This window comes from Brevundimonas diminuta 3F5N (assembly GCF_900163625.1).
GTDB lineage: Bacteria > Pseudomonadota > Alphaproteobacteria > Caulobacterales > Caulobacteraceae > Brevundimonas > Brevundimonas diminuta_A.
In genome coordinates this window covers 1-57,671 of the sequence record NZ_FUIE01000060.1, presented here as the reverse complement: position 1 = coordinate 57,671, position 57,671 = coordinate 1, and the positions used below count along the sequence as shown (strand labels likewise).

47 protein-coding genes (1 of these 47 running past the window's edge) are annotated in these 57,671 nt (G+C 62.7%); 25 read left to right on the top strand and 22 right to left on the bottom strand.

Annotation, left to right across the window (positions count from 1 at the left end; all coding sequences use genetic code 11):
• The 3 genes from FM111_RS11845 to aguB all read left to right on the top strand — a co-directional run.
• On the top strand, nt 1-1,751 hold the 3' portion of the coding sequence (locus FM111_RS11845) for a TonB-dependent receptor (protein WP_087141144.1). 1,540 nt of this gene lie to the left of the window's left edge; only the last 1,751 of its 3,291 coding nucleotides appear in the window; the start codon falls outside the window, past its left edge; its stop codon occupies nt 1,749-1,751.
• Nucleotides 1,752-1,987: 236 nt separating this feature from the next.
• Nucleotides 1,988-2,989: an agmatine deiminase family protein gene (locus FM111_RS11840; RefSeq protein WP_087141143.1), complete on the top strand. Its 1,002-nt coding sequence runs from the start codon at nt 1,988-1,990 to the stop codon at nt 2,987-2,989.
• Nucleotides 2,989-3,855 (top strand): N-carbamoylputrescine amidase, encoded by an 867-nt coding sequence (gene aguB, locus FM111_RS11835; protein ID WP_087141142.1) that lies wholly within the window; start codon nt 2,989-2,991, stop codon nt 3,853-3,855. Before FM111_RS11840 ends, aguB begins: the two co-directional genes overlap by 1 nt.
• Nucleotides 3,856-3,943: 88 nt before the next feature.
• On the opposite strand, the gene FM111_RS11830 is transcribed toward aguB, so the two are convergent.
• From FM111_RS11830 to FM111_RS11800, 7 genes are all read right to left on the bottom strand, one after another.
• Complete coding sequence (locus FM111_RS11830; RefSeq protein ID WP_256968240.1) at nt 3,944-6,892, bottom strand: TonB-dependent receptor domain-containing protein; 2,949 nt, start codon at nt 6,890-6,892, stop codon at nt 3,944-3,946.
• Between the two features lie 210 nt (nt 6,893-7,102).
• Nucleotides 7,103-8,077 (bottom strand): right-handed parallel beta-helix repeat-containing protein, encoded by a 975-nt coding sequence (locus FM111_RS11825; RefSeq protein WP_087141140.1) that lies wholly within the window; start codon nt 8,075-8,077, stop codon nt 7,103-7,105.
• Nucleotides 8,077-8,895: a phosphatase PAP2 family protein gene (locus FM111_RS11820; RefSeq protein ID WP_218779212.1), complete on the bottom strand. Its 819-nt coding sequence runs from the start codon at nt 8,893-8,895 to the stop codon at nt 8,077-8,079. Before FM111_RS11820 ends, FM111_RS11825 begins: the two co-directional genes overlap by 1 nt.
• Nucleotides 8,892-9,392: a hypothetical protein gene (locus FM111_RS11815; RefSeq protein WP_087141139.1), complete on the bottom strand. Its 501-nt coding sequence runs from the start codon at nt 9,390-9,392 to the stop codon at nt 8,892-8,894. Before FM111_RS11815 ends, FM111_RS11820 begins: the two co-directional genes overlap by 4 nt.
• 71 nt (nt 9,393-9,463) lie before the next feature.
• Nucleotides 9,464-9,784, bottom strand: a complete 321-nt coding sequence (locus tag FM111_RS11810; RefSeq protein ID WP_087141138.1) for a ribonuclease — start codon at nt 9,782-9,784, stop codon at nt 9,464-9,466.
• Between the two features lie 169 nt (nt 9,785-9,953).
• Nucleotides 9,954-11,006, bottom strand: coding sequence for a 1,9-bis(guanidino)-5-aza-nonane synthase (locus FM111_RS11805; protein WP_087141137.1), 1,053 nt, complete (start codon nt 11,004-11,006; stop codon nt 9,954-9,956).
• Nucleotides 11,007-11,132: 126 nt separating this feature from the next.
• Complete coding sequence (locus tag FM111_RS11800) at nt 11,133-12,395, bottom strand: type III PLP-dependent enzyme (RefSeq protein ID WP_087141136.1); 1,263 nt, start codon at nt 12,393-12,395, stop codon at nt 11,133-11,135.
• Nucleotides 12,396-12,668: 273 nt separating this feature from the next.
• Here FM111_RS11800 and phnC point away from each other — a divergent pair, with 273 nt between their 5' ends.
• From phnC to FM111_RS11780, 4 genes are all read left to right on the top strand, one after another.
• Nucleotides 12,669-13,466, top strand: coding sequence for a phosphonate ABC transporter ATP-binding protein (gene phnC / locus FM111_RS11795; RefSeq protein WP_087141135.1), 798 nt, complete (start codon nt 12,669-12,671; stop codon nt 13,464-13,466).
• A complete protein-coding gene (gene phnD / locus FM111_RS11790; protein ID WP_087141134.1) occupies nt 13,463-14,473 on the top strand; it encodes a phosphate/phosphite/phosphonate ABC transporter substrate-binding protein in 1,011 nt (336 codons plus the stop codon). Before phnC ends, phnD begins: the two co-directional genes overlap by 4 nt.
• Nucleotides 14,470-15,288, top strand: a complete 819-nt coding sequence (phnE, locus tag FM111_RS11785) for a phosphonate ABC transporter, permease protein PhnE (protein ID WP_087141133.1) — start codon at nt 14,470-14,472, stop codon at nt 15,286-15,288. Before phnD ends, phnE begins: the two co-directional genes overlap by 4 nt.
• Nucleotides 15,289-15,366: 78 nt before the next feature.
• Nucleotides 15,367-16,440: a substrate-binding domain-containing protein gene (locus FM111_RS11780; protein WP_087141132.1), complete on the top strand. Its 1,074-nt coding sequence runs from the start codon at nt 15,367-15,369 to the stop codon at nt 16,438-16,440.
• Nucleotides 16,441-16,522: 82 nt separating this feature from the next.
• Here the strand turns inward: FM111_RS11780 and FM111_RS11775 are convergent, their stop codons facing one another.
• Nucleotides 16,523-17,608 carry a glycosyltransferase family 4 protein gene (locus tag FM111_RS11775; RefSeq protein ID WP_046653875.1) on the bottom strand — a complete coding sequence of 362 codons (1,086 nt, stop codon included), beginning with the start codon at nt 17,606-17,608 and terminating at the stop codon, nt 16,523-16,525.
• 264 nt (nt 17,609-17,872) lie between these two features.
• On the opposite strand from FM111_RS11775, the gene putA reads away from it, so the two are divergent.
• Entirely contained in the window at nt 17,873-20,983 is a 3,111-nt protein-coding gene (gene putA / locus FM111_RS11770; RefSeq protein ID WP_256968238.1) for a bifunctional proline dehydrogenase/L-glutamate gamma-semialdehyde dehydrogenase PutA, read from the top strand.
• Nucleotides 20,984-21,047: 64 nt separating this feature from the next.
• Here the strand turns inward: putA and FM111_RS11765 are convergent, their stop codons facing one another.
• The 3 genes from FM111_RS11765 to FM111_RS11755 all read right to left on the bottom strand — a co-directional run bounded on the left by FM111_RS11765 (nt 21,048) and on the right by FM111_RS11755 (nt 23,728).
• The gene (locus tag FM111_RS11765) at nt 21,048-21,674 is read right to left on the bottom strand and encodes a D-sedoheptulose-7-phosphate isomerase (protein WP_087141130.1); all 627 of its coding nucleotides are present in this window, start codon (nt 21,672-21,674) and stop codon (nt 21,048-21,050) included.
• Nucleotide 21,675: 1 nt separating this feature from the next.
• Nucleotides 21,676-22,647, bottom strand: a complete 972-nt coding sequence (locus FM111_RS11760; RefSeq protein WP_218779211.1) for a GHMP family kinase ATP-binding protein — start codon at nt 22,645-22,647, stop codon at nt 21,676-21,678.
• Nucleotides 22,648-22,759: 112 nt separating this feature from the next.
• On the bottom strand, nt 22,760-23,728 hold the full coding sequence (locus FM111_RS11755; protein WP_087141128.1) for an SDR family NAD(P)-dependent oxidoreductase: 969 nt from the start codon (nt 23,726-23,728) through the stop codon (nt 22,760-22,762).
• A gap of 207 nt (nt 23,729-23,935) precedes the next feature.
• On the opposite strand from FM111_RS11755, the gene FM111_RS11750 reads away from it, so the two are divergent.
• From FM111_RS11750 to FM111_RS11710, 10 genes are all read left to right on the top strand, one after another.
• The gene (locus FM111_RS11750; RefSeq protein WP_087141127.1) at nt 23,936-25,171 is read left to right on the top strand and encodes an HAD-IIIA family hydrolase; all 1,236 of its coding nucleotides are present in this window, start codon (nt 23,936-23,938) and stop codon (nt 25,169-25,171) included.
• A 97-nt stretch (nt 25,172-25,268) separates the two neighbouring features.
• Nucleotides 25,269-28,349, top strand: a complete 3,081-nt coding sequence (locus FM111_RS11745) for a glycosyltransferase (RefSeq protein ID WP_143276109.1) — start codon at nt 25,269-25,271, stop codon at nt 28,347-28,349.
• Nucleotides 28,336-29,217, top strand: a complete 882-nt coding sequence (locus tag FM111_RS11740) for a class I SAM-dependent methyltransferase (protein WP_087141125.1) — start codon at nt 28,336-28,338, stop codon at nt 29,215-29,217. The genes FM111_RS11745 and FM111_RS11740 overlap by 14 nt, the downstream gene beginning before the upstream one ends.
• 135 nt (nt 29,218-29,352) lie before the next feature.
• Entirely contained in the window at nt 29,353-32,424 is a 3,072-nt protein-coding gene (locus tag FM111_RS11735; protein WP_087141124.1) for a rhamnan synthesis F family protein, read from the top strand.
• Nucleotides 32,424-33,224, top strand: a complete 801-nt coding sequence (rfbF, locus tag FM111_RS11730) for a glucose-1-phosphate cytidylyltransferase (RefSeq protein WP_087141123.1) — start codon at nt 32,424-32,426, stop codon at nt 33,222-33,224. The genes FM111_RS11735 and rfbF overlap by 1 nt, the downstream gene beginning before the upstream one ends.
• Before the next feature lie 40 nt (nt 33,225-33,264).
• The gene (locus FM111_RS11725; protein WP_087141122.1) at nt 33,265-34,347 is read left to right on the top strand and encodes an NAD-dependent epimerase/dehydratase family protein; all 1,083 of its coding nucleotides are present in this window, start codon (nt 33,265-33,267) and stop codon (nt 34,345-34,347) included.
• A 2-nt stretch (nt 34,348-34,349) separates the two neighbouring features.
• Nucleotides 34,350-35,696, top strand: coding sequence for a UDP-glucose dehydrogenase family protein (locus FM111_RS11720; protein ID WP_087141121.1), 1,347 nt, complete (start codon nt 34,350-34,352; stop codon nt 35,694-35,696).
• A 1-nt stretch (nt 35,697) separates the two neighbouring features.
• On the top strand, nt 35,698-36,249 hold the full coding sequence (gene rfbC, locus FM111_RS11715; protein ID WP_087141120.1) for a dTDP-4-dehydrorhamnose 3,5-epimerase: 552 nt from the start codon (nt 35,698-35,700) through the stop codon (nt 36,247-36,249).
• A gap of 198 nt (nt 36,250-36,447) precedes the next feature.
• Nucleotides 36,448-37,215 carry a class I SAM-dependent methyltransferase gene (locus FM111_RS16235; RefSeq protein WP_143276108.1) on the top strand — a complete coding sequence of 256 codons (768 nt, stop codon included), beginning with the start codon at nt 36,448-36,450 and terminating at the stop codon, nt 37,213-37,215.
• Nucleotides 37,216-37,229: 14 nt separating this feature from the next.
• A complete protein-coding gene (locus FM111_RS11710) occupies nt 37,230-38,162 on the top strand; it encodes an NAD-dependent epimerase/dehydratase family protein (RefSeq protein ID WP_087141119.1) in 933 nt (310 codons plus the stop codon).
• Nucleotides 38,163-38,256: 94 nt separating this feature from the next.
• On the opposite strand, the gene FM111_RS11705 is transcribed toward FM111_RS11710, so the two are convergent.
• Complete coding sequence (locus tag FM111_RS11705) at nt 38,257-38,841, bottom strand: NUDIX domain-containing protein (protein ID WP_087141118.1); 585 nt, start codon at nt 38,839-38,841, stop codon at nt 38,257-38,259.
• Nucleotides 38,842-38,980: 139 nt separating this feature from the next.
• Here FM111_RS11705 and FM111_RS11700 point away from each other — a divergent pair, with 139 nt between their 5' ends.
• The 4 genes from FM111_RS11700 to FM111_RS16230 all read left to right on the top strand — a co-directional run bounded on the left by FM111_RS11700 (nt 38,981) and on the right by FM111_RS16230 (nt 42,472).
• Nucleotides 38,981-39,751: an ABC transporter permease gene (locus FM111_RS11700; protein WP_179205089.1), complete on the top strand. Its 771-nt coding sequence runs from the start codon at nt 38,981-38,983 to the stop codon at nt 39,749-39,751.
• Between the two features lie 500 nt (nt 39,752-40,251).
• Nucleotides 40,252-40,932, top strand: a complete 681-nt coding sequence (locus FM111_RS16470; protein ID WP_218779210.1) for a hypothetical protein — start codon at nt 40,252-40,254, stop codon at nt 40,930-40,932.
• Nucleotides 40,933-40,973: 41 nt separating this feature from the next.
• Complete coding sequence (locus FM111_RS11690) at nt 40,974-41,603, top strand: ABC transporter ATP-binding protein (RefSeq protein WP_256968237.1); 630 nt, start codon at nt 40,974-40,976, stop codon at nt 41,601-41,603.
• Nucleotides 41,603-42,472 carry a hypothetical protein gene (locus tag FM111_RS16230; RefSeq protein WP_143276107.1) on the top strand — a complete coding sequence of 290 codons (870 nt, stop codon included), beginning with the start codon at nt 41,603-41,605 and terminating at the stop codon, nt 42,470-42,472. The genes FM111_RS11690 and FM111_RS16230 overlap by 1 nt, the downstream gene beginning before the upstream one ends.
• A gap of 26 nt (nt 42,473-42,498) precedes the next feature.
• On the opposite strand, the gene rfbA is transcribed toward FM111_RS16230, so the two are convergent.
• The 3 genes from rfbA to rfbC (FM111_RS11675) form a co-directional block, all read right to left on the bottom strand.
• Entirely contained in the window at nt 42,499-43,377 is an 879-nt protein-coding gene (rfbA, locus tag FM111_RS11685) for a glucose-1-phosphate thymidylyltransferase RfbA (protein WP_087141115.1), read from the bottom strand.
• A 64-nt stretch (nt 43,378-43,441) separates the two neighbouring features.
• Entirely contained in the window at nt 43,442-44,503 is a 1,062-nt protein-coding gene (gene rfbB, locus FM111_RS11680) for a dTDP-glucose 4,6-dehydratase (RefSeq protein ID WP_087141114.1), read from the bottom strand.
• Between the two features lie 14 nt (nt 44,504-44,517).
• Nucleotides 44,518-45,093 carry a dTDP-4-dehydrorhamnose 3,5-epimerase gene (rfbC, locus tag FM111_RS11675; protein ID WP_087141113.1) on the bottom strand — a complete coding sequence of 192 codons (576 nt, stop codon included), beginning with the start codon at nt 45,091-45,093 and terminating at the stop codon, nt 44,518-44,520.
• A gap of 158 nt (nt 45,094-45,251) precedes the next feature.
• Between rfbC (FM111_RS11675) and FM111_RS11670 the strand changes: the two genes are divergently transcribed.
• Nucleotides 45,252-47,111, top strand: a complete 1,860-nt coding sequence (locus tag FM111_RS11670) for a tetratricopeptide repeat protein (RefSeq protein ID WP_179205088.1) — start codon at nt 45,252-45,254, stop codon at nt 47,109-47,111.
• Here FM111_RS11670 and FM111_RS11665 read toward each other — a convergent pair.
• From FM111_RS11665 to FM111_RS11655, 3 genes are read right to left on the bottom strand one after another with little or no spacing between them, the layout of a single operon-like run.
• On the bottom strand, nt 47,084-48,400 hold the full coding sequence (locus FM111_RS11665; protein WP_087141111.1) for a glycosyltransferase family 4 protein: 1,317 nt from the start codon (nt 48,398-48,400) through the stop codon (nt 47,084-47,086). The genes FM111_RS11670 and FM111_RS11665 overlap by 28 nt on opposite strands.
• Before the next feature lie 49 nt (nt 48,401-48,449).
• Complete coding sequence (locus tag FM111_RS11660; protein WP_087141110.1) at nt 48,450-49,385, bottom strand: hydroxymethylglutaryl-CoA lyase; 936 nt, start codon at nt 49,383-49,385, stop codon at nt 48,450-48,452.
• Complete coding sequence (locus tag FM111_RS11655; protein ID WP_087141109.1) at nt 49,382-51,073, bottom strand: ArnT family glycosyltransferase; 1,692 nt, start codon at nt 51,071-51,073, stop codon at nt 49,382-49,384. The genes FM111_RS11660 and FM111_RS11655 overlap by 4 nt, the downstream gene beginning before the upstream one ends.
• 104 nt (nt 51,074-51,177) lie before the next feature.
• Here FM111_RS11655 and FM111_RS11650 point away from each other — a divergent pair, with 104 nt between their 5' ends.
• A complete protein-coding gene (locus FM111_RS11650; RefSeq protein ID WP_087141108.1) occupies nt 51,178-51,915 on the top strand; it encodes a glycosyltransferase family 2 protein in 738 nt (245 codons plus the stop codon).
• Between the two features lie 298 nt (nt 51,916-52,213).
• Here the strand turns inward: FM111_RS11650 and FM111_RS11645 are convergent, their stop codons facing one another.
• The 3 genes from FM111_RS11645 to trhA form a co-directional block, all read right to left on the bottom strand.
• A complete protein-coding gene (locus tag FM111_RS11645) occupies nt 52,214-52,579 on the bottom strand; it encodes a hypothetical protein (RefSeq protein WP_087141107.1) in 366 nt (121 codons plus the stop codon).
• Nucleotides 52,580-52,586: 7 nt separating this feature from the next.
• The gene (gene phaR, locus FM111_RS11640) at nt 52,587-53,177 is read right to left on the bottom strand and encodes a polyhydroxyalkanoate synthesis repressor PhaR (protein ID WP_087141106.1); all 591 of its coding nucleotides are present in this window, start codon (nt 53,175-53,177) and stop codon (nt 52,587-52,589) included.
• Between the two features lie 137 nt (nt 53,178-53,314).
• Entirely contained in the window at nt 53,315-54,010 is a 696-nt protein-coding gene (trhA, locus tag FM111_RS11635; protein ID WP_087141105.1) for a PAQR family membrane homeostasis protein TrhA, read from the bottom strand.
• Between the two features lie 183 nt (nt 54,011-54,193).
• Between trhA and FM111_RS11630 the strand changes: the two genes are divergently transcribed.
• Nucleotides 54,194-55,369 (top strand): acetyl-CoA C-acetyltransferase, encoded by a 1,176-nt coding sequence (locus FM111_RS11630; RefSeq protein WP_087141104.1) that lies wholly within the window; start codon nt 54,194-54,196, stop codon nt 55,367-55,369.
• A 76-nt stretch (nt 55,370-55,445) separates the two neighbouring features.
• On the opposite strand, the gene FM111_RS11625 is transcribed toward FM111_RS11630, so the two are convergent.
• Nucleotides 55,446-57,671, bottom strand: a 2,226-nt coding sequence (locus tag FM111_RS11625; protein WP_256968236.1) for a S8 family peptidase, incomplete at its 5' end; no start/stop codon positions are given.

Sequence of the window (57,671 nt, the reverse complement as noted above, 5' to 3'; positions counted from 1 at the left end):
GTCTGACGTTCGGCTATGAACGCGAAGACCTGGAAATCTACAACGTCTTCGTGCAGGCGGCGAACGCTGAGTATGAGTTCGCCTCGGTGGACGCCTTCCGTAACGGTGTCGCCTCGTACATCAACTATCAGAACGCGGCCTCGAACAATAAGATCGACGGCGGTGCGGCGTTTAAATACACGACCAACTCGCTGTTCGCTCAGGATGAGTTTGAGCTCAACGATCGCCTGACCTTGCGCGCCGGCTTCCGTTTCGACTGGTTCGAAATGGACGACCAGCCGCTGGAGAACCCGGCGTTCGAAAACCGCTACGGTTTCAAGAACACCCACAACCTGGATGGCATCAGCCTGTTGCAGCCGCGTTTCGGCTTCAACTATCGCGTGGATGACACCTTCAACATCTACGGCGGTTTCGGCCTGTTCATGGGCGGTTCGCCGAACGTGTGGGTGTCGAACAACTTCTCGAACCCCGGCAACCTGATCGGCCAGTTCCAGTGCCGCGCCGCCGGCTACACCAGCAACAACGTCCAGAACAGCGTTCCCGTATGTACGGCTGCGGAAATGGCGGCCCTGCAAAACGTTGACGGCTTCGACCCGGCTCAGATCGCCAAGGACCGTGTTACTGAATCGGCGCAACAAGGTACGGGCACGATCAACGTGGTCGATCCGACCTTCCAGCTTCCGTCCATCTGGAAGTTCTCTCTGGGCGGCGCCAAATACTTCGACCTGTCGCGCTGGAACATGGGTGAGGACTGGAACGTCCGCGCCGAGTATGTCCACTCGGAAGTCGAAAATAGCGTCGGCTGGGTGGATCTGAACATGGCCAAGCGCCAGACGGGCGTGGGTCCGGACGGTCGTCCGATCTACACCGGTCCGAACGCCAACCAGGTCGTTCTGATGCTGACCAACTTCAAGGGCGGCGATACCGATCAGTTCACGGTCGGCGTCAGCAAGGACTGGCGTGAAGGCTGGGCTCAGGGCCTGGGCTTTGACCTCTCCTATACCTACGTTGACGCGAATGACGTCCATCCGGGCACGTCCTCGGTGGCCGGGTCGAACTACGGCCAGGTGGCGGTCTTTGACCCCAATGCGCCTGGCGTCGCGACCTCGAACTATGAAATCGAGCATTCGACCAAGCTGAGCCTGAACTATCGTCGCGCCTTCTTCGGCGACTACCGGACCAGCTTCGCCCTGTTCGGCGAGCGTCGCTCGGGCCTGCCTTACAGCCACACCATCACCAACGCCCAAGGCGGGACGATCAACGGCGAAGCCAACGAATACGCCCGTCGCGGCCGCATGCTGCTGTATGTGCCGACTCCGGACTCCTCGGGCATGGTCACCGCCACCAGCGACCCGCGCGTCACCTATGCGACGAATTTCGACTTCGCAGGTTTCAACAACTACCTGCAAAGCTCGGGCCTGATGAAGTATGCGGGCGGCGCCGCACCGCGTAACAGCTCGAAGTCGCCGGACGTCACCAAGTTCGACCTGCGCATCGCCCAGGAACTGCCCGCCTTCTTCCCGAACGGCGCGCGTCTCGAGGCCTATATGGACATCGAGAACCTCGGCAACCTGCTGAACGACGAGTGGGGCGTGATCCAGCAAGTCGGCTTCCCGTACTTCTCGCGCGGCGTGACGGGCAGCGTTGTGGGCGACCAGTTCAACTACTCCCAGTATCGTGACTGGACCGGCAACAGCTTCAACAACCAGTCAGTCTGGCAGGTGAAGCTGGGCGTTCGCTACAAGTTCTAAGCGGACGACAGTCTGAGATGGGAAAGGGCGGTCCGGTGACGGGCCGCCCTTTTTCTTTGCCGGCCCTACCGGGCCGTCACGCGGCTTGACGGCGTCAGGCGCCTTGATCGGCAGCGAGGCGGCGTGGCGTGGGGGCGGTGTTCCGTCGCCATTGAACCCAAGGCCGACAGGGCCTATTTCGCCCCCTTCGTGCTTCATCCCTTTAATGTGGACGTTTTCGCCCCATGACTTCGCCCATGACCCTGCCTGTTCCTGCTGAATGGACGCCGCATCGTGCGATGTGGGTCGGTTGGCCCAGCCACGCCGATCTGTGGGAGGACAATCTCGAACCGGCCCAGGCCGAGGTCGAGGCGCTGGTGCGCGCCCTGGCCGGGCCGGGCCGGGAGCAGGTCAAGCTGATGGTCGGCAATGACGAGGCTCTGGCCGATGCGCAGGCGCGCTTCGCCGATGTGGCAGGCGTCACCGTTGTGGCCGGTCGGTTCGGCGACATCTGGTTGCGTGACACCGGGCCGATCTTCGGCGCCGGATCGGCTTCGGCTCAGGCCTTCGTCTTCAACGGCTGGGGCGGCAAATACGACCTGCCGCACGACGACGAGGTCGCCGATCAGATCGGCGAACAGACGGGAGTCGCCCTGACCCGCCACGACTTCATTCTGGAAGGCGGCGCCGTCGATCACGACGGCGAGGGCACGGTGCTGACCACGCGCCAGTGCGTGCTGAACCGCAACCGCAACACGGGCTGGACCGAGGAGGCGGCCGAGGCCGCCTTCGCGCAGGCTCTGGGCGCCAAGAAGGTGCTGTGGCTAGGCGACGGCCTGCTGAACGACCACACCGACGGCCACGTCGACAACCTGGCCCGCTTCGTGGCGCCGGGCGTGGTGGCCTGTCCGATCGGCTTCGGCCCCAAGGATCCCAACGCCGAGGTCTATGACGAGACGGCCCAGGCCCTGTCCGCCATGGCCGACGCCGCCGGCCGCCCGATCAAGGTGCTGCGGATTCCCTCGCCCGGCATGATCCTGGACGAGGACGAGCGTCCGGTCCCGGCCAGCCATATGAACTTCCTGATCGCGGACGGCGCCGTCGTTGTGCCGACCTACGGGAACGACATGGCCGCGCGCCTGGCCTGCGAGGCCCTGGCCACAGTCTTCCCCGATCGCGAGATCATCCCCCTGCCGTCGACCGCCATCCTGTCGGGCGGCGGATCGTTCCACTGCATCAGCCAGCAGGAGCCTGCCTAATGGCCCGAGAGATCACCGTCGCCGCCATCCAGACCTCGTACGGCGAGGACATGCAGGCGAACATCGACAAGACCATCGGCTTCATCCGCGAAGCCGCAGCCAAGGGCGCCCAGGTCATTCTGGCCCCGGAGCTGTTCCAGGGGCCGTACTTCTGCGTCTCGCAGGAAGAGAAGTGGTTCGGCGCCGCCTATCCCTGGCGCGAGCATCCGGCCGTGACCCAGCTTCAGCCGGTGGCGAAGGAACTGGGCGTTGTCCTGCCGGTCTCGATCTTCGAGCGCGAGGGGCCGCACTATTTCAACAGCCTGGTGATGATCGACGCCGACGGCGAGCTGATGGGCGTCTATCGCAAGAGCCACATCCCCGACGGCCCCGGCTATCAGGAGAAGTACTACTTCCGCCCCGGCGACACGGGCTTCAAGGTCTGGGAGACGCGCTTCGGCCGCATCGGCGTCGGCATCTGCTGGGACCAGTGGTACCCTGAAACGGCGCGGGCGATGATGCTGCAGGGCGCCGAGGTGCTGCTGTACCCGACCGCGATCGGCACCGAGCCGCATGACGATACGCTGGACACCGCCGCGCCTTGGCGCCGGGCCATGCAGGGGCACGCCGTGTCCAACGTCGTGCCGGTCGTTGGCGCCAACCGCATCGGCCACGAGCAGGTGACGGCGGCGGGTCAGACCTACTACGGCCACTCCTTCATCGCCGATCATCGCGGCGACCTGGTCGAGAGCCTGGATCGGGAGGAGGGCGTCCTGGTTCACACCTTCGATCTGGACTTCCTGGATCGCCATCGCGCGGCCTGGGGTTTCTTCCGCGACCGTCGCACGGACCTGTACGGCGCCCTGGCGACGGGCCGCCCGGTCTGATCCAGCTTTTAAAAACAAGCTGATCCACACACAAAAAAGAGGCGGAAGACCGGGGTCTTCCGCCTCTCTTCTTATGCGTTGAACGCTATCAGAACTTCAGCGTGGCGCCGAAGGTGAAGTAGCGGCCGATCGCATCGTAGGTCTGCGGGAAGGTGTTCCCGTTGTTGGCCGACGTGGTGCCGATCTGCGAGCCGACGATCGGCGGCGCCTTATCGAACAGGTTGTTGATCGTGGCCGTCAGACGCACCGTCTGGGTGATGTCCCAGCGGCCGCTCAGGTCGAAGTAGTCGTAGCTGTCGATCTGGGCGTAGTCCGGGAACCACTTGGTGCTGCTGGGCTCGACTTCGACGCCGGACAGGTGACGCCAGCTCAGCGAGGCCGAGTAGTCGCCCATGGTCCAGGTGGCGCGGCTGTTCCAGCGTTGCTTGACCTTGGGCTCGCCGCACGACACCGAATAGTAGTCGACGCAGTCACGCAGCACGGAGGCCGGAGTGGACTGGGTTTCGTGCTTGGTGAGGATGCTGCCGTTGACGCTCAGATCGACGCGACCGATGTCGCCCCAGCCGAAGTCGGCCAGTTCGACGCGGTAGTTGGCGGCGACGTCGAAGCCCGAGACGCGCTCGTTGCCGGCGTTGGTCGACGGGCGGATGACGCCCTTGGCGTCGACGCCGTTCAGCGAACCGTTGGCGGCGCTGCGCTGGATCGCCTTACAGCTGTCGTTGAACGCCAGCGTCGGGTTCAGGGCCTTGTCGTAGCAACCGTTCATGACATCAGCCAGGCTGGGGCTGTTGATCGTCTTGTCGATCTTGATGTCATAGTAGTCGAGGCTCAGGCGCAGGCTCGGCACAAAGGCCGGCTGCCAGACGGCGCCGATGGTCCAGGTGTCAGCCTCTTCCGGACCCAGGTTCGGGTTGCCGCCGGTCTGCTGGTTGACCTGGCCCGAGTTGGGCTTGGCCACGTAGCCGATCGCGCCTTCCGGCACGCCGGTCAGACGGCACAGGTTGCTCAGCGTGCCGGCGGTGTTGGCGTCGGCGCTGTTGATCAGGTCCAGCTGGCACGGATCGATCGCCATGTTGCCCAGGCCGGTGACCTGCGGGTTGAACAGCTCGCCGATGTTCGGGGCGCGGGTGGCGCGCTGATACATGGCGCGGACGCGGACGTCCTCGATCGGCGACCAGTCGCCGCCGAACTTGTAGCTGCCGTAGTTGGTCTTCGAACCGCCGGCCTTGAACTCGGTCTGGCGGTAGCCGGCTTCCAGGTTCAGGCTGTGGATGAACGGCATGTTCTCGATCAGCGGCACCGCCAGTTCGGCGAAGGCTTCACGCAGTTCGAACTGACCGTTGCGATCCGGAACCGGCGCGCCGGTGCCCAGGATCTCGCCGTTGGCTTGCGAGGCCGCATCGCCGCGGGTTTCGGCGCTGGACCGGCGCCATTCCGCGCCGAAGGCGACGGCGACCTGGCGATCGCTCCACGGGCTGCTGAGGTTCTCAGGCAGGATGCCCGAGATCGAGCCTGAGGCCACGTCCTGCTTGATCGTGGTTTTGCTCATCGACGACAGGTTGATGTAGTCGATCATTTCCTGAGTGATCGTGCCTTCGGGACCGAAGACGTTGATCGGCACGCAGCCCGCGACCGGGCTCGAGGAGCCAGGAACCAGGCACTCCGTCGCGGAGACGGTGTTCAGGGCGTTGCGCAGCTTGGACAGCGAGCCCCAGTTGCGGCGCGTCAGCAGCTGTTCGGTTTCACCGTGCGAGATGTAGGCGTCGTAGTTCCAGTCGGGGTTGAAGTCGCCCCGAACGCCAGCCAGCAGCTGGACCGTCTTGTTCTCGATGTCCACCGGGCGGGTGCCCATCTCGGTGAAGCGGCGGTTGATGGTCAGGTCCATCATGGTGTCGCCGGCTGCGCCGGAGACGCACTTGGCCGGATCGATCAGCAGGGCGCCGCAGAATTGCTGGCGCATGGCGTCCGGGATGAACGGGTTGCCGATCGGCACCTTGTAGGTGTTGCCGAAGGTGCCGCTCGAGGCGTTGTCCAGCGAGACGTCGCTCTGGACGTAGGTCAGGTGGCTGTAGACTTCGGCGGCCGAGTTGATCTTGAAGCTGCCCAGACCGTTGATCTGGTAGCGGCTCAGCGGCGTCTGGTACAGGTTGTACGGATTGTAGTTATAGCCGGCCGAGTTGTAGTTCGGATGGTCCGAACCGATCAGAGCGCCCGTGGTCGGGTCCAGCTCAGCGCCCGACGGCAGGGCGACGCCGCCCCTGACGGGGGTCAGGTCGAAACGACCGGGGACCGAGGTGCCCGAGCCCAGCGGCTTGCCTGACGTCGAAGAGAGCGCGACTTCACCCCAGGGACGACGCACTTGATACAGCGGGTCGGTCTTGGTGTAGCCGAAGCTGACGACGGCGTTGCCGCGGTCATCGGCGAAGTTGCCGCCGATGGTGACGTCGAACTTGCGACGAACGGCGTCGTCCTCGCCCGAGAAGCCGTAGGAGGAGTTGACCTCAACGCCTTCGAAATTGTTCTTCAGGATGAAGTTGACCACGCCGGCGACGGCGTCGGCGCCGTACACGGCCGAAGCGCCGCCGGTGACGGTGTCGACACGCTCGACCAGGGCCAGCGGGATGGTGTTGGTGTCGACCACGCCTTCCAGGTTGAACGGCACCACGCGGCGGCCGTTGATCAGGACCAGGGTGCGGTTGGTGCCCAGGCCGCGCAGGTTGATGGTGGCGCCGCCGCCTGAGCCGTTGTTGGTGGCCGAACCGACGGCCGGCACGGCGGCCGGCAGGTCCTTGACCAGTTCTTCAACGGCGACAGGCTGCGACATCGCGATGGATTCGGAGCTCAGCGACGTGATGGGGCTGGACGCTTCATAGCCCGGCTGGCGGATGCGCGAGCCGGTGACGACGATAGAGCTGACTTCGGATACTTCTTCTTCGGCCGACTGGGCGAACGCCGGGGCGGCGGCCATGAAGCTGAGGGCGGCGCCCCCGATGATGGTCGAGGCGAGCAAGGACTCGCGGACAATTCTCTTTTTCAAAAGAGACCCTCTCCTGAACAAAACAAGCCGTCGCCCGCCCCCTTACGACGAGGGCTGAACCGACGGCTCGTGGCACATGCAGGACCGTGTGGCCTGCGACGGCGACATTACGGCGAGGCTTGCCTCAAGCAAGTCAGAATTGCGTCAATAATGGCACTAGCTAGAAAAAATTGCCTACATTTGAAGTATATTCGGAATTCTTGGCAAAATTTACGCTAATTTTCCGGAATTGTAACTAACGACGTTCTGCGATGAGCCGTCGCGATCGTCAAGACTGCTGCCCCAGGGATACCCCTTGTCGGCGTCGCAGTAGGCGCGGCGGCCCTGGCGGGCGTTTTCGACGACCAGGCGGGGGCGCCAGCGTGCGGCGCCGGTGAAGGCGTTGTCGGTGATGACATTGTACGATGGCGTCTGGTGGCGGATGACGCCGCGCTCGCCGCAGTTGCGATAGAGGAAGACGCCGGGCCGACCGTTCAGTTCGAAGCGATTGCCGATGATGCGGTTTCGCGCCGAGCCGTCGACAGCGATCATCTCGCGACCCGTTCGCGTACGGAACAGATTGCCCTCGATCCGATTGCCGGCGCTTTCGGCGTCCAGATAGAGGGCCGTGGCGACGCTCCGGCCCTCAAGCGTGGATCGGGTCAGATTGAGCCGGGTGACGCCGGGGCCGACGTAGAGGGGGATTGATCCCGTCCCTCGGATGACCACTTCATCGAGCGCAATGTGGCTGGGCGCAGCGGCCTGGGCGGCGGCTGTATGATCGGCCGTGCGGGAGGAGACGCGCAGATCGTCATAGCTTCCGCCCGCCCCCATGCCCCAGACCCGCACCGAGCCATGGATCAGGCAGCGCGAGATGCGTACGTCCGTCGGGCGGCTCCAGCGGTCAGCGGCGATGCGGCGTGACCAGACGGCGATAGAAGGCGTGCGGGTGCTGACGGAAGCGCCGGGGCGGCCGACGGCGCCGCCCGCGCAATCCAGGCGCGCGCCGGAGGCCTCGGCGCCTTCGATCAATAGAGGGCGGACGATCGCCTGTCCGGGCGTCAGGACGGCGCGGCAGGTCAGGCGATAGGGCGTCGTCGCTTCGGCGGTCAGTTCGGCCAGTTCCGCAGCGTCGCAAGGACGGGCGGCGGGCAGGGACCAGGTCTGGGCGCCGGCCAGGATCAGTCCCGCCAGCAGCGCCGCCATCAGGGCAAGGGCGTGGCCAGCGCCAGCGCTTCGGCGGCGCAGCCGGGCGCCGTTGCGGCGCGTGCAAGCAGGACCGCCAACTCGGCGCGGGCGGCGGCCAGGTCGGCGGCGAACGCCGGCTGAATGGCGGCGGCGGCGAAGACGGCGCGGCCCAAGTCCTCGCCGGCGGCGACGTCGCTGGGATAATGCATGCCGCAGACGAGGCGGCTCTGGCCGATCTCATGGGCCATGCGGCGCGCTTCGGTCGCGTGGCCGGGATTCAGGGCGGCGAACGCTTCGCCATAGATGACGGCCACGGTCGAACTGCCCGAAGGATAGGAGGCGCTGCGTCGGCCCGCTTCGGTCAGGCGCTGACAGGCCTGGCGGGCCGGATCGTCGCCGACGGGGCGGGCGCGGAAGGCGCGCGCCTTGACGGATTCGGCGGCGGTATCCGCGTCGTGGAACAGGCGCTGCATCAGCCGCGTCAGCTCCGGCGTGTTTTCCGGCGTGAGTCGTACGCCTAGGGCGCAGTTGAAATGCTGCAACGCCAACGGCGGGCGCAGTTCGGCGTGGGCGGTGGCCAGCAGCCAGCGGTCGCTGTCTTCCAGCGCCGCCATGCGCGTCGAGCGCGCCTTGTCCGTCTGATCGGCGGCCGAGCCGGGCGCGGGCGGCGGAGGAAGGGCGGCGGCCAGCGCTTCCAATGCGGGGGCGTCCAGATAGCCGGATGGGGTTGTCGCGGCGCGAGCCGCTTCCGGCCGCAGGGCCGCCGGAGTGCCGGCGCAGGCGCCCAGCAGCAGAGTCGCAGCGGCGGCCGCGACGAGCGCCGGGCGGGTGATCACGCCCCGTTGCTCCAGCTCAACTGAACCGAGGTCAGGCCGTCTTCGCCGGGCGCGGCCACGACCTGAAGGCTGGCGCCCTTTTCCGTGCGGGCGGAGGCGCCATAGGCGCGGGCCTCGCCCTGGTTCATGGCCATGATGGGGGACAGGCCCGCCTTCTCGGCGCGCTGGCGGTAGAAGTCGATCACGGCGTCGGGCGTGGCGTCGGTCGTAAAGGTGACGATGCCGCCGGGACCGTCGGGGCCGGATGCGGTGACAGGCGCGGCGTCGGTCTGGGCGCCGGGATAGAGGGCGGCGAAGGTCGGGGCGCCCTCAATGGTCGTGGCGGGCGCGGCGGACGCGGCTGCGACGGGCGGCGCCGCGGCAGGCGCGGCCTCCATCACCGGTTCGGCGACGGCGGGCGAGGGCGATTCGGCTTCGGGCGCGGCCTGACTGCGGTCATCGCACGCCGCCAGGCCGACGCTCAGCGCCAAGACGACGGTTGCCACGCTACGCTTCATTCAGCCTACGTCCTTAATCCCTATGAGACTATTTGCACCGTGGCCTATCCGTGCGGCGGCAGCAAGGCGGTTCAACCCGTAGGGGCGTCCACGTCGTCGCCGGGCTGACCCGTCGACTTGCGCGCCTGTTCCGGGCCGCCGGACGGTCGGGTTCGGGTTTCAGCCATTTCGCGGCCCTGGCGGGCGATGTCGGCGTTGATGGCGTCCTGGTCAGGGTCGATCTCCGAGCCGGAGGCCGAGCCGCCCCGTAGCGAGCCGGCGCGGGTGTCGGAGCCGGAATCGCTGCCTTGCAGGGCCTTCTTCAGGGCATCCTCGACGTGGCCCAGATCGGGCTTCTCGCCCATGGCGGCGGCCTCTCGGGCGTCTTCGTTTTCGGCGGCGGGATCGGTCATGGATGGTCTCCTTGCTCGTGCAAGACAAGCGGACCGCCCGCCCGGAGGTTCCCAGATTTGCACGGGCCGCCGTTGCGCGACCTAAAGAAAAGGGCCGGCGGATCGCTCCGCCGGCCCTCGTCTTTCATCGCCGGATCGAGAAGGCGTCGCCTTCCGATCCGCGTCGGTCTTACTTGCCGAACAGCTTGTTCCAGCGGCGCGGCTGGCGCTTCTTCCAGGCGCCGCGGTGATAGGCGTCCGAGCCGATCAGCGGCACGACGGTCGTGGCTTCGGCGAAGACCATCTGTTCGTAGGTGGTCTGGACCTTGCCCCACGAAGCGGCTTCCTGCAGCGTCGAGGACGAGCAGGCGCCGTCGCGCACGTCGGCGACCGTGATCTGGACCGCATACTTGTGCATGTCGGCCTCGACGCCGAGGATCTCGGCGCAGACGACGGTGTCCTGGGCGAAGTTCTTCGGCACGCCGCCGCCGACCATGAACAGACCCGTGACGCCCGCCGCGATCTTGATGTCGGTCAGTTCGCGGAAGTCGGCGATGGCGTCCAGCATCATGTAGGGCTTGCCCTCGGCCATGCGCTCCTTCTGGTGCTTGACCAGGCCGAAACCGGCCGAGGAGTCGACGAAGGCCGGGCAGAAGATCGGCGCGCCTTCTTCATAGGCGGTCTGGATCAGCGAGCCGGGCTTCTTGGCGTTGCCTTCCGACAGCCACTTGCCCATTTCCCAGATGAACTCGCGCGAGGAATAGCCGCGCGGCTCCAGGCGGCTGGCGATCTCATAGATGGCGTGGTCGCAGGCTTGCAGTTCTTCTTCGTCGATGTAGGTGTCGTAGATGCGGTCGATGTAGTGCGAGCGCAGGACGTTGTCGTCCACCTGGCCGGCGGCCTGATAGTGCTTGAAGCCCAGGGCTTCGAAGAAGTCCATGTCGACGATCGAGGCGCCGGTGGCGACCACGGCGTCGACCATGCCGAACTTCACCATGTCGCGGTAGACGTCCATGCAGCCGCCGGCCGAGGTCGAACCGGCCAGGATCAGCCACGGCGAGCAAGCCTGGTCTTCCAGGGCCATGTTGAAGATGTCGGCCGCGCGGGCGGTGTCGCGCGAGGAGAACGACATCTTGCGCATGGAATCGATGATCGGGCGCGCGTCGAAGCTGGTGATGTCGATGTGCTCGACGGTCGTGGCCAGGAGCTCCGCCTTGGCGTTGGAACGAACCGGTGCGTTCATCTCTCGGGTTTCCCTTTGGTTTGAGCGCCCGTCGTCAATAAGGAACAGCGGCCCGGACGGAGCGACGGGCCGCTGCTTGTACCAAAGCCTTGAGACATTTTTCAGTTCAAGGCGTGATGCGATGGATCAGCGCTTGCGCTTGCGCTGGCCCGCCTTGCCCTTGGGACGCGACAGGCGGACGACCTTGCGGGCGTTCTCCTCGGCCGTGGTGCGCACGGTCGGGATGGAGCGCGGCGCCAGGCCGTACATCGAGCCCATGGGGGCGTCCTCGACGGCGGCGATCTCGTGTTCGCCATAGCCGTTGAAGCCGGTCGACATGGCGACGCCGTAGGCGCCCATCATGCCGATCTCGATGAAGTCGCCTTCCTGGACATCGGCCGGCAGCCAGAACGGGCCCGGCATGTGGTCGATGCTGTCGCAGGTCGGACCATAGAAGCGATAAGGCTTCAGCTCCGGCGACGACTCGCCGTCCCGGACCAGCTTGGTCGGGAAGGGCCAGCGCGAGTGGGTGGCGTCGAACAGCGAGCCGTACGACCCGTCGTTCAGATACAGGGCGTCGCCCTTGCGCAGGTCCACGCGGCACAGCACCGACGACGCCTCGGCCACCAGCGCCCGGCCGGGTTCGCACCACAGCTCGGTCGTTTCCGACACCGGCATCTCGTTGAAGCCGCGATGGATGGCGTCGGCGTATTCGCTCAGGTCCGGCGGGACCATGCCCGGATAGACCGACGGGAAGCCGCCGCCGACATCGACGATATCGACGAAGACGCCCGCCTTCTTGATGGCGCGGCCGACCTGGGTCATCGCCGCCTCATAGGCCGAGGGGCGCATGCATTGCGAACCGACGTGGAAGCTGACGCCCATCAGGCCGTCCTTGACCGCATGGCGCGTGGCCAGCAGCAGGGCGGGGGCCTGGTCCGGCGAGACGCCGAACTTGCCCGACAGGGAATAGGCGGCGCCGTCCGCCGACACGCCCATGCGGACGATCAGGTTCAGGTCGTCGGCGTTGTCGGTGACGTCGAGGATCTTCTGCAGTTCGTCATGGCTGTCGAGCACGAAGGTGCGCACGCCGTGATCGGCGTAGGCGGCCTTGATCGCGCCGCGGCTCTTGACCGGGTGCATGAAGGCCAGGCGCGCGTTCGGGCTGACCGATCGAACCAGTTCGATCTCGGCCAGGGAGGCGACGTCGAAGGCGTTGACGCCGTTCTCGACCAGAACCTCGATGATCCAGCGCGAAGGGTTCGCCTTCACAGCATAGAAGACGTCGGCTTTTAGATTATCCTGGAACCACTGCGCCGCTACGGCAACGGAGCGGGGACGCACGAGTGCGACCGGACGCTCCGGGGACCGCTGACGGACCAGGTCCAGGGGAAGCTGGTACGTGTGCAATTCACGTAACCCCCTGATGATTGTTAACCCAGACCCGGCGTTAGCGGCGCAAGTAGGACCTACGGGGTCCGCCGGAACGCGCGATATGGGGGCATTGGACTGTCATGTAAAGTGGAAATTTCATGGCGAGGTTGCACGGTCCGTGCGCCGCAGCGCTTCCCTGAATCGGCGCCGCACTGGACGAAATCGACGCAGACATGCCATTAAGACTTGCCCTTGCGCCCGTCTCGCGTCATGCGGCGCCCCCTTTGTCGCAACCTCATCCATGGGTTCATGAGTTCTTCAACAGCCGCCGTCGCGTCCGTTCGCGACGTCTCGAAGACCTACGGGGCCAGAAAGGCGCTCGACGGCGTGTCCGTCGAGGTCGGCGCCGGTGAAATGGTCGCCCTGATCGGTCCCTCCGGTTCAGGCAAGTCCACCTTGCTGCGTTCGATCACGGGTCTGCACCCGATCGATTCCGGCAAGGGAGTGATCCAGGTCTTCGGCGAAACGGTCCAGCAGAACGGCCGCATCACCGGCGCCGTGCGCCGCGCCCGCGGCCGCCTGGGCATGATCTTCCAGCAGTTCAACCTGGTCGGCCGTCTCAGCCTCTTCTCCAACGTCATGTTGGGAAGCCTGGGGCGCCTGCCCGCCTGGCGCGGCCTGATCGGCCTGTGGCCCAAGGCGGACAAGGACAAGGCCATGGCGGCGCTGCACCGCGTCGGCGTGTCCGAATACGCCGCCCAGCGCGCCAACACCCTGTCGGGCGGTCAGCAGCAGCGCGGCGCCATCGCCCGCGCCCTGGTCCAGGGCGCCAAGGCCATTCTGGCCGACGAACCCGTCGCCTCGCTGGACCCTGTGTCTGCCCGCAAGGTGATGGAGCTGCTGGTCGAGCTGAACAAGCGCGACGGCCTGGGCGTCATCGTCACCCTGCACCAGGTGGATTACGCCATCCGTTATTGCGACCGCGTCGTCGCCCTGCAGAAGGGCAAGGTGGTCTACGACGGTCCGTCCACGGGCCTGGACACGCAGCGCCTGATCGAAATCTACGGTCCCGAATACGAGGACGCGTTCTGGGAAGCCAAGGCATGACCCATTCCAAACTGACCCGTCGCATGCTGGGCCTGGCGGCCGGCGCGGCCCTGGCCGTCAGCGTCGCCGCCTGCGGCCAGGGCGACAAGCCCGCCGCCGCCAAGGGCGCGCCCGCCGAGATCAGCTTCGCCATCCTGCCGGCCGAGGGACAGGCGTCCTCCGGCCCGCTGTGGCAGCCGCTGCTGGACGATATGACCAAGGCCGTCGGCGTGCCGGTGAAGCCCTATTTCGCCTCCAACTACACCGTGCTGGTCGAGGCTATGCGCGGCAATCAGATCCAGGCCGCCTGGTTCCCGGCCAAGACCGCCATCGAGGCGATCGAACGCTCGAACGGCGAAGTGGTCGCCCGCATCGTCGACCCCGAGGGCCGCGATTCCTACCAGTCGACCCTGATCGTCAAAAAGGGCTCGGGCATCACGCTCGAGGACGTGCTGGCCTGCGGCAAGAAGTATGACTTCGGCATCGGCGACGCCCTGTCGACCTCGGGCACCCTGGCGCCCATGACCTTCCTGTTCAACGCGAACAACGTCGTCCCGAACGAGTGCTTCAAGACGGTGCGGACGGCCAACCATCAGGCCAACTCCTTCGCCGTGGCCAACGGGCTGGTGCAGGTGGCGACGTCCAACACCATCAACACCGTCTTCATCGGTCGCTCCAACCCGCAGATCGCGGCCCAGATCGAAGAGATCTGGCGCTCGCCGCCGATCCCCGAGGCGGGCATCGTCATCCGCGAAGACCTGGACCCGGCGATCAAGGAGAAGATCCGCGGCTTCTTCCTGTCCTATGGACGGGGTGAAGGCGCCGAGGCCGAGCGCCAGCGCAAGATCCTCAAGGATCTGAACTATTCGGGCTTCAACCCGGCGGATGAGTCCTATCTGAACCCGGTGCGGGAAATGGTCGCCGACCAGGCGCTGGCCGAGGCCAAGGCCAAGGGCGACACGGCCGGCGCGGCGCGCGCCGAGGCTGAACTGCAACGCCTGCGTCGCCTGCGCGAGGTTCAACCTTGACCGACGCTTCGCTTACCGGCGCCGCCGCCATCATCCCCAAGGCGCCCGTCAAATCGGCGGGGGCCTGGGCGCTCGACATCCTGATCTGGGGCGGCCTGGCCGTCCTGCTGCTGATCAGCATCGACGCCGTGGATCTGGGCAATCTGTCGCGCCTGATCACCAACTCGGCCAATATCCAGACCTTCGCCGCCGATCTGCTGCGTCCGAACTTCGCCGATTGGCGTCTGTTCGTCGGCAAGATGTGGGAGACGATCCAGATCGCCCTGTGGGGCACCTTCCTGGCGGTCTTCCTGGGCGTGCCTATGGGCCTGGCCGCGGCGCGCAACATCGCTCCGGTCTGGGTGGTGCAGCCCGTGCGCTGGATCATGAACATGCTGCGCTCCATCCCCGACCTGGTGATGGGCCTGCTGTTCGTCGTGGCGGTCGGCCTGGGGCCGCTGGCGGGCGTCCTGGCTATCGCCCTGAACACGGCGGGCGTCCTGGCCAAGCTGTTCTCGGAAGCCGTCGAGTCGATCGACAAGGGCCCGGTCGAGGGCGTGCGCGCCACCGGCGCGTCCAAGCTGCATGAGATCGTCTGGGGCGTGATCCCGCAGGTGGCGCCGCTGTGGACCTCCTTCGCCCTCTACCGCTTCGAATCGAACAGCCGCTCGGCCACGGTGCTGGGCCTGATCGGCGCCGGCGGCATCGGCCAGGTTCTGTTCGATCGCATGAACGGCTTCGCCTTCCGCGACGTCTCGGCCGTGGTCATCGTGGTCATCGTCGCCGTGACCCTGATCGACTTCCTGTCGCAGGCCATGCGTCGACGTTTGCTCTGACTGTCACAAAGGTCTGGCCGGACCGTCACATTTTCCTGCTTTAAGCGTCGTGCACTGACGACTGGAGAAGGTCCGGCCATGATCCGCACACTGAAGTTCACGGCCTGCGCGGCCGCCCTGCTGGCCCTGGCGGCCTGCGGAAACAACGAGGGCGGCGCCCCCGGCTCGCAGAAGGCCCGGACGGGCATCTGGGCCGCAGGCTCCTCGACCGTCTTCCCCTTCGCCACCCGCGTGGCTGAGACCTTTGCCCGCAACGGCGGCGGCGGTTCGGCCCCCCGCGTCGAATCCCTCGGCACCGGCGGCGGCATCCAGGCCTTCTGCTCGGGCGTCGGTCCCTCGACCCCGGACATCGCCAATGCTTCGCGTCCGATGAAGCAGAGCGAGTTCGACCGCTGCGTCGAGAACGGCGTCTCCGACATCGTCGAGATCAAGATCGGCTACGACGGCATCGTCGTCGCCACGGCCCGCACGGGCCAGAGCTTCAACCTTGAGCTGAACGACCTCTATGAGGCCCTGGCCAAGGAAACGCCGGGCGCCGACGGCCAACTGGGCGCCAACGCCGCCAAGACCTGGAACGAGGTCAACAAGAACCTGCCGGCCACCCGCATCCAAGTCTACGGCCCGCCGCCGACCTCGGGCACGCGCGACGCCTTCCTGGAGCTGGGCATGGCGCCGGGCGCCAAGCTGATCCCGGCCGTCGCCGCCATCGAGAAGCAGGACAAGACCCGCTTCGAGACCGTGGCCCACACCCTGCGCGAAGACGGCGTCTGGATCGACTCGGGCGAGAACGACAACGCCATCGTCCAGACCCTGACCCGCACGCCGGGCTCGCTGGGCGTGTTCGGCTTCTCCTTCCTGGAGCAGAACATGGACACGGTGAAGGCCGAGACCATCGACGGCGTGGCCCCCTCGGTCGCCACCATCGCTGACGGCTCCTATCCGCTGGCGCGCAGCCTCTACATCTACGTCAAGAAGGCCCACATCGGCGTGACGCCGGGTCTGGAACAGTTCGTCCAGGAGTTCATGTCCGAAGGCGCCGCTGGCCGTGGCGGCTACCTGCAGGACCGCGGCCTGGTGCCGCTGGTCGCCGATGAACTGGCCGCCGAACGCGCCAAGGCCTCGGCCATGACCTCGATGGCCCGCCCGAACTAAGCGGCCGACTGGCCCTGTAATGTGAAACGCCCCGGACATCGTCCGGGGCGTTTTTGTCTGCTCGCGAAGCTGTGGTCAGCTGTTAGGCCGCGACGCGTCGCCGCAGCCGCGCCACCCGACGCAGGCGGCGCCAGAAGCGGCCGCGGGCGGGCTCGGGATAGGGTTGCAGGTTTTCGACGAACTGCTCGGCCGAGGCGCGCCAGCTGAACTTTTCCGCATAGGCGCGGACGTCCTTGCGGTCGAGCTCAAGGCACTTCAGGCAGGCGGTCTTCAGGTCGTCGTCGATGAAGCCCGCGCCCGAGCCGGGGATGATGTCGATCGGGCCGTGCGCCGGATAGGCGGCGACCGGCGTGCCGGTGCCCATGGCTTCCAGAATCACCAGGCCGAAGGTGTCGGTCCAACTGGGGAAGACGAAGACGTCGGCGTCGGCGAAGCAGCGCGCCAGATCCTCGCCGAACTTGGCGCCGAGGAATTTTGCGTCGGGGTATTTCTCTTCGAGCTCGGCGCGGGCCGGGCCGTCGCCGACAATGATCTTGGTGCCGGGCAGGTCCAGGCCGAGGAAGGTTTCGATGTTCTTCTCGACCGCCACCCGGCCGACGTTGAGGAAGAAGGGGCGCGGCCAGTTCTCGCCGCCCATCTCCTTGTAGATCGGCTCCAGGTCGGGACGGAACAGCTCGGTGTCCACGCCGCGCGTCCACGGCGAGACGTTCTTGAAGCCGTGCTCGACCAGTTCATCGCGCAGGGTCGGGGTGGCGACCATCAGGCGGCCCGACGGCTTGTGGAACCACTTCATATAGGCGTAGCCGACCTGCACCGGGATCGGGAAACGGGCCGAGACGTATTCCGGGAATTTGGTGTGATAGCTGGTCGTGAACGGCAGCTTCCACTCCACGCAGATGCGCCGCGTGGCGATGCCCAGGGGGCCTTCTGTGGCGATGTGGACGGCCTCGGGCTCGAAGGCGCGCAGGCGTTCGCGAATCTCTTCCTCGGCGCCCAGGGCCAGGCGAATCTCGGGATAGGTGGGGCAGGGGATGGTCTTGAACTGGCTGGGTTCGATGACCTCCACCTCATGACCCATGGCGCGGCATTCGGCCACGGTGCGGGTCAGGGTGCGGACGACGCCGTTGACCTGAGGCTCCCAGGCGTCGGTGACCAGAACAATGCGCATGAAGTCGATAGGGCCTTGAGCCGTTTCGCGAAGGCGAAACTTCTAGACGCTCCGCATGACGAAGGCGAGACGGCATGATAGAGCAGGGTGTGAACAGGGTTCACCTCTTCGCGAACGGCCATGTTGAGCCGCATCTCATTTTTGAGTGAGCGAATTACCAGAAGATTCTGCGATCATCCGAATTCTGTTCGGTTTTCGGCGTGATGATGTGGTGCACATTCGGCTCTCAACGTCATATATGCGGAAATTCACAGGATGGATTTCATGACGCCGACCGATCTTCGCCATTGGGATGAGCTGGACCGGAACAAGTACCGGGACGAACGTGAGGTGGTGGCCGAACTGCTGGCCGCCGAACCGCTGACGCCTGACGGTCGTGCGGCGGTTCTGAACGACGCCATCGCCCTGGTCGAAAGCGCCCGCAAGAGCCAGAAGCGCCAGGGCGTGGTCGAGAGCTTCCTACAGGAATTCAGCCTGGGCACCCGTGAAGGTCTGGCCCTGATGTGCCTGGCTGAGGCTCTTCTGCGCACGCCGGACGCGGGCACCCGCGACCGCCTGATCGCCGAGAAGATCGGCTCGGCCGACTGGGCCAGCCACATGGGTCAGTCGGACAGCCTGTTCGTCAACGCCTCGACCTGGGGTCTGATGCTGACCGGCAAGCTGGTCGACGTCGACGAGGAGGCGCGCAGCGACCTGCCGAACTTCCTCAAGCGTCTGGTCGGGCGTATGGGCGAGCCGGTCATCCGTCAGGCCGTCGCCACCGCCGTCAAGATCATGGGCGAGCAGTTCGTCGTCGGCCGCACCATCGAGGGCGCACTGAAGCGGTCGGACCGCGAGGAGTGGCTGTGCAGCTTCGACATGCTGGGCGAGGGCGCCCGCACCGCCGAAGACGCTGAGCGCTATGAGAAGATCTACGCCGACGCCATCGAGGCCGTGGGCAAGACCGCCAAGGGCGAAGGCCCCGAGCGCGGGCACGGCGTCTCGGTCAAGCTGTCGGCCCTGTCGCCGCGCTATCAGGCGGTTCAGGAAGACCGGGTCTGGGAGGAGCTGTATCCTCGCATCCTGCGTCTGGCGCTGATCGCCGCCAAATACGACATCAACTACACCATCGACGCCGAAGAGGCCGACCGCCTGGCTCTGTCGCTGAAGCTGCTGGAGCGGCTGGCGCGCGAACCGGCGCTGGGCGACTGGCAGGGCCTCGGCCTGGCCGTTCAGGCCTATCAGAAGCGCACGACCGAGACGGTCGCCAAGCTCGCCGAACTGGCCAAATCCTCGGGCCGTCGCCTGATGGTGCGCCTGGTCAAGGGCGCCTATTGGGACACCGAGATCAAGCTGGCCCAGGTCAACGGCCGCACCGACTATCCGGTCTTCACGACCAAGCCGGCGACCGACCTCAACTATCTGGTCTGCGCGAAGGCGCTGATCGAGGCCTCGCCCTACATCTTCGCCCAGTTCGCCACCCACAACGCCCATACCCTGGCCGCCGTGCACCGTATGGCCGCCGATCGCGGCGTGACCATCGAGTTCCAGCGCCTGCACGGCATGGGCGAGGCCCTCTATGACGGCGCCAAGGCCGAGTGGGGCGACGTCGTCGTGCGCGCCTACGCCCCCGTCGGCGGCCATGAGGAACTGCTGCCCTACCTGGTGCGCCGCCTGCTGGAGAACGGCGCCAACTCCTCCTTCGTCCATGCCCTGCTGGACGAGCGCGTGCCTGCGGCCGACGTGGCCGCCGATCCCATCACCTCGGTCGAGGCTCAGCCTGACCGCCATCCGAAGATCCCTGTACCCATGAACATCTACGGTGACCGCCAGAACTCCCTCGGCCGCGACTATTCGCAGGCTGCCGACCGCGAGCGCCATGCGGCCGCTCTGGAGCGTGTCGACAGCGAGAAGCTGACCGCCGGCCCGATCATCGGCGGCAAGCTGCGCGCCGGCGTGAACGCGCAGGATGTCACCAACCCCTATGACCGTACGCGCGTGCTGGGCCATGTGTCGGAAGCCTCGGTCGAGGACGTCGACGCCGCCGTCAACGCCGCCGCCAACGCCCAGGTCGCCTGGGATCGTCTGGGCGGCGCGGGCCGCGCCCCGGTCCTGCGCGCCATGGCCGACGCCCTGGAAGCCGACCTGGACCGTCTGGTCGCCCTGCTGTCGCGTGAAGCGGGCAAGACGCTGAACGACGGCGTCGCCGAGGTGCGCGAAGCCGCCGACTTCTGCCGCTACTACGCCCTGCTGGCCGAGCGCGACTTCGGCGGCCGCCAGACCCTGAAGGGCCCGACCGGCGAGACCAACGAACTGGTCCTGCACGGCCGCGGCGTCTTCGCCGCCATCAGCCCCTGGAACTTCCCGCTGGCCATCTTCACCGGCCAGATCGCCGCTGCGCTCGCCGCCGGCAACGCCGTGGTGGCCAAGCCTGCCGAACAGACGCCGCTGATCGCGGCCGAAGCCGTGCGCCTCTACTACAAGGCCGGTCTGAACCCTGACCTGCTGGCCCTGGTCCCCGGCCGTGGCGAGACGGTCGGCGTAGCCCTGACCGGCCATCCGGGCGTCGACGGCGTGGCCTTCACCGGCGGCACCGACACCGCCTCGGCGATCAACCGTGGCCTGGCCGCGCGTCCGGGCGCCATCATCCCCTTCATCGCTGAAACGGGCGGCCTGAACGGCATGTTCGTCGACACCACGGCGCTGAAAGAACAGATCATCGACGACGTCATCCTGTCGGCCTTCGGCTCGGCGGGTCAGCGTTGCTCGGCCCTGCGCGTCCTCTATGCGCCCAAGGATTCGGCCGACGCCCTGATCGAGGGCCTGAAGGGCGCCCTGGCGGCCCAGGTGATGGGCGACCCGACCGACGCCAAGACTGACATCGGCCCGGTGATCGACGCCGAAAGCCGCGCCAGCCTGGAAGCCCACGTCGAGCGCCTGTCCAAGGAAGCCAAGATCATCGCCCGCGCCGAACTGCCGGCCGGCGCGGATAAGGGCGACCTGTTTGCCCCGACCATCGCCGAGATCCCGACCCCGGACTTCCTCGAGCGTGAAGTCTTCGGCCCGATCCTGCACGTCTACCGCTATGAGCCGAAGGATCTGGAAAAGGTCGCGGGCAAGCTGGCCGCGCGCGGCTTCGGTCTGACGTTGGGCGTCCACAGCCGCATCGACGCCTTCGCCAAGGAAGTCATGGAGCTGGTTCCAGCGGGCAACGTCTACGTCAACCGCTCGATCATCGGCGCGGTGGTCGGCGTCCAGCCCTTCGGCGGCGAAGGCCTCAGCGGCACCGGCCCCAAGGCCGGCGGCCCCAACAGCCTGATCCGCTACGCCGCCGAAAAGGCCATCAGCATCAACATCGCCGCCCAGGGCGGGGATCCGGCGTTGTTGAATCTTTAGCGCCTGATTTGTGACGGCCTTAGCGACGTCTCGGTCGTAGCGATCCTACGCAGTCCGAGACGTCCTAAAATCTCACGTGGCCTAGATCGCCTTGATCCAATAGCGCGCCCATCCGCAGGCTCTGGGCCAAGATATGCATCAGTGACTGGTGAATGTCTTCGATGACACCGTAGTTGCGTGCGGCCACGTGCAAGGAAATATCCGCCTCTGCAGCTGCGGGGCCTCCGTCGAAGCCTGTCAGAGACAGCACCTTCATACCCTTGTCGTGAGCGGTCCTGACCGCTGACACGATATTGGGTGAGGTTCCAGATGAGCTTATCGCCACTAGAACGTCACCTGGTCGACCGAGTGAACGCAGCGGTAGTGCGAACATTTCTTCGACGCCGATGTCGTTGACGATTGCGCTCATCAGTTCTGGCGCCGACGACAGACTGTGAACCCGTGGCTTGAGCGATGTTCCAGCCTGAACGCCCTTTAGGCAGTCGCATAGCAAATGATTGGAAATCGCCGCCGAACCGCCATTCCCGCAAGAAAAAATCGTTCGATCACTCGATATAGCTTCTTTCAGGAGTATTTCTGCAGCCAGTATATTTTCTCTTGAGACTGACTTCCACGCCCTAGTGATTTCTTCAAGATAGGCTTCGAGATACTGGTCGGCGCCTGAAATCGGTTGGCTTGGAAAGAGCGTCATTTTATTTCTGCTCGTTATTTTTTCTAAGTGAAAGCAAGATTTCCGATCCGGCCGGCTCAAAGTTGAACGCTACCCGTCGAAGACCGACGGCTTTCTCAATAGCGTCGTGGAGATCAGGTGGCGCGAAGAAAGCCAAGAAGCCGCCGGAGCCTGCACCCAGCAACTTGCCGCCCTCTGCGCCTGCGGCAATAGCGACGTCATGCCAACGGTCGATGTCTCCGTTGCTGATGCCGCTTGCTAACCCCTTCTTCAAGGACCAGTTCTCGCGCAAAATTTCGCCGAAACTGTCAAGTCGGCCTGTGCAAAGCTCATCTCGTAAAACATAAGCCAGCTCGACCATGCGGCCTAGTTGTGCACGCGATTTTGAATCGTCCGTAACCTGTTCAGATTGTCGTGCGAGAATGTCAGACGCGCTGCGCGTCACACCCGTGTAGAAGACGACCAGCTTTGAAAATAGCTCAGTCAGGATTTCCGGTCGAATGCTCAGGGGCTCTACCGAAACGCTGCCCTCAGGATTGAACGTGATGAGGTTCAGCCCTCCATAAGCCGCAGCATACTGGTCCTGTTTACCGATCGGCGCGCCGCACCGTTCGATCTCGATCTCGCTGGCCGTGGCAGCCAGCCACTCGGCAGAGGAATTTAGGCCCTTGTAAGCATTGACAGCATTCAGGAGCCCGACGGTAAAGCTGCTCGAGGACCCTAATCCCGTTCCTCTTGAAGGGATGTCCGCTGTGGTCGTTACTTCGACACCGCCTTTGATACCCATGGTCTCCAATGCTGCGCGGAAAAGCCTATGCTGGATTTGGTCAAGCGAGGCGACTTCTTCGGTTTGTGAGTAGGCTAGGCGGATGCCACCGTCGAACTTCGGATTGATGCTGACGTAGACATACTTGTCGATCGTCGTACTCAAGACTGCGCCGGGCGCCGTCTTGTAGAATGCGGGTAGGTCGCTGCCGCCGCCCACGAAGCTCATTCGCAGCGGAGTTCTTGATATGATCATAGTGAGAAGGTGGGCAAAGAAGCAGTGTGCCGCTGGGACCGAACGGAAAATCGCGACAGAATTCGCATGTGGCTTGTGTAATCCATCAGGCGTGCTGCTCCGGCCCGACGATTTCCTCGATGGCGCGGATGATCGTCTGGGCCGAAGAGCGCGAAGGCTTCCAACCTGTGTCCGTCAAGCGCTGAACCGAATACCGGAAGGAAGGAACATCGCCGACCCAGCCGCGGGGACCCTCGCCGTAGACGATGGCGGCGTTTGGAGAAACACGGTCACGCACCGTCTCGGCAATGAAGCGAACCGTCACGCCGTCGTCGCTGGGGCCAATGTTGAAAGTCAGGCGGCGGCCTTCCAGTGTTGAAATATGCAACATCGCCTCGATCAGATCATCGACGTGGAGGTAGGCCTTCCGCTGAGTGCCGTCTCCCAGGACGTCGAGTCGTGCAGGGGTGGCGCGCAACTTATTCACGAAGTCGAAGATGACCCCGTGTGTCGCCGGCGCGCCGACGACGTTGGGAAAACGATAGATTTCAGCCCTCGGAAGATAGGCTTCAACCGCTGCATTGATCTGGGCCTCTGAAGCCAATTTCATAGCGCCATAGTTCGAGATCGGCGCTAGCGGGCCGATGTCCTCAAAAATAGCGACATTCCCGAACGGCCCATAGATCGCGGAGCTCGAAGCAAATCTGAGAGTATGAGCCTCGGTTCGCCTCATCAAATCCAGCACGCCGAAGGTTGTCTGGAACGTCCGGTGCAGGTCGATATGAGGATCTGCAATGCCTGCGGGAATGTCTGAGTTGGCGGCCAGATGCCAGACGTCGTTCAGTTGACCGCCGACGGAGGTCAGGGCTTCGGCCATGGCGCCGGCGTCAGCGCAGTCGACCTGACGAAACTGGACGCGCGAATCCTGAACAAGCGCAGCGATGCGATCTTCGCCCCCGCGTGAAAGATCGTCTAGAATCAATATGCGGCGACCTGAGGCGGCCAGATGCTCGACAAGGTTCTTGCCAATGAAACCGGCTCCGCCGGTGACGATGTCGATCTTGTCGGAATCCATGGTCGCTCCCTGAGGCTGGCCTTATAGTCAAAAAATGACGATCACAACCGCTTACTGTTCGGAGGCCTGAGAGGCGCTTTCAAGCCTTTAGGCTTTCCTTTATTCAACCCGCTCTTGGGATTAATAAGGCCGCACTTGACGGGCGGCGAGGGCACCATGCCATCCCGACGGATTATTGTCAGTGAATGCAACCATCGAGATCCAGGCATGACCGTACAAATTCGTCAGGCTGTCATCCTTTGCGGAGGGTTGGGTACACGTCTGGGTGGGCTGACGCGTGACACGCCAAAGCCTCTCCTACCGGTGGACGGTACGCCGTTCCTGCAGATGTTAATGCAGGAGATTACGCGTTATGGCATTGATCGCTTCTTGCTTCTTGCGGCCTACAAATCCGAACAGTTCCAAGATTTTGCTGGGCAAGTGGCTCAAGCTCTCGGGCGTTTTGTGACGGTTGAAGTCTCCATCGAGCCTGACCAGGCTGGTACGGGAGGTGCCCTGTTTCATGCGCGTGAAAGACTGGACGACGCCTTTTACCTCTTTAACGGCGATACTCTGCTGGATGTGCCTCTCGACGCACTTGCTCGGAAGCTTGCAGATTCGCGTAACATTGGCTGCCTCGCTCTCAGATATGTGCCGGACGCCTCGCGATATGGCGTAGTGGATGTCGATGCGGATCGGATCGTTCGGTTCGGCCGAGCGTCATTGCCTGGAGAAGCTGCGTGGATCAACGGCGGCGTGGCGGCGTTTCGCCGATCTTTCGTCGACAGATTGCAGCCTCGGGGGGCATTCGAGGTCCAAGCCTTGCCCGACCTCGCCAACGAGGGGGCGCTTGCCGCGGTCAAGGCGCAAGGCTTCTTCATCGACATCGGAGTGCCGGCTGATTTTGAACGCGGCCAAATCGAAATTCCCAACTACCGACGCCGACCAGCTGTCTTTTTCGACAAGAACGGCGTGGTCAACCTCGACCATGGCCACGTCGGTCAAGTCGAGCGATTCGAATGGGTGCCTGGCGCGCGAGAGGCGATAGCTTTGGTCAATTCGAAAGGCTTTTACGCCTTCCTAGTTACAAACCAGGCGAGTATCGCCAAGGGACTATATTCAGAAGCGGACCATCACGCGTTAAGTCGGCATATGCGCGCCGGATTGTCGCAGTCTGGTGCGTGGTTTGATGACGAGCGGCACTGTCCTTGTCATCTCGATGGCGTAGACCCTGCCTACAGGAAGGCGTCAGATTGGCGTAAGCTCGAGCCAGGTATGCTGCTGGATTTGATGCGGTTTTGGCCGGTAGATAAGGTTCGAAGCGTAATGATCGGAGACCGGGATAGCGACATGAAGGCAGCCGCTGCAGCAGGAATCGCCGGTCGTCAGTTTACCGGTGAAGGTCCCCTAGACGAGTTCGTTTCCGGAGTTCTGGACGACCTGCTGGGAAGGGGCGGCGCTTGAATGGATGAAGTAAGTCGCCCGCAGTGATTGCGCTGTGAGGGTCATAAGTGCAAATGGCGTGCGACTTTTTAAAATTGCCTTCGAGCCGATCTGCTTCATGAATAACAAGACGCTGATGACTGCAGACAGTGCCGATCTGCCTCGGCCTCTGCGCGTGTTGAGAAAGCGTCTTCGTGCGTTGGGCCTCTGGACGACCGCCAAGGGGGGGGGCAAGGCGTCTCCGGGTTGGGGATCGCTGGCTGAGATGGGCGAGGCTGCTCCTCGCGCTCTGCAACGCTGGTTCGAACCGATGGACCGTTATTCGGCGTGGCGGGCAGTCAACGTCCTTACGCCGGCCGCGTTGTCGGATTTGCAGCAGGCGATAAAGGTCGCGAGGCCGAAAGTCCGATTTTCGATCATAACCCCTGTCTACAATACCGGTGCGGAGCATCTGCACGAAACCGTCCAATCTGTGCTTGGCCAGGTTTATGGCGATTGGGAGTTGTGGCTGTCGGATGACGCCAGCACTAACACTGACACGCGCCGCGCCCTGGCTGAGGTTGCGGGCCTCGATAAGCGTATCCGCACCCTTGCTTCGTCGCAGAACGGGGGAATCAGTGTGGCGACGAACGCTGCGGCGGCCAAGGCGAAGGGCGATGTTCTGGTCTTTCTCGACCATGATGACTTGCTGACGCCAGATTGTTTGGCAGAACTGGCCCTTTATTACACGGCGCATCCGGACGCGGATATCGTTTACAGCGATGACGATAAGCTAGATGATGAGGGGCGGTTCTATGCGCCTCAATTCAAACCCGACTGGTCGCCGGCGCTTCTGACCAGCTTCATGTATATGAGCCACGTGTTCACGGTCAGGCGTTCGCTGTTCGCAGAACTCGGCGGCTTCCGGTCCGATTTCGATGGCTCCCAGGATTATGACTTCGCCCTGCGCGCCAGCGAACGGGCCAGGCATGTCGGCCATATTCCCCGTGTCCTGTACCACTGGCGCGCCGTGGTAGGATCGACCGCAGTTTCCGGCGAGGCCAAGCCGCACAGTTTCGAAGCGGGAAGACGAGCCGTTCAGGGTCATCTCGATCGAGTAGGTGTTGCTGGGCAGGTGACGCACCCCGACTGGGCGCAGGCCGCCAAGGTGGGCATGTTCTCGATCCGGTTCCCAGATGAGGGGCCGTTGGTCACAATCATTGTGCCGACATACAACGCAGTGGATCTGCTGTCCGTCTGCCTGAAGTCGCTAGAACTCACGACGTATCGCAATTATCGGGTGATGGTCGTGGACAACGACAGTGATTGCCCGGACACTCTGGCCTACCTTGAGAGCGTGTCGCTGGAGCCTCATGTCTGGGTCGAGCGCATTTCAAAGAGCGACGGCAGGTTCAACTACGCGGCCTTGATGAATGAGGCGGTGGCTCGTGCGGACGGCGACCTGATCCTGTTCCTCAACAATGACACCAAGGTCATTGAGCCTTCCTGGCTCAGCCAGATGGTTGGGTTGGCGGGGTTTGAAGGCGTTGGTTCTGTAGGCGCACGCCTTCGGTTTGCAGACGACCACATTCAGCACGCAGGCATCATCCAGGGGTATCACGACGGGTTGGCGGGCCATGCCTTCCGAGGACTCCATGCCAGCCAGTGGGGCTATCTGGGTCTGATGCGCGCGCCTCACGAGCAGATGGCGGTGACAGCCGCCTGCATGCTGACGCCGCGCGCTCTGTTTCGGGAGATGGGCGGGTTTGACGCCACGACCTTTGCGGTTGCCTATAATGATGCGGACTATGGTTTCCGGCTGCATCAAGCGGGCTACCGCAATCTGTATTGCCCGGAAGCGGAACTCTATCATTTTGAAGGCCGCACCCGGGCCAAGGTCGACGACCCCCGCGAAGTCGCATCAATGCGCAAGCTCTATGGTCGTGCAGTCGATCCTTTTCACAACCCCAACCTCTCTCTGGACGACGAGTTGCTGCAGGTCGCAGCGCGGCGCCTGCCCATGCGAGCTGCACGGCCGGTGAAGGTGGGGGTGTTCAGTCACAATCTTCGGCATGAAGGCGCGCCCAAAACCCTTTGCGATCTGATCGTCGGCCTCCAGAAAGCCGGCGTCATAGAGCCGATCGTCTATGCGCCGGCGACAGGGCCGCTTGAGTTTGACTACGCTGAAGCTGGCATAGAGGTTCGCCTTGTCTCCGAGGCTTCGCCAGATTCAAATCTGGCTGACTATGTGGCGGTACAATCAACGCTCGCAACGGAATTTCGGTCTGCGGCGCTCGAAGTAATCGTCGCTAATACGCTTACGGCGCATCATGCGATAGGCGCGGCCGCTCGTGCGGGGCTTCCCTCAATCTGGTGCCAACACGAAAGCGAGCCTTGGTCCGGCTATTACAACGCGCTCGCGCCGGCTGTGCAATTTCATGCATATGCAGCCTTTGCCCAAGCTTATGCCGTGACTTATGTGGCGGACGCTACTCGGCGAGCCTGGGGGGCCGTGCAGACCCGATTCAACGCGGTCACCATCCGTCACGCCATCCCTGCCTCCATCCTAGCTGAAGAAACCTCGCGATGGACTCGAAAAGAGGCCCGGCGGCGGCTTGGCCTTCACGAGGACGAGGTCGTCGTGATCCTCCCGGGGACTGTATGCGCCCGCAAGGGGCAGCAGGATATCGTGGATGCGGTTCTTTTATTGCCGCCTGAACAGCGTGAGCGGATCAAGATTCTGATCGTTGGCGCGCTAGTTGAACCAGAATACGCCGTGCGCCTGGCGAGCACGATCGAAGCTTGCGAGCTGGCGGTTGCGTCGCGCATCGAACTGGTTGGCCCTGTCGACGACATGAGCCTCTACTATGCTGCGTCGGACATGATGGCTTGTACGTCCAGAACCGAGAGCGCGCCGCGCGTTCTGGTGGAGGCTATGGCGTTCGGTCTGCCCATCGTCACCACGCCGGTGTTCGGTATTCCCGAGGTGGTGGAGGAGGGGGTTAACGCCATCTTCTACAGTCCCGGCGACACGAAGGCGCTTGCCGGGCACATCTCCGTTCTGGCAGCAGACGTCGAGCGTCGAGCTGTCATGGCCGATGCGGGGCGCGCGGTTCTCAAATCGCGCCCCAACTACGACGATATGCTTCAAAAATATGCTGCATTGATCCGCGAAGCGGCGCTTGCGGGCTCTTGGAAAGCGATTGATGACCGATATTGAAACGACCGCGTCTCACTGGGACGCGAAATACGCCGCCGCCACTCAATCGGCCTGGATTCAGAATCCAATCGTCGAACAGACCCTTTACCAGCGGATGACGGGCCAGCGCGGTTTCTGGCTTGACTGGGTCTTCAATCATGTTCTTCCGCAGGCGGAAAACCTTCTGTCGGTCGGATGCGGTGACGGTTCACATGAGTTGCTGCTCGCTCGCCGCGGTTTCGCTAAGCGGGTTGTGGCGTTCGACGCTGCGCCGGGCGCCATTCAGCGCGCTCAGGAAACTGCGGACGCCGAGGGGTTGCCGATTGAATTCCGTAACAGCCTGTTCGAAGAGTTTGTGGCGAATCCGGGGCCCGAAAACGCGCATGACGTCGTGCTCTTCTCGGGCTCCCTCCATCATGTAACCGACCTCGAGGGCATGCTGTCCGCCGTGCAGCATGTCCTGAAACCAGGTGGGAAGGTGATCGTGAATGAGTATTGCGGTCCTTGCTATCAATTGTATCCGCCGAGCCAGGTGCGGACCGTCGATCGAGTCGTCGCGAGCTTGCCCGAGGAGTTTCGTTCCGCCGACCGACTCGCGATGCCGACCATGGGAATGATAATGGCCTCGGACCCGACCGAGGGTGTTCGGTCTGCCCTGATCCCGCTTCTCGTGCCGATGTATTTCGAGCGCGAGTACGAGCGTTTCGTCGGGGGAGGGCTGCTTCATCCGCTTTTCGGCTGTCTGAACGCCAGCCGGGTCAACGACGGGTCGGCCGAAAGTCGAATGCTAGTTGAAATGTTGATACTGCTGGAAGACGAGTTAACGCAGGCTGGAGTTCTGCAGCACGACTTTATGTTCGGAATTTACAGCAATAACTTGAGGGGTTGATCTTTTTCTAAGGAAGATCGTCTACCGTTTCGCTTCAAGTCTTAGCAACGTTGACTGTCTTGGGGCCATGCCCTATTCCATCCTGGTGCCGGTGCAGCGCGACCGGCTCGGGGACATAACTAAGTGCGGTGGTTGATGCCTGTTTCTAAAGAAAAAAATTTAAAAAAGAAGTTGGCGCCCCGTTTCAGCTCCAATACCGAATTCGATAAGAGGGGGCGTCCGTCATGCGCCGCTTATTTCGACGAGGTCTGGTATTCAAATGCTCACCTTGAGGGCGCCAGAACGGCTGACGCCTGGGGCCATTATATCGCCCATGCGCGAGAGCCTGGTTTCGATCCTAACCCGGCGTTCGACAGCGCCTGGTATGCGAAGCGCTTCATGTCGAAGGCCGACAAGCGAAGCCCTCTAACGCACTATGTACAACAGGGGCGCCGAGAGGGCGCCTCGCCGTCCCCGTGGTTCGATCCGTGGTGGTATCTAAAGGTATACGCTGATGTTGGCGAGGCGGGTGTTGAGCCGCTTCACCATTACCTCGTATATGGAGCTGCGGAACGCCGATCGCCTGGGCCTTATTTCGACGCGGCCTGGTATGTCGCGCGGCATCCCGAGGTGGCTTCTTTGTCGAAAGATCCGCTGAAGCACTACCTTGCTCATGTTGGGATTTCCGGCTTCGAACCCAATCCTCTTGAGGCTACCCCTGCTGATGCGGCCATGCCTTCGAAATTGTCTGCGTTGTTTGATGCGGGGTGGTATCTAAGCGCTTACCCTGACATCGCTGCGGCCGATATCGATCCTGTATGGCATTACTTAGAGGCTGGGCGATATGAAGGACGAAAACCTAACCCGTTCTTCGATCCAAATTACTATGTGCGCAACCATCCGGAGGTCGCCCTGGAGGATGCGCTCGGTCACTATGTGATCCATGGGCGTGGCGCGGATCATGATCCCTGCCCCTTTTTCGCCAGCGCCTGGTACGCTGAAACCTATCTGGGGGACGCCCCGAACGCCAATCCGCTCCAGCATTATCTAGAAGAGGGGGGGCGGCTCGGCTATTCGCCTCACCCCCTCTTCGATGAAGCGCGTTATCTCAAGGGGAATGCCGATGTCGCTAAGTTGGTGCGAAACGGCGCGATGCGGTCTGGCTACTATCACTTCGTTCGCTGGGGAGCTGGCGAGATCGAGAACGGAAACTTCCGGCACCTTTCCTTCACATGGGGGAAGTACGATCTCGACTATGATGCAGGTGCTTATGCGACTGACAACCCCGATGTGGCGAAGGCGATCTCCTCTGGGCAGGTTCACAGCAGGCTGGAGCATCTCTTTGTTTACGGCTGGCGTGAGGCGATGGACGGCCTACGGGCGATATACGGTCCTCGTCATGCCGTAAGGCTATTGAAGACTGTTGCTGGTCAGGCGTCCGGCAAGACGGGCCGTTACCTGTGCCTGTTCGCCCACTATGACCGCGACGATCTGGTGGATCCTTATGTCGTTATCTATTTGAAGTCGCTGCGGGCCATGGATGTAGACATTGTCTTCATCACTGCGGTGACGGATGATAAACAGTTGGCCAAGGTCAAGCCTCTCGTTTCACAGATCCTCGTGAAGAACGAGGCCGGGCGGGACTTCGGTTCCTGGTGGCTGGGGCTGAAAACGCTCGGCATGGATTGCGGCAAGGGCTATCAGCGGGTCATCTTCGCCAATGACAGCATCTATTTCCCGGTTCGGCCGATTGCGCCGCTCTTCGCGGACATGGAGGCCAAGGGCTATAATTTCTATGGTCTGAGCGATTCCCGCGACCTGGAAACCTATCACCTACAGAGTTTCTTCCTCGCGTTTGATGCCAGGGCGCAAGAGGTGGTGTTCCCGGAATTCATGACGCGGTTCGAGCGCAACTATGTGCTCACCAAGTGGGGGCAGATCCGGGAATATGAACTCGGGTTGACGGGGATCGCTCAGACCGGGGGGCTTTCGGTGGGGGCCTTCTTCTCGAGTGACGACGCCCGCGAGGAGATCATCAAGGACTCGCGTTTCCGGCGGTGGGGCATGGTCGATATCGGCCTCAACAACATTAACCCGACACATGATCTCTGGGATTTGGTCATCGGCCATTACGGCTGGCCGGGGCTAAAGCTGGAACTACTCCGAGACAACCCCAAGGGGGCGACCGGATTCGAAGCTTTGCCGCAGTTGATTGCGGACGGCGAGGTTCCGATCGAGGTCATCGAGGCGCACCAGAAGCGTTCGAAGGAACCGGCGATCCTAGTCCGGAACGTGAAGCCGACCGTGATCGACAGGGTCGCTTTGATAAAACACGTCAAGGGCAAGGGGCGCGATGTGGCGGATCGCCTGGTGCTCTTCGCGCACTACGATCCGCAGGCCGTCATCGACCCGCACGTCGTGTATCAAGTCAAGGCGTTGGAGCGGGCGGGCTGCGCGGTCGCCTTCATCACCTCCGTCAAGGATAGCAAGGAGTTGAGCCAGATCGTCCCCCATGTGCGGGATGTCCTGATCAAGACCGATGCAGGGCGTGATTTCGGCTCATGGGATTTGGCGATCAAGGCCCTGAAGTCGGAGTTGGCGTCGTTCGGTTCCGTCATCTGGATGAACGACAGCACCTACTTCCCGCTGTTCGACCCGAAGCCGATGTTCCAAACTATGGCGAACCGAGGCGCAGACTTCTGGGGCATTATCGATAGTGAAAATGTGACCTGGCACGCGATGAGTTGGTTCTGGTCGTTCGGGCGCAAGGCGATATCGGACGGGTGGTTTGATTGGTACTTGGACGAGTACAGCCCCGCCTATTCGAAGTGGGCGCAGATTCATAACTACGAAATGCGCATTCCCAGGCTCATCAAGGCCTCCGGGTTGAAGACTGATATCTATCTTCCCGTGACGAAGATGCGCGATCACATCCTGACCAATTATCCCGATCATCAGCGGATCGAAGTCGCGCGGCGTGGGGATTTCAATATCGCTCATGACTTCTGGCGTGAGGGTATCGTCGATTTTCAATGTCCTGCCCTGAAGGTCGAACTGATCCGCGACAATCCGTTGGGAATCGACATCGCTTCCCTGCTAGGGGTTGTCGGTAGTCAAACGGAATACGATCCCGACCTGATCAGGCGTCACATCGCGCGGCTAAAAACCGCTCATCTCCCGTCGCCTGCCTGGGCTGATCTTGGCCAACTTACTGCAAGAGACTCTTGATGGATCCCGCCAAAACACCCGTTTTCATTCTCGCCGGCGGTCTTGGTACGCGGCTGAAGGAGCACACCGAGTTCCGTCCCAAGCCGATGGTCGAGGTCGGCGGGCGGCCGATCCTGTGGCATATCATGCGGTGGTACGGGAAGTTCGGTTTCCGCAAGTTCGTGATCTGCGCCGGCTTCAAGTCGGAAGTGATCAAGGACTATTTCCTCAACTACGACGCCATGAATTCGGACTTCACCACCAATCTGGCGGACAGGAGCATCGAGATTCACGGCGCTCACCACGAGGAGGACTGGGAAGTCACAGTCGCCTATACGGGCGAACTGACGATGACCGGCGGCCGCATCGGTCGCGCCGTGAGCAAATATCTGGGTGACGCGGAGCATTTCGCCGTGACCTACGGCGACGGCGTCACCGACGCCGACCTGGAAGCCGAATTTGCCTTCCACCTGGATCACGGCAAGCTAGGGACGGTGCTCGCTATCAACCCGCCGTCCCGCTTTGGCGAGCTGCTGACCGACGGGGACACTGTGACGACCTTCGCTGAAAAGCCGGAGTTGTCGAATACATGGATTAACGGCGGTTACTTCTTCTTCCGCCGCGAGTTCGCCAAATACCTCAATGAAAACGTGGGTCTGGTGCTCGAGAAGGAGCCCCTGACACAGCTCGCGGCTGACCACCAGCTAAACATATTCCGTCATCGGTCGTTCTGGGCGTGCATGGATACGCAGCGCGACCGTGACGAACTGGACGAGCTCTGGCGCTCACGCAAAGCGCCGTGGGATACCCGCGACAAGTGATCGCTGACATACAACTAACGCTCTGATCTCAAGGAAAAACATGGCCAATCCTATCGTCCTCGAAGACCTCGAGCGCATGTATTCTATCGTCGGTCGTCGTGACCGCTTCGAAGGTTCGACGATCATTGTTACGGGATGCGCGGGATTCCTAGGCTTCTACTTCCTGCAGTTTCTCGTACGCAAGGCGGACGATCTCGGCATCAAGAAGGTTGTCGGTCTCGACACCTTCCTGCTCGACAAGCCCAAGTGGCTGACCGATCTGGTTGAGGAGTTCCCGTCGGTCCTGGATTTGCGCGCGTTCGATATTTCCAAGGACGACATCGCCAAGGTGGATGGCGCAGCAGATGCGCGTTTCGTGATCCACGGCGCCTCGATCGCCTCGCCGACCTTCTATCGCCAGTATCCGGTGGAGACGATCGACGCCAATATTTGGGGGCTTCGCCACCTCCTCGATTTCTATCGCGGTCGTGACACCCTCAAGGGTTTCCTGTTCTTCTCCTCGAGCGAAATCTACGGCGACCCTGACCCCCAGTTCATCCCCACGGACGAAGAGTATCGCGGTAGCGTTTCTTGCCATGGACCGCGCGCCTGCTACGACGAATCTAAACGTTTCGGTGAGACCATGTGCTGGGTTTACGCCAAGCAGTATGGCATGCCCGTAACGGTCGCGCGGCCGTTCAACAACTATGGTCCCGGGATGCGCCTAGGCGACAAGCGTCTGCCTGCCGACTTCGCGACGTGTGTGACCGAGGACCGGGACATCGTGATTCTGTCCGACGGCACGCCGACGCGGACGTTCTGCTACGTGTCAGATGCGGTTACCGGCTACTTGCTGTGCCTGCTGCACGGTCAGTACGACTATTTCAACATTGGCATCGAGAAGCCCGAAATCATGGTCAAGGATTTCGCCAAGCTTTACCAGCAGGCCGGTGCTGAGATTTACGGCTACAAGGGGCAGGTCTTCTACGAGAAGAGCGACGATCCCGAGTATATGACAGACAATCCTAACCGTCGCAGCCCGATCATTACCAAGGCGCGTACGATTTTGGGGTATGATCCGCAAATTCTCGTCGAGGAAGGCATTGGTCGCTACCTCCGATTCCTTAAGCACGAAGGTCAGTAAGCATGAAGCTCGCAGTCGTCGGCACCGGTTACGTCGGTCTCGTTTCGGGTGTTTGCCTGGCCGCCAAGGGCCACGACGTCACCTGTGTGGATATCAATCCCGCGATCGTGGATCGGCTCAACAGGGCTGAACCGACCATCTATGAAGTGGGGCTGCCAGAGTTGCTGAAGGAGGTTCGCGACAGCGGACGTTTCCGAGCGACTACCCAGATCACCGAGGCGCTGGATGGATCCGATCTAGTTCTCATCGCGGTGGGAACGCCGTCCGAAAACGGCGTGATCGATCTCAAGTATATTCGCCAGGTCGCCGGCGAGATCGGGGCTTATATCAAGACCGCCGGGCGCCACATCTCGGTCGTGGTCAAGTCGACCGTCGTGCCCGGAACAACGGACACTGTTGTGCGTGAGGAAATCGAAGCCGCGTCGGGCTTTAAGCACCCGGCTTTCGGCCTGGGCATGAACCCCGAGTTCCTGCGTGAGGGCGAGGCGATCGAGGACTTCGCCGAACCGGATCGTATCGTGCTGGGCAACGAGGATCCCGAGACGCTTGCCCGTCTGGAGGAACTCTACGCCCCGTGGAGCGTCGACAAGGTTCGGGTCAACACCCGCACTGCGGAGATGATCAAGTACGCTAATAACGCCCTGCTCGCGACGCAGATCTCGGCCGTGAACGAGATCGCCAACCTCGCGGCGGCGCTGGGGGGGATCGATGTGCTGGACGTTGTAGGCGGCGTGCACTTGGATAAGCGCTGGAATCCGATCTTGGAGGCCGGCGCGCGCGCTAAGCCGCAGATCCTGACCTATCTCGTGCCGGGTTGCGGCTTCGGCGGGTCCTGCTTCCCCAAGGACGTCCAGGCGCTTCGCAGCCAGGGCGAGCAGGAGGGGCTGCCCATGCGTATGATGAACGCGGTCCTGGACGTAAACGACGCCCAGCCGTCGCAGGTGCTGGATATTGTCGAACGCGACCTGCCGGACCTGTCCGGCAAGCGTGTGCTGGTGCTGGGTCTGGCCTTCAAGCCCGGCACGGACGATGTCCGTGAATCCGCCTCCCTGAAGATTGTCGATCAACTCGTGGCCAAGGGCGCCGACGTGGTCGCCCACGACCCCATCGCCGTCGACCACTTCAAGAAGGCGGTCGGGCCGGCAGGCGAACAGGTCCGCTATGTCGAGGATTGGGAAGCCGAGGTCGCGTCGGCCCAGGTCGTTATCGTCGCCACTAAATGGCCGGACTACGCCGTCCTGACGTCGCAAGATCTGTCGGGCAAGCTGCTGTTCGACGCCCGCAGGATGTTCCCGCCGGCTCAGGTCGGGGGCGCCCAGTATCTTTCCATCGGCCGACGGATCGCTTGAGATGAAGTACCAACCCACTGCCGTCGAAGGTTGTTTCGTGGTCTCGCTGGAGCCGCGCGGGGACGAGCGCGGTTTCTTCGCCCGGATGTTCGATTCCGAGGAGTTTGCCAGCATGGGGATGGACAGCGTCTATCCCCAGATCAACACTTCGCTGAGCGCCCTAGCCGGCACTTTGCGGGGGTTGCATTATCAGGTCGCGCCTCATGGGGAAGCCAAGTTGGTGAAATGCCTGAAGGGCTCGGCCTTCGACGTGGTTGTCGATCTGCGGCCAGGCTCGCCGACCTACGGTCAGTGGGCTGGTAAGACGTTGACGGACAAGAATCGATTGATGATGTACGTGCCGAAAGGGTGTGCTCACGGATTTATGACACTGGAGGACGATACCGAGATGCTTTACCCCGCATCCGGTCCCTACAATGGTCCCGCTGAGCGGATTCTGCGGTGGAACGATCCTCGTTTTTCTATTGAGTGGCCGCGTCAACCAAATGTCCTATCTGATAAGGACCGCGAAGCTCGCGACTATGATCCTAATTGGCACGGGCCAGGGTATTGAATTAAGTAAGAGGGTGCGGGCGGTATATTGTTCTACTGCCTGTTTTTGTGGCTTGTTGTGATGTTGGAGTCTTGGGGGAATACTGCCGTCTTGCTCTATTTGTGATCGGTTTGTTTTTATATTTCGTACTGGACGTGAGTTGGGTTGCTTTAGAGCTTTATCTATGAAGGTGTGAGCTGATTCTAGAAGGACCTACCTATGGTGCACGACCATTACGTAACTGGCGCTCCTGTACCTCAGAACATGATTGATCTTGTTCCCGGCTGGGTCTCTAAGTTACCGAGCGAGGTGCCTGTTGAGGCAGGGAATCTAAACCTGTTCGTCGATCCGCGAGTTGACTGGGCAATGGAGCGCCTAGGGGGCGTATTCGGCGAATCTATCCTTGAGCTCGGGCCGCTAGAAGCTGGACATACCTATCAATTAATAAGAAACGGGGCGCGCTCTTTGGTCTCTATAGAGGCTAATCAGTTAGCGTTCATGAAGTGCTTGATAGTAAAAGAACTATTGGGAATGACGAGGGCGTCATTTCTTCTTGGTGATTTTTCATCCTATCTAGCTGAAAACTCACTCCGTTACGACCTGATCTGGGCGTCCGGTGTTTTGTACCATATGCCTGACCCCATTTCTCTTCTCGAAAATATATCAAAAGCATCGGATCGAGTTTTTATCTGGACGCATTACGTTGATGTCGAGGAAATGCCTCTCGACGATCCGCGGCGTGCGCCTATTGTTGGTGAAGATGTTGTTTCGTGGCGTGGCCACAATATAAAATTGTATAGACGTACCTACTTTGATGTTGCCCAAAATGCTAATTTTACTGGAGGAATTGAGACTGAGCCCGCATGGATGGAGAGGGAAGGCATTCTCTTAGTTCTTAAAGAGTTGGGATATGCTAAAATGGATATCCTTCCGGGCGATCCCAATCATTCTGCGGGCCCCAATTTCTGTGTTTTGGCGAGTAGGTAGTTAAGGGGATTGGAATGAAAATTCTGCTGACTGGCGCGAGTTCATTCACGGGGTCATGGTTTGCGTCGGAGCTGGCTGCAGCGGGCCACGACGTGACTGCGACCTTCCGCGGGGCCATGGAAAGCTATGTGGACACGCGCGCAGAGCGCATTGCGGGCATTTTGGATAAGGTCGAGCCGGTCTGGGGCGTCGAGTTTGGTGACGACGCTTTCTTCGATGCGCTTGGGAAGCGGCCCTTTGATCTTGTCTGCCACCACGCCGCAGAGATGACTGACTATCGCAGCTGGGATTTCGACGCGATCGGAGCCACGGCCAAAAACACCCGTGGCGCGCGCCGGCTGTTGACCGATCTTGCCGAGAGAGGCGGAGGGAGGTTGATGCTTACAGGCAGTGTCTTCGAACCTTACGAAGGCGTGGGCGACCCCGATCAGCGCGCTTTCAATCCATATGGGCTTTCCAAGCATCTGTCGTTCGAGGTTTTCCGTCTTGAAGCGGAACGCCTCGGTCTTTCTCTCGGAAAGTTTGTGATTCCTAACCCGTTCGGTCCTCGGGAAGAATTTAGGTTCACCTCCTACCTTGCTCGGGAATGGTCCCTCGGAAAACGGCCGGTTGTTGGAACACCAGCCTATATTCGCGACAATATTCACGTCTCCTTGCTGGCTGCAGCCTATAGGGAGGCGTGCGATGGCTTGCCGCTGTCGGCCGGGCTGACTAGAGCGGCGCCAAGCGGATATGTGGAACAGCAGGGTGCCTTCACGCACCGGTTCGCCCGAGAGATTGCCGCCAGAACGCCGTGGGAATGCGATTTCGCCAACGCCGACCAGCAGGAGTTTCCGGAGCCTTTATTCCGAACCAACGCTGATCCCCATCCCATCAAGAGTGAGTGGTCAGAATCTGACGCCTGGGATGCTCTCGCGGCCTATTATCTAAGAATGTTCCCAGGGTAGGGGAGGCTAACGCGACCAAGCGTTTCCAGCCTGCATACGGAGACACCGTAGGGCATCGTTGGTTGTCTTTGGCGGCGGCGAGTGGGCAAATGACTTAACGAAACAAGAAAGGCTTGGTCGCCATCAGATACAGGACCAGAACAAGTAACTTTAGGTCCGAAAGTTGACCGCTGATCGCAGCGTTCCGTAAATCGACCAAGGCGATCTCGTAAGTTTCGATCATTTCATTTTCATCGGCGAGGCCTCCACCCGGTCCTTGGCGGTCCGTCAGACTATAGGGCGCGACATACAAGCAGGATCGTTCGGTGGACACGCCGGGCATCGTCCAGGAATCGACGACGAGCTCAAGAGAAGTCAGGGCAAGCCCAACTTCTTCGAAAGCTTCTCGCCGGGCGGCCTGTTCAGGCGTTTCGCCTGAGTCTATCAGGCCGGCAGGGCACTCGAGAATGCGTGTCTCCTCGCCCCGATGAAGGAGCGAACTGCGAGGCATGGAAATGACGGTAGCCACGCGGCGATCAGGGTCAAACGGTAGAACGACGGCGGCGTCGCCGTGGTGCTCGACGTGCCGCGCACCTAAGCACTGGCCTGACTGAGACAGTCTGACCCTGTGAACCTGGAGCCAATCCGAATAAACGGCCTCGCTTCGCGATATCCGGGCGGTTTCTATAATCGGCTTCATGATTGCGGCCGCATGATACAGGTGGTTTGGCACGGCAGCTACTATAGCATTGCGTCTGAGCCGGGTTCAGCGCAAATGTTCACATGCCGACTCATGCTTTGACTTCGGCTTAATTTCCAACGATCAAACTCGGGTTTGTATGCGAGAGATCAAAAATCAGGCGCGGATTATCGGTGCCCTTTTGATGCGAGAACTGATCACGCGTTACGGGCGTGAGGGCTTGGGGTTTCTGTGGCTGGTCCTGGAGCCGCTGATCTTCTGTTTTGGTGTCATGGGGATGTGGGCGCTAATTAAGCCGGAGTACGAACATGGGGTTCGCATCGCCCCGTTCATAATGACAGGCTATATGGGGCTGCTCCTTTTCCGCCATATGGTGAGTGCTTCGATGGGGGCGGTGCAGGCCAACATTGGCCTGCTGCATCATCGGCGGGTTAAACCCATTCACATTTATTTGACGCGCGCCATACTGGAGACAACGGGCGGAGCCTTAGCGTTTATGGTCGTCTATGTGACGCTTTTAATCCTGGGCGTGGTGGAGCTGCCGTCAGACTATCTGACGCTTTACAGCGGCTTTCTGTTGATGGCCTGGGTGGGGATGGGGTTCGGAATCACTCTCGCATCCTTGGCAATCCGATTCGAAGTGCTGGATCGAATCGTCTCGGTCGTAATGTATCTCATGATACCCTTATCCGGGGCTTTCATAATGGTAGACTGGCTGCCCTACGCTTACAGAGATATCTATCTGCTGGTCCCGCTTCCTCACACGATTGAGATGATGCGCGCGGCAGTTTTCGGTGAGTTTGTTACCACTCACTATAATCCGTACTACCCTCTCTACTTTGGGGCTGTGTTGAATGTTGTTGGGCTTTTAATCTTAAGTGACGCCCAAAAATTCATTGAAGTCGACTAAAATCAGGTTCCTTAAAAGCGATGTCTGAAGCCAATATCCGATTTTTGAGGCCTATTTTGCGCCCGCAGCAAGGAGTTTCGCCCTCTGGACGGCGTTCCTTGCCTTGGGTTTTTATTGCTCTCGTACTGATACCAACTGCGGTCGCGGCGGTTTATTTCCTTATGATCGCTTCGCCTAGGTACGTGTCCGAGGCGCAGTTCATCGTTCGGTCGTCCGAGGAGAGAACCGTAAGTTCTTTGGGGGCGGCTTTGGAGGGGGTGGGTATTGGCGGTCAGTCAGCTAATGCTCATGCTGTACTGGAGTATATAAAATCTCCTGACGGTCTAGCCGAGTTGTCGAGAACGGTTGATGTAAGGGGTGCTTACGCTAGACCAGGAATAGACGCATTCTCGCGTCTACCTCGCCCATTCTCGGATTCTTCGAACGAGACATTTAGGAAGCAGTTCAATTCGTACATAACTGTTGGGTATGATTCCCAAACTGGTATTAGCACTTTGCGAGTGCAAGCTTTTGCTGCGGCTGATGCACAGCGAATCGCTGATGGATTGCTGAATGGCGGTGAGGCACTCGTCAATCGTTTGAGCGAGCGGTCTTCAGCGGATGCTGTCGCTCAGGCTGAGCGCAATGTGATTGAGGCGCAGGCTCGCCTTGATCGATCCCTTGGAGCATTGACAGCGTTCCGAAACCGCGAAGGGATCATTGATCCCACAAGCAGCGCTCGAGCGAGCGGAGAGCTTGTGGGGCAGCTGAGTTTGAACCTCGCTACGATGCAGGCCGAACGCAATCAGATTGCTATGGACACGCCGAACAGTCCGCAGCTGCCGATTATCGACGGCCGCATTCGTGCTTTGGAGCGGCAAATCGCTATCGAGCGTGCAAAGATCGTTGGTGACGCTTCATCATTGGCACCCCGGATTTCAAGCTACGAGAACCTTCAAACTGAGCGTGAGTTTTCTGAGCGACTACTTGCTTCTTCAACAGCTGCCTTGAACGCAGCACAGCTCACAGCGCGGAGTAAACGGCTCTATATCGACCGTATCGTGAATCCGGACCGTCCTGACCGAGCCGTGGAGCCGCAACGCCTATTGTCCTTACTGACTGTTTTCGCGTCTTTGATGTTGATCTACGGGCTTGGATGGCTGGTGTTTGCTGGAGTTCGTGAGAGCCGCGTTCACAGATGACGTCAGAGACTGTTATCGGCCTGCGGGTTAAGGACTTGGGTATGACTTACCCAGTCCACGGCGCTCGCCCTGTCTTCAAGGGACTTGAGTTCACGTTGGGCGAAAAGGGCCGGATGGGCATCCTGGGTCGAAACGGCCAAGGAAAATCCACCTTGATCAAGATACTGGGCGGTATAATGCGGCCAACGTCTGGTAGTGTTCAGTGGAACATGAAGGGCTCTTGGCCGATCGGCTTTGGTGGGGGGTTCCAGGGAAGCCTGACAGGTATTGATAACATCCGATTCATTACGCGGGTGTACGGTAAAAAATTCGATGCAGTATTTGACCGTGTAGAGGGATTTGCAGAACTAGGAGCCGCGCTGAACAGGCCTGTGAAACATTATTCGTCGGGCATGCGGGCGCGTCTAGCCTTTGGTTTGTCGCTGGCCATCGAGTTCGATTGCTACCTGATCGACGAGCTGGTCGCCGTAGGCGATGCTCGGTTTCAGCGGCGCTGCAACGAAGAATTGTTTGAACGCAGGGCGGACCGCGCCTTTCTGATGGCTTCGCACGACATCCACATGATTGCTGAACTCTGTGAACGCGCCCTTGTCATCGAGAGCGGACGGGCGAGAATTTTCGACGACGTGCACGAGGCCGTCGACGTCTACACATGGCTGAGATCTAGCTAATGGGGGCGGCTGAGCGTATCTGGCTTGTCCAGGCACCATCCTTAAGCGCGCAGGCTTGGCGAGACGTTCTGGCTAAGGCCTGCCTCGAGCGTGGGTGGGATTTCGCCGTTCATGAGCGAGGAGATGAGCTCCCAACCGGCGTTCCAGACCGCTCTCTATTGATAGTGGCTTGGTTTGATGAGGCGGAAGAATCTGAGGGCACTCGCCGGGCGGTGCAGTTGTCTCCACCATTGGAAGCGGTCGCCGTTTTTAAGGCTCAGTGGAATCTGGACGATCACGATGCCTACTATTGTGCGTCCCAAAGGCTTGCTGCGGCGTGGGAGGTGTTTGAGCGGGGCGCATCATTAGTGAGTTGGTTCGACGATGCGGCAATCGAACTTGGGAGCTTGGGGCGGATTGCAGGACCGGAAATTCAACCTTCGGTTGACGCCGCGCTTGCAGATCATCCGCTTTCGATGTTCGAGCGAGGTTCACGAGCCGGGGAGCGGACAACGTCGTGGAGCCCTGGAATCTTTCTCTATCCGGACGCGCGTCCCAGCGAGGGGCCAATAGGCTCGTTCCCCTTGCTGGGGCGTCGTCGTCTGCTGATGAACGGACCCAACATCTCCCTGCCGGCTGGCTCGTGGAGCTTTGTGGCTGAGATTTCGATAGAACCTCCAGGCAAAACCGAACTTCTGGTCGAATGGGGCCACGGGCACGACGTCGCTTCTATCCTTACCCCAATCAGCGTCGCTGGGAGGTATGAGCTCTCTCTCACAAAAGAGTGGGAAACATCATGCCCGGCTGATTTTAGGATTAGTCTTATGATTCCTGCGCTTGATGGAGATTTTTGCTTCCATGGCGGCATTCTGACGCGCAACTTTGGTTGAGTAGTCAGTGAATGTTGTGGCGCTAATTAAATTTTGAGGCCCCGTTTAAAGCGTTGGTGAAGGTACAGACCATACTCTGACTTGCCTAAGGTGTTGGCGAGCCGTTCTAGCTGACCTGCGTCTATAAAGCCCTTTTCGAAGGCGATTTCTTCAGGGCAGGCGATCTTAAAACCCTGGCGTTTCTCAAGTACGCGAACAAATTCCGCAGCTTCTAGCAAGCTGTCGGGTGTGCCTGTGTCGAGCCAGGCAAAGCCTCGCCCCATAACCTCGACAGATAGTTTATTCCGTTCGAGATAGATGCGGTTGACGTCTGTTATTTCGAGTTCGCCGCGATGTGACGGCTTTAAAACTCGCGCGATTTCCACCACTTCAGCATCATAAAAATAAAGACCTGTAACAGCCCAATTCGACTTGGGCCTAGTTGGCTTTTCCTCAATGGATAAGGCGCGCATTCGGCTATCGAAATCGACCACGCCATAACGCTCTGGGTCAGTGACGTGATAGGCGAACACCGTCGCCCCATCAGAGCGGTCTATGGCGGTAGTAAAAAGCTCTGTTATGCCGTGCCCGTAGTAGATGTTGTCGCCCAGAATAAGTGCTGACGGACTTGCCCCGACGAAATCTGCGCCGATGATATACGCCTGCGCCAACCCGTCGGGCGTGGGCTGGACGGCGTACTGTATCTCCATTCCCCATTGTGAACCGTCCCCAAGTAAGGCTTTAAAATTGGGGGTATCTCTTGGAGTCGAGATCACAAGGACCTCCCTAATTCCTGCAAGCATCAGGGTTGATAGGGGGTAGTAAATCATTGGTTTGTCGTAGACAGGCATGAGCTGCTTCGATGTGACCAGTGTCATTGGGTGCAGACGGGTTCCGGATCCACCGGCGAGTATGATGCCTTTCATTGAATTAGATTCCGTTATGTTCTCTGTATGTAGTATCTTGTAATTTTAATTTTGTTCTGATGGTTTAGTGATGGTTGTTTCTGAGCCCGGCGCGTTTCGTGCATTGACCTGCATTTAGGATGTCCTTCCACCAGGTCTGGTTCTCCAGATACCATGTTACCGTCTTCTCGATCCCCTGTTCGAAGGTGATTGACGGTTCCCAGTCTAGGTTGTCGCGGATCTTCGATGCGTCGATGGCGTACCGATGATCGTGACCCGGGCGGTCGGTGACATAGGTGATCTGGTCGGCATACTTGCCGCCGGGCTTGGGCCGCACCCGGTCCAGGATCGCACAGATGGCTGTCACCACTTCGATATTCTTGCGCTCGGCGTTGCCGCCAATGTTATAGGTTTCGCCGGGCCTGCCCTTCTCGAACACAGCCTGAAGCGCGCGGGCGTGGTCATCGACAAACAGCCAGTCGCGCACATTGGAGCCGTCGCCATAGACCGGCAAGGGCTCGCCGTTCAGGGCGCGAATGATGATCAGCGGGATCAGCTTTTCAGGGAAATGATAAGGACCGTAGTTGTTGGAGCAGTTGGTCACCAGCACCGGCAGGCCATAAGTATGGCCCCAGGCGCGGACCAGATGGTCCGACCCAGCCTTGGAGGCCGAATAGGGCGACCGAGGATCATAGGCAGTCGTCTCGGTGAAGAAGCCGTCCGCGCCGAGCGAGCCAAAGACTTCGTCGGTCGAGATGTGATGGAAACGGAAGGCGGCTTTTTCGGCCGGGGGCAGGGTCTGCCAATAGCGCAGCGCCTGATTCAGCATGACGAAGGTGCCGACCATGTTTGTCTGGACGAAGGTGTCGGGTCCGTCGATAGAGTGATCGACATGGCTTTCGGCCGCGAGGTGGGCGACGACAGCGGGCTTGAATTCGCGCAGCGCGCGGGACACCGCATCGGCGTCGCAGATATCGGCCTGAACGAAGCTGTAGCGGCTGCTGGACGCAACCGGCTCTAACGAACTCAGCACGCCTGCATAGGTCAGTTTGTCGAACACGAAGACCTCATGGTCAGTGTGTTCGATCAGGCGCCGCACCAGGGCCGAGCCGATGAAACCGGCGCCGCCGGTGACCAGGATACGCATCGGTTCTCTCACGATCAGCGTGCGGACAGCGGCTTGAGCGGCTGCCCGTTGTATTCAAAGGGGCTTTCGAACTCGGTCAAGAAGGGCAGGGCCTTGTCCTTGTCGGACAGGACCGCGCCCGAGGCGGGCAGAGGCCAGTCTATGCCGATGGTCGGATCGTTCCAGACGATGCCGCCGTCGCAGTCCGGCGCATAGACGTCCGACACCTTGTAGGCGACCTCCACATTCGGCTCGAGGGTGATGAAGGCATGGCCGAAACCGACCGGCACGAACAGTTGCTCTCCGCCCTCGGTGGTCAGCTTCGCGCCCACCCATTCGCCATAGGTCGGCGAGCCGCGACGCAAATCCACTGCATAGTCCATGATCGAGCCTCGAACGCATCGTACTAGCTTGGCTTGAGCATGAGGGGGGCGCTGGAAATGCAGGCCGCGAATCGTGCCGGTTTGCGCTGAGAACGATTGGTTATCCTGAACGAAGCGGACGTCGAAGCCCACAGCCCTGGCGCGCGCCTCGGAATAGGTTTCCATGAACCAACCGCGCGTGTCACCGAAGCGCGGCGCGTGAAGCAGGACAGGAGAGGAATTTATCATGCCGGGAATCACGATCGCAATGTAGTTTTGAGTGTGTGCCTAATATCTAGCAGTCGTTCTTCCATGGTACGAGAAATGAAATCAACACATCGGCGCTGTTCTTCGTGAGGCTTTTTAACACCCTGAAAATGCGCCTGCTTGGAATTCGGCGGGAGCGGATGCGTCGCCGCTTTGGGGCGACAGCGGGGGACGATGCTCGCCGTTTCAACCGGCTGGATGACGCCATAACGGCGTACGAAACCTATCTGGCGAGGGCGCCGCATGATCTAGGTGTCCAGCTTCGCTTGGCGGGCGTGCTGCGTGAGGCGGGGCGATCAGAAGAGGCAGCTATTCGCTTGGCGAAGTTGGCCGAAGTCCGACCGGACAAGGTCAAAGTCAAGCTTGCCCTGGCAGATACCCTGGATGAAATCGGATCGCTTGATCGGGCCAAGAGCATCTATTCTAGCGTTCTGGAGGACGATCCGTCGAATGGATTCGCACAGGACGCCCTGACCAAGATCGTTCACGCGGCGGCGGCTCCCGACTTGGCGCAACCAGCTGCGCCGGCTGCGGGCGGCGGCGCCAGATTCGTGAATGTTCTGATTGCTGCGGCCGGCGCCTCGGCCGCGTCGGTCATGGCGACCGCTCGTTCGGTTAGATGTGCGCCGAACATAACGCTGTCCGTTTCAGCTCCGGATTTCGAGGGGGAGCTGTCCACGGAGGAGGGCTTTGTCATCAGTACAAGTGGGCCCGATAGAGCCGAGGATGAAACGGTCACCCTTCATGTGGAGGCTGGCGTGGTTCTAAAGGCGGGGGCGTTGGACTGGCTCCTCTGGGCGATCGCCCAAGGAGCGACTGCGGCCTATGCTGATCATGAAGATTCGAGCGGAAAGGCTGTGCTTCAATCGGCTCCCGACCGTTTTGATCTCGCCACAAACCCCATTCCTCCATCCCTCGTGATTTTCCAGAAAAGTACACAGGGAGCGACCGTGCCCATCTCTGAGAGACTTGGCGAAGCCATGGCAGTGGGCTTGGTCATGCATGTACCGCTGGTGTTGTCACGCGCGGGTAAGGCGCGCTCCCAGGCCCTTGAGAGCGCGCCCAGCAATAGCAATGAAAATCATGTACTTGTCGTGATCCCAACACGAGATGCGGTGGATGATCTCGTCGTAATGGTTAGAAGTCTCTTGAACCTAGCCGCGCAGCCTAGTTCTCTGGAAATCGTCGTCGTCGATAATGGCAGTCAGCAGAGCATTGTGCCGGAAGTATTTGGGGATGCATGCGGTGCCATAGTCAGCGTTGTCCGCATCGATGAATCCTTCAACTGGTCGAGACTGAACAACCTGGCTTGTAAGGGACGGAACCAGCCGATCATTGTTTTCGCCAACAACGACATGGAAATGTTGGCGGCCGGTTGGGACGATCACCTTCGAAGCCTCCTGAACATGGACCGGGTAGGCATTGTCGGTGCGCGTCTACTCTATCCCAATGGCCTGTTGCAGCATGGCGGCATCGTCATGGGCGCGCTCAATGGTGAACCGTTGCATGATGGGTGGCGCGTCAAGGGGGAGGACGCTGGCCCTCTTGATCGATGGATCCGACGGCGGCCGGCAACGGCGGTGACCGGGGGTTTTATGGCGGTGCGTCGTGCCCTTTTTGAAGCTGCTGGCGGCTTTGATGAGGTAGATCTGCCGATTTCCTGCAGCGACGTAGATCTCTGTTTGAAGGTGGGAGCACTGGGCTGGACGGTGTTGTACGCGCCGGAAATTGAGCTGCGACACCACGAGTCGTTAACACGTGGTCATGCTCAGGATGGCGCGGAACGGCGTCGCGCCGAAGCGGAAATGGCGGTCCTGCTGGCGCGGTGGGGCCAGCGGGCCGCCTATGATCCGACCAGGAACCCTCAATGGGAGACGAGAGGCGTTCGCCTCTATGCCGGGCGGCGGCCTTTGACGACAGATCAGGTGGTGGATTGGGCGCTAAAGACCGCCAGCCGCCCCGAGACGTCGTTTCAGGAGGATACGCCCACCTTGGCGTAGAGATCGCGAAGTCTTTCCCGATAGGCGCTCTGACTGAATTTAGCCGCTTGGACCCGCCCGCGCTGCGTGGCGTTGGCACGCCAGTCAGGGTCCTTGTCCAACATCCTTATGCCTCGGCTGATGGCCTGAACGTCATAGGGATCGACTTGGAGCGAGGCATCGCCCGCGACTTCGGGCAGCGAACCCTGATCGGAAGTTAGCACAGGCGCCCCCAGGCTCATGGCCTCAAGAACCGGCAGGCCGAATCCTTCATAGAGGGATGGAAACAGGACGCCTTTGGTCCCTCGGATTAGGCTGACCAGCATCGGGTAGGACATGTACTCATATTGGTGAATACGGCTGGCGGAGCCGTGTACCTTGTGGGCCTGGTTCAGGAGTGTCGTCTCGGGTTCGGACATCCAGCCCGGTCCGCCGACCACTACGAGCGGTGTTGAAACACCTGACGCCAGATAGGCCTCGACCAACCGGCCTAGGTTTTTCTTCGGCTCGACGGCGCCGAAATGCAGGAAGTAGGCGCCCCACTCCAGTCCGAATGCCGCTTCCAGCTCGGTCTCCACCTCCGCCTGGGGGCGGTTGACGAGAGCCGCCGGCAGGCTGACCGCCTGATATGTGTTGGTGACGCGGTCTTCCGACACCCCCAGCATGCGGATGACGTCCTGCCGGGTGGCCTCTGACACCACGGCGATATGATCCGCTCGTCGGGCCACTTCACGGCACATGTCGAGAAACAGCGGCTTGTTGTTCAACGTCGTGTGCGGCAGGCGCAGGGGGATCAGGTCGTGGATGGTGTAGATGTTCGGCGCGTTGCGCGCATGGACCGGCATCAGGGTCGTCCAGTGCGCCACGGCCGGCGCTGCCGAATGCCTGTTGTCAAACGTCACCGGCGTGCCGCGTCCGTGCTGTTTGAACGCTCTGTGCGCGCGCTGGAAAAGGTCGCGGGCTACCCAGCACTGGTCCACCGGCGGTCGTGCGGCGTCACCGCCTGGCCAGATGACATCATCCGAAGTCTGAATAGGGCGAAGCGTGCGGCCCAGGGGGCTTAGGCGGGTGCTCAGATCGCGAGCGATGCGCTGTTTCAGTCGTAGGGGAACGGCGGGGCGTTCGGGGTCCAGCAGCGCCACCGTCTCAAAGCCCTTGAGCTTGTCTGTCGAAAGGACAGGGCCGAACATGGCGCTGGTCTCAAAGCCGAGCGAGCGCGCAGTATACAGGAGGTTCCGGCTATAGGTGGCGATACCCGTGCCTTGGGGGCGAACCAAGTTGAAGCCGTCGATGCAGATGGCGCTCGTCATGATCAAGTTCTCGGGTGGGGACGTGGCGAGGGCCTAGCGGCTCTGGAAGTCAGAATGACGTGGCCGACCATCCCCCCGCGCGGCTGAGCGCGCTGGGGTTGGGCTTGCCGATCTGGGCGCCGATCCAGCGGGCCGTGTCGATCAGGGCGTCCAGGTCGTAGCCGGTCGCGTAGCCCCCGCGCTCCAGCATGTAGACCAGATCCTCGGTGGCGATGTTGCCGGTCGCCCCCGGCGCAAACGGGCAGCCGCCGATGCCGCCGACTGAGGCGTCCAGCACGTCCACGCCCGCCTCGACGCCCGCATAGGCGTTGGCCAGGCCGGTGTTGCGGGTGTCGTGGAAATGCAGGCGCAGGGTCGCGTCCGGCGCGGCCTGACGGGCGGCCTCGACCTTCTTCGTCACGCTCCAGGGATCGCCGACGCCGATGGTGTCGGCCAGGGCGATCTCCTCGACGCCCAGGGCGGCGATACGGGCGACCAGGTCGCTGACCTGCTGCACCGAGACCTCGCCGTCGAAGGGGCAGCCCCAGACGCAGGACAGGGTGGCCGACAGCTTCGGCGTGGCGCCCGGCGCGCCGTCTATGCTGCTTGGCGCATTGGCGCGGCCCGCCACGATCTCGGACAGCATCTGCACTTGCTGGTCGACGCTGAGGCCCTGGTTCTTCAGGCCGAATCCGTCGGTGACGGACATGGCGACGTTGACCTCGTCCACCGCCGTGCCGAGCGCGCGGTCATAGCCCTTGCCGTTCAAGACGAGGCCGATGCGGCTGCGGCCCTCGACGCGGGGCAGGGCGGCCATGACCTCTTCGGCGCCCGCCATCTGGGGCACGTATTTGGGGTGGACGAAGCTGACGGCCTCGATGCGCTTCGCCCCGGCCGCCTCTAGCCGCTGGACGAAATCGGCGCGAACGGCGGGCTCCAGCACCGTCTTCTCGTTCTGCAGGCCGTCGCGCGGACCGACCTCGACGATCTGAATGAAGCGGCTCATCGGCCCGTGCTCCTTTGATTGGCGCTCCGCTGGCCCGATCCTGCGGGGGCGTAGACGGTCAGGCGCACGTCGTCGCCCGAGGAATAGTTGTGGCCGCTGACCACGCCGACGGCCCGCCCGGCGGCGCCCAGATCGGCCAGGGCGCGGCGGAAGGCTTCGTCGTCGCCCGCCTCGACGATGGCGGGGCGGCCCTCGGCCAGGGCGCGCGCGGCGCCGGCGCCGTCGGTCAGCTGGGTGTCCTTGCCGGTCAGGAAGACGAAGCTGGGCTCGTGGAAGGTGGTGATGGCCACCGGTCCCGGATAGCGGCCCTGGGCCGGGCTCAGCTCGGCCGATTCCAGCGTCTGGACCAGGCGCGGCGCGATCGACAGCGGGCGCAGCTGACGGATGGTCCCGGCCAGACCCGCGTGGGCCAGAACGCCGAAGACGATGGCGATCAGCACCCCGGTGATCGCCGCACGGTTGACCAGCAGGAAGCCGCCTATCGCGGCGGCCATGACGGCGAAGACGATGGTGACGGTGGCCCAGGTCTGGGCGGTCGAGCGGCCGAACTCGGTCAGGCCGTAGACGGTGATCAGGCAGATGACCACGGCCGCGAACAGGCCCAGCAGCGCGCCGGTCACGCGCGAGACCTTGCCGATCGGCTGGGTCAGGGCGGCGGCGGCCAGCAGGGCGATCGCCCCGAACGTCGGCAGGGTGTAGTGCCACAGCTTGGTCGGCGCCAGTTCGAACATCAGCCAGGCCGGGACCAGCCAGCAGACGGCGAAGCGGATGGCGGGCTCGGCCCGGCGGCTCCAGCCCGTCGACAGGGCGGCGGGCAGCATCAGGGTGACGGGGAACAGCAGCAGCGGCGACAGCAGCACATACATGCCGGGGAAGCCGCCGTGGCTTTCGTGCGCGCCCGCGATCTTGGGCGCCAGATCGCCGCCGATGGCCTCGCGCCAGAAACCGCCGTCGGTGGCGATGGTGATGGCGATGGCCCACGGCCCCACCAGCAGCGCCACCAGCGGCAGGCCCCAGCCCCAGCCCAACTGACCCAGCCACTTGATGTTCCGGTCCCAGAGCGACAGAGCGATGATGGTTAGGGCCACGACCAGCAGGCCGATCGGACCCTTGATCAGGATGGATAGGCCGATGCCGGCCCAGAACAGAAGCTTGTGCAGCCGGTTCGCCTTCTCGCCCGCCCGCGTGGACATGTAGATGCGCGCCAGCGCGGCCATCGACAGCGTGGTCAGGCCCGCCAGCATGGCGTCGGTCTTGGCGATGCCCGCCTCAGTCGAGAGCAGGAAGGTTGCGCCCAGCATAGCGCCCGCCAGGAAGCCCGCCCTGTTGCCGAACAGGGCCGCGCCCGCCCAGGCTACGGCCCAGGCCGCCAGCATGGCGCCCAGCAGCGACGGCAGGCGATAGGGCTGGATATTGCGGTCCTCGACGTCCGAGGTCGCGGCCACGGCCGCCGCCTGCATCCAGTAGATGCCGATGGGCTTCTTCCAGCGCGGATCGTCCTGGAAGCGGATGTCGACATAGTCGCCGCCCTCCAGCATCTGGGCGGTCGCCTGGGCGAAACGGCTCTCGTCCCGGTCCAGCGGCGGCAACAGCATCAGGCTGGGCAGGCCGGCGATCAGGGCCAGCAGGGCTGCAAGAACAGGGCCGCGCCAGCCGGCGATGTAATGATCGAGGTTCGGGCGGTTCATGCCGCTGTCGTATCACGCCCGATGCGTCGCCCGGAAGCTTCACCTTCTTCACCGGCTGTGGACGCGCCGTTTCGCCGAGGCGCGGCCTGCGCTAAGGAGGGCCGATGATCGACCGCTCCGCTTCCTCGCCCGACATTTCCGTCGTCGTGCCCGTGCATGATGAATCCGGCGCCGCCGTGCCCCTGGCCCGTGAAATCGCCGAGGCCTTCGCCGGGCGGTCCTATGAGATGATCTTCGTCAACGACGCCAGCCGGGACACGACCCTGGCCGAGCTGCAGGCGGCGATGGCCGAGCTGCCCGCCCTGCGGGTGCTGTCGCACGGAACCAACGCCGGGCAGAGCCGTGCGGTGCGCACCGGCGTCCTGGCCGCGCGGGCGCCGATCGTGGTGACGCTGGACGGCGATGGCCAGAACCCGCCCGCTGATGCGCCGCGTCTGGCCGATGCCCTGCTGGCGGCCCCGCCCAGCGTCGCCCTGGTCGGCGGCGTGCGCGCCAAGCGCCAGGACACCAACGCCAAGCGTCAGGCTTCCTTGTGGGCCAACCGCATCCGCAAGAAGCTGCTGGGCGACGACGCCGACGATACGGGCTGCGGGCTGAAGGCGTTCCGCCGCGACGTCTTCCTGCGGCTGCCCTACTTCGATCACATCCACCGCTACCTGCCGGCGCTGATGATCCGCGAGGGGTATGAGAACCGCTACCTCGACGTCGATCACCGCCACCGCGAAACGGGCCGGTCGAAATACACCAACTGGGGCCGGCTGCGGGCGTCCTTCTCGGACCTGCTGGGCGTGATGTGGCTGAAGTCCCGCTCGCGCCGTCCGGGGGACGTCAGCGAGTTCTGAGAACGGCCATACAGCGTAGCCGCTCCATTCCACGCCGTCATCCTCGGGCTTGACCCGAGGATCCAGTTGTCCGCCTGCTTAACGGTCGGGAGTGAGGGCGCTGCTGCGCTGGATCCTCGGGTCAAGCCCGAGGATGACGGCAGGAGAGCAGGGCGCCGTCGCGCCTAGCTGAACGCCAGAAAGATCACCGCCACCACAGTCACGTCGAGCAGGCGGGCGGTAAGGCTGAAAACGGCGGGCATGGCGCGATCCGAAAGCGGTTGAGCCTTCGCCTACGCAAATCGGGCGCCAGTCGGCGTCAGATCTCGGTCTTGCGTGATCGTCCCGGCGAGGGGCGACGGTCATGCCGCCCCGAATATTCCCGGCCCAGATAGGTGGTGCGCGCCGCATCCAGCACTGGCGCTCCGCCCTTCAATCCGCGCTTCTGCCCCGACTGACCCAGCACCTGGGCGGCGAAGGCGGCGGGCGGCGGGGGCGGTGTGACGGCAGGCTTTGCCGAGGAGGCGGCAGGATCGGCCGCCTCTTCCGACGTTTCGGTCTCGGTCGGGACCAGGGCGCGCGCGCGCCGCCGCTCGCGATGGCGGCGGTCGCCTTCGCGGCGGTCGTCCACGACAGGGTCGTTCAGCGGCCCCGACGCGCCGATGGGACGGATCTCGTCCGTCACGTCGGCCTCAGCCCTTGGACTGGGCGAGGCGGTCGATCTGGGCCCGCATCTCGTCCATCTGACGGCGCATCTCGTCCAGAGCCGCGCCCCCGGCCGCAGATTCGGCCGCCTTGGGTTCAGCCGCAGGAGCGGGGGCTTCGGTCGTCTCGCCTTCCGGGCGGGCGTGCGCGAAGCCGGGGAACATCCGCATGGCGCGCTCGAACATGGCCATGTTCTGACGCACGGCCTCTTCCATCAGATTGCCGCCGGGCGCAGCGGCGAAGGCGCGCGTGAACTGGCCACGCAGCTGTTCCTGCTGGCGCGTGAAGGTGTCCAGCGACATCTCCAGGTAGGACGGCAGGACCCCCTGCATGGAGTTGCCGTAGAAACCGATCAGCTGGCGCAGGAACTGCACCGGCAGCAGGGCCTCGCCCCGGCTTTCTTCCTCGAAGATGATCTGGGTCAGGATCTGGCGCGTCAGATCGTCATTGGTCTTGGCGTCATAGACGACGAATTCCACGCCCTCGCGCACCATGCGGGCCAGATCGTCCAGCGTCACATAGGCGCTGGTGGCGGTGTTATAGAGCCGCCGGTTCGCATACTTCTTGATGACGACCATGCCGTCACGGGTTTTTCCGCCCTCGGATTTCTTGTCGGCCACGCTTGTTCTCGCGATGTTGCAACGCCCAAGCATCCCGCATTGCGCGCGCGAAGGCGAGTCCCGTCTTTGGCGCAGGGCCTGTTGGGTGTGGGCGCTCAGCCCTGGACCAGCACCACGCCGATCAGGATGGCGGCCCAGTGCACGCCCGCACCGGTGACGACGAAGCCGTGCCAGATGGCGCGCCGGAACTTCACCTTCTGGCGGATGAAGACGAAGACCCCGGCCGTATAGATCAGCCCGCCCGCGACCAGCAGGCCCAGCGCCAGCGGATGCACCGTCTCGATCATCGGCTTCAGCGCGAACACCGCCACCCAGCCGAACAGGACGTAGATCACGCTCCAGAAGGCGTCGGACAGGCGCGGGGCCAGCATCTTCACGCCCGCCCCGACGATGGCCATCGTCCACACCGCCAGGGTGAAGCCGACGGACCATGCGCCCTCGAATCTCACGGCGGTGAAGGGGGTGTAGCTGCCCGCGATCATCAAGAAGATGGCCGCCTCGTCCAACCGCCGCAGCACCGGCCGCGCCGCGCACGGGTGGGTCAGGTTGTAGACGGTTGAGGCCGTCAGCATGGCCACCAGACACAGGGCGTAGATCGCCGTCGAGACCGCCGCGCCAACGCCTGCATAAACGCTGGCCAGAACGGCCAGGATCACCCCGCCCGCCGCCGCCAGCGCCAGACCCACGACGTGCACCCACAGATCGGCCAGGCGCTCGGCCCGCGTCTGATAGTGTTCGATCATGTCCAGATCGTCGGGGGTGCAGATCCGACGCGCGAGGGCTTTCAGCATGATGGGGCTTTCAGCAAGGTCACGTCTCCTTCCCCTTCTGAAAGCACGGCGCAGGGCATCGTTCCCGGAGGATGGTGCGGCGCGGCGATGACGTTTTGCTGATTGCTGCATCGCAACAGGTGACGTGCGTCTGCGAATGCGGCACAACCTCGCGCAAAGAATTTCTCCAGGGAGTGAATAAAAATGACCGACGTCGTCATCGTCTCCGCCGCCCGCACGCCGGTCGGCTCCTTCCTCGGCGCCCTGTCGACCCTTCCGGCCTCCAAGCTGGGCGAGGTCGCCATCAAGGCGGCGCTGGAGCGCGCAGGCGTGGCCGCCGCTGATGTGGATGAAGTGATCCTGGGCCAGGTGCTGCAGGCGGGCGCAGGGCAAGGCCCGGCGCGTCAGGCCGCTATCGGCGCCGGCCTGGCCAATGAAACTCCGGCCTGGAGCCTGAACCAGCTGTGCGGCTCGGGCCTGCGCGCCGTGGCCCTGGCCTATCAGCAGATCATGCAGGGCGACGCCAAGATCGTCGTCGCCGGCGGCCAGGAGAGCATGAGCCAGTCGCCGCATACGGCTCAACTGCGCAACGGCCAGAAGATGGGCGAGCTGGCCTTCAAGGACAGCATGCTGCAGGACGGCCTGATCGACGCCTTCCACGGCTACCACATGGGCCAGACGGCCGAGAACATCGCCGCCAAATGGTCGATCGACCGCGCGTCTCAGGACGCCTTCGCCGTCGCGTCGCAGAACAAGGCCGAGGCCGCCCAGAAGGCTGGAAAGTTCGCCGACGAAATCGTTCCCGTCACCATCTCGACCCGCAAGGGCGACGTGGTCGTGGACCAGGACGAATACATCCGCCACGGCGCCACCATCGAGGCGATGGAGAAGCTGAAGCCCGCCTTCGTCAAGGACGGCACGGTGACGGCGGCCAACGCCTCGGGCATCAACGACGGCGCCGCCGCGCTGGTGCTGATGAGCGCCGATGAGGCCAAGGCGCGCGGTCTGGAGCCGCTGGCCCGCATCGCCTCCTGGGCCACGGCGGGCGTCGACCCGGCCATCATGGGCACCGGCCCGATCCCAGCTTCGAAGAAGGCGCTGGAGAAGGCGGGCTGGACCGTCGCGGACCTGGACCTGATCGAGTCGAACGAAGCCTTCGCCGCCCAGTCGCTGTGCGTGGTCAAGGAGCTGGGCCTCGACCCGGCCAAGGTCAACGTCAACGGCGGCGCCATCGCCATCGGCCATCCGGTCGGCGCCTCGGGCGCCCGCGTCCTGACCACCCTGCTGCACGAGATGAAGCGCTCGGGCGCCAAGAAGGGTCTGGCCACCCTGTGCATCGGCGGCGGCATGGGCGTGGCGATGTGCGTCGAGCGCGCCTAAGCGCGAAGCCACAGGCGGAAACAGGAAGGCCGGCGAGCGAGCGCCGGCCTTTTTGCTTGCGCCCTATAACCCCCGCTCAGAACCCCCGCCGCCAGCTGCCCAGCAGGGCGTAGCCGGTCGGGGCGCCCGCGCGGTGCTGCTCCTCGCGGCTGGCGACGGCCTCCAGTTGCAGCCAGGAGCCGCCGGGCAGGGCGTGCAGGCTGCGCACGCTGAAGTCGATCTGCCGCCCCGACGGCGCGGCCGAGAAACGCCGCTCCGAGAAGGTCACAGGATCGAAATAGTCCAGCGGCACGTCGGCCAGATAGGCGCTGAACGTCCCGTCCTCGATCCGCAGCGGCTGGGAAACCTCCCACGTCAGGCTGCGGCAGCCCAGGGCCTTGGCGAAGGACCACGCCGGGCAGGCCGACTGCAGCGAGGCGCGCCACGTCGAACTGAGCGCCGGGGCCGACAAATGCAGGAACCGCCCCTCCAGCTCGGTGCGGCCGACGCCCGCCTCGCCCGACAGGGTGAAGCCGCGTCCCAGCTCCACGTCCGCCCCAACCGCCGCAAAACGGGTGCGTGAAGGCAGGGCGAAGTCCGACTGCGTCGGCAGATAGGCGCCCAGCGGCCCCATCCGCTCGTCCAGGGCGCCCAGGCTGAACGACAATCCCCCTCGGTCTTGGCCGCCGTTCTCGGCGCGCCAGTCCAGCCCGACGCGGGCATAGGTCGAGGCGTCGCGCTCGACCGGACGCAGCGGCGCGCGCCGGTCGCCCGATCCGCTCTCGGCGCTGAAGGTCAGGGCGCCGAAGTTCAGGGCGCCGCGCAGGGCGTGATCCGCCTGGCTCAGCGCGACGAAGCCGTCGCCGGACCCGCTGCGGAACGGCGAGCGCGCCCCGCCCTGGCCCTGCCAGGCCGAGAAGGACAGCCGCCCGGCCTGAACGTCGAACAGGGCCTCGCTGCGCGGCTCGTCGCCTAGCCACGGCGCGTCATAGGGGCCGTAGCGCGCCACGAGCGGCTCAGGCAGTTCAACGGGCACGGCGGCGGCCAGGGCCAGCCGCGTTCCGCCGGGCGCGTCCATCGACACCTGCGACTGGCGCATGGGCGTCGGCGTCTCCGGCTGCCAGCTGCGGCGCGGCGCCGGGCCGTAGGCCAGGCCCAGGTCGACCCGGAACAGCCGCTCATATTCGTCATAGGCGATGGTGTTCAGCGCCCCGGTCCGGCCCATCGCGTCCCCGAACGGTCCGCCCACATGGGCGCCGGGCGCGACGGCGATGCTCATCGGCCCGCCCGCCGCCATGGGCGCAGCGGTGACGCCTACGGGATGGAAGGCGCGGACGATGCTCAACAGGCCGCGGCCGTAGACGATGTCCGTGCCTTCATCGCCGACCTCATTGGCCGTTCTCAGAAGGATCTCGACGATCTCCTTGCCGGAAAGGTTGGGGAAGGCCTCTTTCAGCAGGGCCATGGCGGCGGCCACCGCAGGCGCAGAGAAAGAGGTCCCGCTGACGCGCCAGCAAGAGGTGTCCTCGCAGTCCACCACGACGCTGGCGCCGGGGGCGGACAGATACCAGTTCTGAGCGACTCCGGCGCGGTTGGAGAAGTCCGCCATCTCGTTCAGATTGTTATGGGCTCCGACCACGATGATGCCGCCCATGAAGCGGGGGTCGATGGCGTAGCGGCCGGGCCAGTCCGGATTGGCCTTGCTGTCGTTGCCGGACGCGACGGCGAAGATGACGCCCTGGCTGATTGCGTTCTGCAGGGCGTTCTCGAACAGGGGCCCCATGGGGTCTTCCCCGCCGAGTGACAGGTTGATGATCCGGGCGCCGTTGCGAACGGCGTAGTTGATCGAATTGGCCAGGTCAGAACTGCGGAAGCAGATATCGTCGTCCACATCCTGACAGTCGCTGATGTCGGCGCGGATCGACAGGATGGTGCTGTTGAAGGCGATCCCCACCGTGCCGAAGTCATTGTATGGCGCGGCGATCACGCTGGCGACGCGCGTGCCGTGGCGGTCTGTGCCTTCGCGCTGATCGCGTCCTGCAACGATGTCCGTCGACAGGGGCGAGATGTTCGTCCCCAGGTCCGGGTGGTTCATCTGGATGCCGCTGTCCACGACGGCCACCGTGACGCCCTTGCCCGTGGCGCCTTGCTGCCAGGCGGCTGCTGCGGTGGTGTTGAAGACCCCGTAGTTCCGGTGAAACTCCGCCGAATTCTCGGAAGGGCTCCCATCGAGCGGCGGATAGGGCGGGGGTGTCGATCGGAGCCTTGAGCCTGCTGGCCTTTCCCCTGGCCGCCTGTGGAGGTGGCGGCGGCGGGGCTGGCG

Coding starts and splice junctions, on each gene's coding strand:
- FM111_RS11840 (WP_087141143.1), top strand. CDS start 1,988: ATGACCCTGCCTGTTCCTGCTGAATGGACGCCGCATCGTGCGATGTGG.
- aguB (WP_087141142.1), top strand. CDS start 2,989: ATGGCCCGAGAGATCACCGTCGCCGCCATCCAGACCTCGTACGGCGAG.
- FM111_RS11825 (WP_087141140.1), bottom strand. CDS start 8,077: ATGGCGGCGCTGCTGGCGGGACTGATCCTGGCCGGCGCCCAGACCTGG.
- FM111_RS11815 (WP_087141139.1), bottom strand. CDS start 9,392: ATGAAGCGTAGCGTGGCAACCGTCGTCTTGGCGCTGAGCGTCGGCCTG.
- FM111_RS11810 (WP_087141138.1), bottom strand. CDS start 9,784: ATGACCGATCCCGCCGCCGAAAACGAAGACGCCCGAGAGGCCGCCGCC.
- FM111_RS11805 (WP_087141137.1), bottom strand. CDS start 11,006: ATGAACGCACCGGTTCGTTCCAACGCCAAGGCGGAGCTCCTGGCCACG.
- phnC (WP_087141135.1), top strand. CDS start 12,669: ATGAGTTCTTCAACAGCCGCCGTCGCGTCCGTTCGCGACGTCTCGAAG.
- phnD (WP_087141134.1), top strand. CDS start 13,463: ATGACCCATTCCAAACTGACCCGTCGCATGCTGGGCCTGGCGGCCGGC.
- FM111_RS11780 (WP_087141132.1), top strand. CDS start 15,367: ATGATCCGCACACTGAAGTTCACGGCCTGCGCGGCCGCCCTGCTGGCC.
- FM111_RS11775 (WP_046653875.1), bottom strand. CDS start 17,608: ATGCGCATTGTTCTGGTCACCGACGCCTGGGAGCCTCAGGTCAACGGC.
- putA (WP_256968238.1), top strand. CDS start 17,873: ATGACGCCGACCGATCTTCGCCATTGGGATGAGCTGGACCGGAACAAG.
- FM111_RS11765 (WP_087141130.1), bottom strand. CDS start 21,674: ATGACGCTCTTTCCAAGCCAACCGATTTCAGGCGCCGACCAGTATCTC.
- FM111_RS11760 (WP_218779211.1), bottom strand. CDS start 22,647: ATGAGCTTCGTGGGCGGCGGCAGCGACCTACCCGCATTCTACAAGACG.
- FM111_RS11755 (WP_087141128.1), bottom strand. CDS start 23,728: ATGGATTCCGACAAGATCGACATCGTCACCGGCGGAGCCGGTTTCATT.
- FM111_RS11750 (WP_087141127.1), top strand. CDS start 23,936: ATGACCGTACAAATTCGTCAGGCTGTCATCCTTTGCGGAGGGTTGGGT.
- FM111_RS11745 (WP_143276109.1), top strand. CDS start 25,269: ATGAATAACAAGACGCTGATGACTGCAGACAGTGCCGATCTGCCTCGG.
- FM111_RS11740 (WP_087141125.1), top strand. CDS start 28,336: ATGACCGATATTGAAACGACCGCGTCTCACTGGGACGCGAAATACGCC.
- FM111_RS11735 (WP_087141124.1), top strand. CDS start 29,353: ATGCCTGTTTCTAAAGAAAAAAATTTAAAAAAGAAGTTGGCGCCCCGT.
- rfbF (WP_087141123.1), top strand. CDS start 32,424: ATGGATCCCGCCAAAACACCCGTTTTCATTCTCGCCGGCGGTCTTGGT.
- FM111_RS11725 (WP_087141122.1), top strand. CDS start 33,265: ATGGCCAATCCTATCGTCCTCGAAGACCTCGAGCGCATGTATTCTATC.
- FM111_RS11720 (WP_087141121.1), top strand. CDS start 34,350: ATGAAGCTCGCAGTCGTCGGCACCGGTTACGTCGGTCTCGTTTCGGGT.
- rfbC (WP_087141120.1), top strand. CDS start 35,698: ATGAAGTACCAACCCACTGCCGTCGAAGGTTGTTTCGTGGTCTCGCTG.
- FM111_RS16235 (WP_143276108.1), top strand. CDS start 36,448: ATGGTGCACGACCATTACGTAACTGGCGCTCCTGTACCTCAGAACATG.
- FM111_RS11710 (WP_087141119.1), top strand. CDS start 37,230: ATGAAAATTCTGCTGACTGGCGCGAGTTCATTCACGGGGTCATGGTTT.
- FM111_RS11705 (WP_087141118.1), bottom strand. CDS start 38,841: ATGAAGCCGATTATAGAAACCGCCCGGATATCGCGAAGCGAGGCCGTT.
- FM111_RS11700 (WP_179205089.1), top strand. CDS start 38,981: ATGCGAGAGATCAAAAATCAGGCGCGGATTATCGGTGCCCTTTTGATG.
- FM111_RS11690 (WP_256968237.1), top strand. CDS start 40,974: ATGACTTACCCAGTCCACGGCGCTCGCCCTGTCTTCAAGGGACTTGAG.
- FM111_RS16230 (WP_143276107.1), top strand. CDS start 41,603: ATGGGGGCGGCTGAGCGTATCTGGCTTGTCCAGGCACCATCCTTAAGC.
- rfbA (WP_087141115.1), bottom strand. CDS start 43,377: ATGAAAGGCATCATACTCGCCGGTGGATCCGGAACCCGTCTGCACCCA.
- rfbB (WP_087141114.1), bottom strand. CDS start 44,503: ATGCGTATCCTGGTCACCGGCGGCGCCGGTTTCATCGGCTCGGCCCTG.
- rfbC (WP_087141113.1), bottom strand. CDS start 45,093: ATGATAAATTCCTCTCCTGTCCTGCTTCACGCGCCGCGCTTCGGTGAC.
- FM111_RS11670 (WP_179205088.1), top strand. CDS start 45,252: ATGCGTCGCCGCTTTGGGGCGACAGCGGGGGACGATGCTCGCCGTTTC.
- FM111_RS11665 (WP_087141111.1), bottom strand. CDS start 48,400: ATGACGAGCGCCATCTGCATCGACGGCTTCAACTTGGTTCGCCCCCAA.
- FM111_RS11660 (WP_087141110.1), bottom strand. CDS start 49,385: ATGAGCCGCTTCATTCAGATCGTCGAGGTCGGTCCGCGCGACGGCCTG.
- FM111_RS11655 (WP_087141109.1), bottom strand. CDS start 51,073: ATGAACCGCCCGAACCTCGATCATTACATCGCCGGCTGGCGCGGCCCT.
- FM111_RS11650 (WP_087141108.1), top strand. CDS start 51,178: ATGATCGACCGCTCCGCTTCCTCGCCCGACATTTCCGTCGTCGTGCCC.
- phaR (WP_087141106.1), bottom strand. CDS start 53,177: ATGGTCGTCATCAAGAAGTATGCGAACCGGCGGCTCTATAACACCGCC.
- trhA (WP_087141105.1), bottom strand. CDS start 54,010: ATGCTGAAAGCCCTCGCGCGTCGGATCTGCACCCCCGACGATCTGGAC.
- FM111_RS11630 (WP_087141104.1), top strand. CDS start 54,194: ATGACCGACGTCGTCATCGTCTCCGCCGCCCGCACGCCGGTCGGCTCC.